This is a genomic window from Comamonas sp. wu1-DMT (assembly GCF_040187805.1).
Lineage (GTDB): Bacteria > Pseudomonadota > Gammaproteobacteria > Burkholderiales > Burkholderiaceae_C > Comamonas > Comamonas thiooxydans.
The window spans coordinates 1-46649 of record NZ_JBANEM010000031.1 but is presented as its reverse complement, the minus strand read 5'-3'; the positions used below and the strand labels follow the sequence as shown (position 1 = coordinate 46649).

36 protein-coding genes are annotated in these 46649 nt (G+C 56.7%); 11 read left to right on the top strand and 25 right to left on the bottom strand.

Features of this window, described 5'->3' with window-relative positions:
- The 9 genes from V8Z78_RS25540 to V8Z78_RS25500 form a co-directional block, all read right to left on the bottom strand.
- Nucleotides 1–208, bottom strand: a 208-nt coding sequence (locus tag V8Z78_RS25540) for an ArsC/Spx/MgsR family protein (protein WP_349732400.1), incomplete at its 3' end; no start/stop codon positions are given.
- Between the two features lie 25 nt (nucleotides 209–233).
- Nucleotides 234–1523, bottom strand: a complete 1290-nt coding sequence (locus V8Z78_RS25535; protein WP_349732399.1) for an arsenic transporter — start codon at nucleotides 1521–1523, stop codon at nucleotides 234–236.
- 121 nt (nucleotides 1524–1644) lie between these two features.
- Nucleotides 1645–2151, bottom strand: a complete 507-nt coding sequence (locus V8Z78_RS25530) for an arsenate reductase ArsC (protein ID WP_019042276.1) — start codon at nucleotides 2149–2151, stop codon at nucleotides 1645–1647.
- A gap of 46 nt (nucleotides 2152–2197) precedes the next feature.
- The gene (locus V8Z78_RS25525) at nucleotides 2198–2521 is read right to left on the bottom strand and encodes an ArsR/SmtB family transcription factor (protein ID WP_029158336.1); all 324 of its coding nucleotides are present in this window, start codon (nucleotides 2519–2521) and stop codon (nucleotides 2198–2200) included.
- A gap of 123 nt (nucleotides 2522–2644) precedes the next feature.
- Nucleotides 2645–5110, bottom strand: coding sequence for a heavy metal translocating P-type ATPase (locus V8Z78_RS25520; RefSeq protein ID WP_019042274.1), 2466 nt, complete (start codon nucleotides 5108–5110; stop codon nucleotides 2645–2647).
- A gap of 351 nt (nucleotides 5111–5461) precedes the next feature.
- Entirely contained in the window at nucleotides 5462–6388 is a 927-nt protein-coding gene (gene copD / locus V8Z78_RS25515) for a copper homeostasis membrane protein CopD (protein WP_019042273.1), read from the bottom strand.
- Between the two features lie 4 nt (nucleotides 6389–6392).
- On the bottom strand, nucleotides 6393–6779 hold the full coding sequence (gene copC / locus V8Z78_RS25510; RefSeq protein WP_019042272.1) for a copper homeostasis periplasmic binding protein CopC: 387 nt from the start codon (nucleotides 6777–6779) through the stop codon (nucleotides 6393–6395).
- 111 nt (nucleotides 6780–6890) lie between these two features.
- The gene (locus V8Z78_RS25505) at nucleotides 6891–7862 is read right to left on the bottom strand and encodes a copper resistance protein B (RefSeq protein WP_003055078.1); all 972 of its coding nucleotides are present in this window, start codon (nucleotides 7860–7862) and stop codon (nucleotides 6891–6893) included.
- A 25-nt stretch (nucleotides 7863–7887) separates the two neighbouring features.
- Nucleotides 7888–9795, bottom strand: a complete 1908-nt coding sequence (locus V8Z78_RS25500) for a copper resistance system multicopper oxidase (protein WP_019042270.1) — start codon at nucleotides 9793–9795, stop codon at nucleotides 7888–7890.
- 366 nt (nucleotides 9796–10161) lie between these two features.
- Between V8Z78_RS25500 and V8Z78_RS25495 the strand changes: the two genes are divergently transcribed.
- Together V8Z78_RS25495 and V8Z78_RS25490 are read left to right on the top strand one after the other, a co-directional pair.
- Nucleotides 10162–10845 carry a heavy metal response regulator transcription factor gene (locus tag V8Z78_RS25495; RefSeq protein ID WP_019042269.1) on the top strand — a complete coding sequence of 228 codons (684 nt, stop codon included), beginning with the start codon at nucleotides 10162–10164 and terminating at the stop codon, nucleotides 10843–10845.
- Nucleotides 10846–12249: a heavy metal sensor histidine kinase gene (locus V8Z78_RS25490; protein ID WP_019042268.1), complete on the top strand. Its 1404-nt coding sequence runs from the start codon at nucleotides 10846–10848 to the stop codon at nucleotides 12247–12249.
- A gap of 40 nt (nucleotides 12250–12289) precedes the next feature.
- Here the strand turns inward: V8Z78_RS25490 and V8Z78_RS25485 are convergent, their stop codons facing one another.
- The gene (locus V8Z78_RS25485; RefSeq protein ID WP_003055071.1) at nucleotides 12290–12574 is read right to left on the bottom strand and encodes a heavy-metal-associated domain-containing protein; all 285 of its coding nucleotides are present in this window, start codon (nucleotides 12572–12574) and stop codon (nucleotides 12290–12292) included.
- A 297-nt stretch (nucleotides 12575–12871) separates the two neighbouring features.
- Between V8Z78_RS25485 and V8Z78_RS25480 the strand changes: the two genes are divergently transcribed.
- The 5 genes from V8Z78_RS25480 (at nucleotide 12872) to V8Z78_RS25460 (ending at nucleotide 20418) form a co-directional block, all read left to right on the top strand.
- On the top strand, nucleotides 12872–13216 hold the full coding sequence (locus V8Z78_RS25480) for a DUF4148 domain-containing protein (protein ID WP_019042267.1): 345 nt from the start codon (nucleotides 12872–12874) through the stop codon (nucleotides 13214–13216).
- Between the two features lie 893 nt (nucleotides 13217–14109).
- Complete coding sequence (locus V8Z78_RS25475) at nucleotides 14110–15369, top strand: TolC family protein (protein ID WP_019042266.1); 1260 nt, start codon at nucleotides 14110–14112, stop codon at nucleotides 15367–15369.
- The gene (locus tag V8Z78_RS25470) at nucleotides 15366–16886 is read left to right on the top strand and encodes an efflux RND transporter periplasmic adaptor subunit (RefSeq protein ID WP_043003149.1); all 1521 of its coding nucleotides are present in this window, start codon (nucleotides 15366–15368) and stop codon (nucleotides 16884–16886) included. The genes V8Z78_RS25475 and V8Z78_RS25470 overlap by 4 nt, the downstream gene beginning before the upstream one ends.
- Nucleotides 16883–20029: an efflux RND transporter permease subunit gene (locus V8Z78_RS25465; protein ID WP_043003150.1), complete on the top strand. Its 3147-nt coding sequence runs from the start codon at nucleotides 16883–16885 to the stop codon at nucleotides 20027–20029. Before V8Z78_RS25470 ends, V8Z78_RS25465 begins: the two co-directional genes overlap by 4 nt.
- Before the next feature lie 50 nt (nucleotides 20030–20079).
- A complete protein-coding gene (locus V8Z78_RS25460) occupies nucleotides 20080–20418 on the top strand; it encodes a copper-binding protein (protein ID WP_019042264.1) in 339 nt (112 codons plus the stop codon).
- 96 nt (nucleotides 20419–20514) lie between these two features.
- On the opposite strand, the gene V8Z78_RS25455 is transcribed toward V8Z78_RS25460, so the two are convergent.
- Both V8Z78_RS25455 and V8Z78_RS25450 read right to left on the bottom strand, forming a co-directional pair.
- Nucleotides 20515–22476 carry a cytochrome c/FTR1 family iron permease gene (locus V8Z78_RS25455; protein WP_080571243.1) on the bottom strand — a complete coding sequence of 654 codons (1962 nt, stop codon included), beginning with the start codon at nucleotides 22474–22476 and terminating at the stop codon, nucleotides 20515–20517.
- Nucleotides 22477–22540: 64 nt separating this feature from the next.
- On the bottom strand, nucleotides 22541–25231 hold the full coding sequence (locus tag V8Z78_RS25450; RefSeq protein WP_326998620.1) for a heavy metal translocating P-type ATPase: 2691 nt from the start codon (nucleotides 25229–25231) through the stop codon (nucleotides 22541–22543).
- A 314-nt stretch (nucleotides 25232–25545) separates the two neighbouring features.
- Between V8Z78_RS25450 and cadR the strand changes: the two genes are divergently transcribed.
- The 3 genes from cadR (at nucleotide 25546) to V8Z78_RS25435 (ending at nucleotide 36292) form a co-directional block, all read left to right on the top strand.
- Nucleotides 25546–25956, top strand: a complete 411-nt coding sequence (cadR, locus tag V8Z78_RS25445) for a Cd(II)/Pb(II)-responsive transcriptional regulator (protein ID WP_019042261.1) — start codon at nucleotides 25546–25548, stop codon at nucleotides 25954–25956.
- Nucleotides 25957–26473: 517 nt separating this feature from the next.
- Nucleotides 26474–34765 carry an autotransporter-associated beta strand repeat-containing protein gene (locus V8Z78_RS25440; RefSeq protein ID WP_080731526.1) on the top strand — a complete coding sequence of 2764 codons (8292 nt, stop codon included), beginning with the start codon at nucleotides 26474–26476 and terminating at the stop codon, nucleotides 34763–34765.
- Nucleotides 34766–35110: 345 nt separating this feature from the next.
- Nucleotides 35111–36292 carry a HEPN/Toprim-associated domain-containing protein gene (locus tag V8Z78_RS25435; RefSeq protein WP_349732398.1) on the top strand — a complete coding sequence of 394 codons (1182 nt, stop codon included), beginning with the start codon at nucleotides 35111–35113 and terminating at the stop codon, nucleotides 36290–36292.
- Nucleotides 36293–36828: 536 nt separating this feature from the next.
- Here the strand turns inward: V8Z78_RS25435 and V8Z78_RS25430 are convergent.
- The 5 genes from V8Z78_RS25430 to V8Z78_RS25410 form a co-directional block, all read right to left on the bottom strand.
- Nucleotides 36829–37263, bottom strand: coding sequence for a hypothetical protein (locus tag V8Z78_RS25430; protein WP_019042258.1), 435 nt, complete (start codon nucleotides 37261–37263; stop codon nucleotides 36829–36831).
- A 107-nt stretch (nucleotides 37264–37370) separates the two neighbouring features.
- Nucleotides 37371–38357 (bottom strand): hypothetical protein, encoded by a 987-nt coding sequence (locus V8Z78_RS25425; RefSeq protein WP_349732397.1) that lies wholly within the window; start codon nucleotides 38355–38357, stop codon nucleotides 37371–37373.
- A 112-nt stretch (nucleotides 38358–38469) separates the two neighbouring features.
- Nucleotides 38470–38715: a hypothetical protein gene (locus V8Z78_RS25420; protein ID WP_029158329.1), complete on the bottom strand. Its 246-nt coding sequence runs from the start codon at nucleotides 38713–38715 to the stop codon at nucleotides 38470–38472.
- Between the two features lie 64 nt (nucleotides 38716–38779).
- Nucleotides 38780–39523, bottom strand: coding sequence for a hypothetical protein (locus V8Z78_RS25415; RefSeq protein ID WP_029158328.1), 744 nt, complete (start codon nucleotides 39521–39523; stop codon nucleotides 38780–38782).
- 77 nt (nucleotides 39524–39600) lie between these two features.
- Nucleotides 39601–40038: a hypothetical protein gene (locus tag V8Z78_RS25410; protein WP_003054965.1), complete on the bottom strand. Its 438-nt coding sequence runs from the start codon at nucleotides 40036–40038 to the stop codon at nucleotides 39601–39603.
- A gap of 252 nt (nucleotides 40039–40290) precedes the next feature.
- Between V8Z78_RS25410 and V8Z78_RS25405 the strand changes: the two genes are divergently transcribed.
- The gene (locus V8Z78_RS25405) at nucleotides 40291–40587 is read left to right on the top strand and encodes an H-NS histone family protein (protein WP_003065080.1); all 297 of its coding nucleotides are present in this window, start codon (nucleotides 40291–40293) and stop codon (nucleotides 40585–40587) included.
- Between the two features lie 63 nt (nucleotides 40588–40650).
- Here V8Z78_RS25405 and V8Z78_RS25400 read toward each other — a convergent pair whose 3' ends face one another.
- The 8 genes from V8Z78_RS25400 to V8Z78_RS25365 form a co-directional block, all read right to left on the bottom strand.
- Complete coding sequence (locus V8Z78_RS25400; protein WP_019042253.1) at nucleotides 40651–42501, bottom strand: DEAD/DEAH box helicase; 1851 nt, start codon at nucleotides 42499–42501, stop codon at nucleotides 40651–40653.
- Between the two features lie 149 nt (nucleotides 42502–42650).
- Complete coding sequence (locus tag V8Z78_RS25395) at nucleotides 42651–42935, bottom strand: hypothetical protein (protein ID WP_003065071.1); 285 nt, start codon at nucleotides 42933–42935, stop codon at nucleotides 42651–42653.
- Between the two features lie 54 nt (nucleotides 42936–42989).
- Entirely contained in the window at nucleotides 42990–43316 is a 327-nt protein-coding gene (locus tag V8Z78_RS25390) for a hypothetical protein (protein WP_003054957.1), read from the bottom strand.
- A 27-nt stretch (nucleotides 43317–43343) separates the two neighbouring features.
- On the bottom strand, nucleotides 43344–43790 hold the full coding sequence (locus V8Z78_RS25385) for a single-stranded DNA-binding protein (protein WP_003054955.1): 447 nt from the start codon (nucleotides 43788–43790) through the stop codon (nucleotides 43344–43346).
- A 66-nt stretch (nucleotides 43791–43856) separates the two neighbouring features.
- Nucleotides 43857–44405: a hypothetical protein gene (locus V8Z78_RS25380; protein WP_003065065.1), complete on the bottom strand. Its 549-nt coding sequence runs from the start codon at nucleotides 44403–44405 to the stop codon at nucleotides 43857–43859.
- 16 nt (nucleotides 44406–44421) lie between these two features.
- Entirely contained in the window at nucleotides 44422–45546 is a 1125-nt protein-coding gene (locus tag V8Z78_RS25375) for a PFL_4669 family integrating conjugative element protein (protein WP_349732396.1), read from the bottom strand.
- A 28-nt stretch (nucleotides 45547–45574) separates the two neighbouring features.
- Nucleotides 45575–46027 carry a hypothetical protein gene (locus tag V8Z78_RS25370; protein ID WP_003054949.1) on the bottom strand — a complete coding sequence of 151 codons (453 nt, stop codon included), beginning with the start codon at nucleotides 46025–46027 and terminating at the stop codon, nucleotides 45575–45577.
- A gap of 161 nt (nucleotides 46028–46188) precedes the next feature.
- Entirely contained in the window at nucleotides 46189–46530 is a 342-nt protein-coding gene (locus tag V8Z78_RS25365) for a hypothetical protein (RefSeq protein WP_349732395.1), read from the bottom strand.
- Between the last annotated feature and the right edge of the window lie 119 nt (nucleotides 46531–46649).

Here is a 46649-nt window from a genome sequence, read left to right as displayed (position 1 = left end):
CAAGCTCGTCATACGGCGTACCTTTTTGGCGCAACACATCGCGCACTGGCATGCCCATGGCCTGGATCAGGCCCGCCAGCGTGGCGCGATCAGGAGGCGCCTTGAGATATTCGATGACCATGGGTTCCACCCCACTATTGCGGATCAGGGCCAGGACGTTGCGGGAGGTGCCGCAAGAAGGGTTGTGGTAAATCGTGATGTCGCTCATAACACAAGATTTCCGTTGCAAAGATTCATGGCGCCACGCTGAGCCGCAAGGCCAGGGCGGCAAGGGTAATGAGCAGCACGGGCATGGTCAGCACCGCACCGACTTTGAAGTAGTAGCCCCAGCCAATCGTTGTGCCTTTCTTGGCGAGCACATGCAGCCAAAGGAGCGTGGCCAGGCTGCCAATCGGCGTGATCTTGGGACCCAGATCGCAGCCAATCACATTGGCGTACACCATGGCTTCCTTGACTGCCCCTGTGGCCGTGGATGCATCGATGGACAAGGCTCCGATCAGGACCGTGGGCATGTTGTTCATGATGGAAGACAGCACCGCAGACAGCACGCCTGTGCCCAGTGAAGCGGTCCACACGCCACCGGCTGCAAACTGGTTCAGCAACATGGCGATGTAATCCGTAAGGCCCGCGTTGCGCAGCCCATAGACCACCAGATACATCCCCAGCGAGAACACCACGATCTGCCACGGAGCACCATGAAGTACTTTCCTGGTGCTGATGACATGACCACGCGCAGCCACCGCCAGCAAGATCGCAGCCCCCACGGCGGCCACGGCGCTGACAGGGACGCCCAGGGGCTCCAGCGCGAAGAAGCCGACCAGCAGCAAGACCAACACGACCCAGCCAGCCTGGAAGGTGGCCAGATCCTTGATTGCAGCCGATGGCGACTTGAGCTGGGCCACGTCGTAAGTGGCAGGAATATCGCGTCGGAAAAACAGCAGCAATACACCCAAGCTCGCCAGGACCGAGGCAATATTGACGGGAACCATCACCGATGCGTAGTCATTGAAGCCGATCTTGAAAAAATCGGCGGAGACAATATTCACCAGATTGGAGACGATCAGCGGCAAGCTCGCAGTGTCGGCAATAAACCCGGCGGCCATTACGAACGCTAGCGTTGCCGCCGTAGAGAAGCCCAGTGCCACCAGCATGGCCATCACGATGGGCGTGAGAATCAAGGCGGCTCCGTCATTGGCGAACAGGGCCGAAACGGCAGCACCCAGCAGCACGATGAAGGCAAACAGTTTGACTCCGCTGCCGCCACCCCAGCGGGCAAAGTGCAATGCAGCCCACTCGAAGAAACCGGCCTCATCGAGCAGAAGGCTGATGATGATGACGGCGACAAAGGTAGCCGTGGCATTCCAGACGATATGCCAGACCACTGGAATATCAGCTAAGTGCACGACTCCCAGCAACAGTGCGATACCTGCCCCAATAGAGGCGCTCCAGCCAATGCCAAGGCCGCGCGGCTGCCAGATGACCAGCGTCAAGGTGAAAATGAAAATCAGGATGGCCGTCAACATGACGTATAGGTCCTAGAAAAAGCTATAAGTCGGCATCAGTCGCCCACCGCGTGCGGGCGTCAGTGAAGCCTGGTGCTGCAATCCAGACTCTGGATCTGGATCGCAATTGCAGTAACGGGATTTAGTGCGAAGAGAGTTCACGCGCCGTGGACTGGAGTACTGCCTGCTCCAGCTTTTGCGCTGGCAGGTTCACCAATAGCTCCAGGCGACGACGAATCATGTGCATCGTCTGCCGGAAGGCTTCCAGCTTTGCTTCGTCAGAGGCCTCGCCTTCCGAGGGGTCCGGGTAGCCCCAATGCGCTGTGGCGGGATGACCAGGCCAAAACGGACACACTTCACCAGCCGCGTTGTCGCATACGGTGATGATCAGATCCATATGCGGCGCACCAGGCACAGCAAATTCGTCCCAGCTCTTGCTGCGCAAGCCCTCGACCGAGACACCGGCCTTTTGCAGCACCTGCAGCCCAAGCGGATTGGGTTGCTGATTCTCGCGGGGGCTGCTGCCCGCCGAATAGGCTTTAAAACGGCCTTGGCCCATATCGTTGAGCAAGGCCTCAGCCAAGATGCTGCGTGCCGAATTGTGGGTGCACAGGAACAGGACGTTCAGGGGAGCTTTGTTGTCAGACATGGTTTTAGCAGCGGGACTTAGGGATGGGAAAAGGTTGCAGCGACGCTTAGCACTCGCACGACGCAACGGCGTCATCGGTACAAACCGCGCCCTGGCAGCAGTTCTCGGTGAGATATGCCAACAGATCGTTCATCACGGGAAAGGCCGCGCGATAGAGCACGTTTCGGCCCTGCCGCTCCTGGGTGACCAGGTCGGCATGAAACAGCTCTTTCAAATGAAAGGACAGCGCGTTCGGCGCGATGCCGAGCCGCTCAGCTAAGGCACTAGGTGTCAGGCCTTCAGGTCCAGCCACAACAAGGGCGCGAAATACGCGCAATCGGGCCTCATGGGCCAGAGCGGAGAGTGAGCGAATGACTTTTGCTTCTTGCATGAGTTGATAATACATCAATTATTGAATTGATGTATAGAGCTATGAGCAAAGTCGACCCCTCCATAAATGCAGCTTATGGCGAAAGGGGCCGAATCAGTGATTTCGTAGACACTGGCCGCTAATTCAGTTGAGGCGATTCGACTTACTCAACCGCAGCGCGTTGAAGATCACAGATGCTGAACTTAAGCTCATTGCTAACGCTGCGATCATTGGCGAAAGAAGCCACCCAGTGAACGGGTACAGAACTCCCGCAGCAATCGGCACACCAATTCCGTTGTATATAAAGGCAAATAGTAAGTTCTGCCGCATGTTGCGCACTGTGTCAGTTGAGATTTCACGCGACTGGGCAATGCCACGCAAATCACCCTTGACCAGCGTGATCTGACCGCTGTTCATTGCTACGTCGGTCCCTGTTCCCATGGCTACACCTACATCAGCTTTTGCCAAGGCCGGCGCATCGTTGATACCGTCACCAGCCATGGCAATCACATGGCCTTCACTTTGCAATCGCTCCACGAGAGCAAGCTTGTCAGCGGGCTTCACTTCGCCATGTACTTCATCAATACCAAGCTTGGCACCGACAGCCCTAGCTGTAGTCAAGCCATCTCCGGTCGCCATGACAATTCGCAAGCCGCTTGCATGAAGCGTTTGGATGGCATCCAGAGTGCTAGCTTTGATAGGGTCTGTTACCGCCAGAATGCCCGCGAACTTCCCATCAGCCGCTAAATGCATGATGCTTGCGCCCTCTCCTCGCAGGCGTTCTCCGTCCGCTTGCAAGGAAGATACAGAAACGCCTTCTTGAGCCATCAATGTGGTGTTGCCTAATGCCAAGCGCCGCCCCTCAACGGTTCCACGTACACCAATACCGCTGGCGGAATCGAAGTCCACTGGTTTAGCGAGTTGCAAGCCTTGTTCACGTGCAGCTCGGACGATGGCATCCGCAAGCGGATGCTCGCTACCCTGATCCAAGCTAGCGGCAAGCCTCAAAACTTCGTCAGCGGTGAAATCTGCAGTAGGAATCGCTTTATCGAACGCAGGCCGACCTTCTGTAAGGGTGCCCGTTTTATCTACGATGAGCGTATCCACTTCACGCATTTTTTCTATGGCGCCCGCGTCACGGAACAAAACGCCTTGCTCTGCAGCGCGCCCTGTGGCCACCATTACTGACATGGGTGTGGCCAAACCTAGCGCACATGGGCAGGCGATGATGAGTACCGCGACGGCATTGATCAACCCAAACACCCAACTGGGCTCTGGGCCAAAAATTCCCCAGACGAAGAAGGTCACTACAGCAACTAGCACGACAACCAGAACGAACTTTCCAGCCACTACGTCGGCCATTCGCTGCATCGGTGCCTTAGACCGTTGGGCCGATGCAACCATCTGAACTATCTGGGAGAGCATGGTGGCAGTGCCCACCTTTTCTGACCTCATGACCAGAGCTCCACTCGTATTGAGTGTGGCGCCGATCAGTTTGTCGTCAACGCGCTTTGTCACAGGTATTGGCTCGCCCGTGAGCATCGATTCATCAACGGCGCTTTGACCTTCCGTGACAATGCCATCCACGGGTACTTTCTCGCCTGGACGTACGCGCAGCAGGTCTCCGACATGCACGTGGCTGAGGGGAACATCTTCCTCACTGCCATCTGCATTGATACGCCTTGCCGTCTTAGGAGCTAGGCTAAGCAATGATTTGATAGCGGCCGAGGTCTGAGAGCGAGCCTTCAGCTCAATGATCTGCCCCAACATGGTCAAAGAAATGATGACCACCGCTGCCTCGAAATAAACAGCTACACGGCCCATGGATACGAACGAGTCGGGAAACACACCAGGTGCCAGCGTCGCTACGAGGCTGTAGACAAAGGCGGCTCCCGATCCCAAGCTGATCAACGTCCACATGTTCGGACTGCGGTGGATGATTGACTGCCAGCCTCGAACAAAAAAGGGCCAGCCCGTCCATAGCACCACGGGCAGGGAAAGAGTCAACTCGACCCATGTTTGGGTCTGCATAGTGAACCAGCCGAACTTGTGTCCGAACATGGCCAGAGTGGTAACAATCAGGGTGAGTGGTAGCGTCCACCAGAATCGCCGTTGAAAGTCTTGCAACTCGCTGTTGTCCTCTTCTCCAACCGGGATCAGTGGCTCCAGAGTCATTCCGCATTTAGGGCAGTTTCCGGGATGATCTTGCCGGACCTCCGGATGCATCGGGCAGGTATAGATCGCTCCGGCGGGAACCACGCCCGAGTCATCAAACGATTTCTGATCTGAATGACTTGCAGCCACATGAGCATGTTCGTGCGAGCTGAGCAACTGGGCCTCAGGCACTAAATGCATTTGGCATTTAGGACAACGCCCCGGATGATCTTGATGGACTTCAGGATGCATTGGGCATACATAGACTGAGCCCTCTACTGCGTGATCCGCCTGCCCGCTACTCGATATGAATTGCGCAGGGGCATGAGCAAATTTTTGCTGGCAATCGGCACTACAGAAGCGATAGGTCCGTCCCTCGTGAACTATCTGATGAGGCGACTGTAGAGAGACAGTCATGCCGCAAACAGGATCCTTCAAAGGCTCAGCCTCAGTCATGGTGTTTTCCAACTCAACTGACTCTGAAGAAGATCGATGCTGATGATGATGCATGCCGATGGCCCTTCACGATGTTGGATCGATTCTTGGCCCTTACACCATGTGAATGTCAAGCCAGAATCTGCTCGAAAAACAACTCTATCCACCTATTCTGAGATAGCGCAATCAGAGTTCGCTGCTTGTGGCCATCTCAATTTAAGAAATAGTTCTTTGTTGAGATGGCCTTTGTCTGACTACATGACGCGGACGCCATCCAAGCATGAATCGACGGAAGCGTTTTACCCTTCCTATCAGTGTCTACGTCTGCTTAGAGCAGCTCCGCTTCTGCTGTCGGTGGTTGATCTCGGAGGATCAAATTCCTTTTGGGGAAAGAATCCCTAGCCAAGCCACACTCGCCAAAACCAGAACTGCAAGTGTTGTCTCCATGAACAGGCTCTGGCGTAGCTTAGCGACTGCTTGCGCGCGATTCCCTGAGCCCAATGATGCCTCCAGACTTGGACTAAGCCGGAACCGATTTGCAGCTGCCAAAGCAAGCATTCCGAGAACCAGCACTAGCTTGCCTAGCAGCAACTGACCATAGAGTGTCGAAACAAGCGGATCAAGCGAAGGCCCTGCGATCAATACATAGTTGACTACACCACTGGCCGCAAGAACGAAAACGATCAGCGTTCCGACATGGGCAAAGCCGTTTGATGTGCGGCTCAATATGGCGACAGTGTCCTGTGTCGCATTTGCCCTACTTGTGGCTAAGATCAAAAAAGCAAGCAACGCGCCGACCCATGCACCTGCTGCCCAGAGGTGGGAGATGTCTGAAGCAAGGTGGATGTATCCACGCATTCCGTCGTCCATCGCTCCATGACCAGCCCAGGCCAGTGTCGCCAGCGCTACACCGCTAGATACGGACATGGCAACGAAGCGAAACGTTGGATTGAACTTCACTAGGGCAATCAAGATGCAAAGCGCTAGCGCAAGAATACGAATGCACCAAGCAAGGCCCATGTGAGTGCCGGTGATGAGCATCTCGAAGATATGCGTTGACAACTCGGAGTAAGTTTGCGCACCGGACATGGCCTTGGCAAGGACTGTCATGCCAATCACTGACAGTCCAATCCCGATTACTGCACATACACCAACGCAAACGCGATAGCGACGCGCAATTGCCAAGGATCGCTCGTCATGGCCAAGGGCATAGACGCCGAACACGGCGACGCCAAAAGCTGCAGCCATGTCCAGATAAAGCGCGAGGCGCAAAACGATGGTGAACCAATCCTCGGCCATTTGGTTACTTCACCTGAAATGTGACATTGCCATTGATCGGGTGTGTGTCCGAAGACACGGCACGCCAATCCACGCGATAGGCACCGGGTTGAAGTGCTTGCGCAGGAGTAATGACCATGGTTTTGCCATCGCTAGCGCCAGAGACGCTTGCGCTGACCTTCATTGCACCGTGGTTCGGCATCCCGGGCATGCCCGTCATGATCAAGTTCGCAGCCGAGAACTGAGGAACCAGCGTTTCCGAGAACTTCAGCTCAATCGTTGCAGGTGCAGCAACCTGCGACTTATCCGCAGGAGAGGAGGAAACTAACGAAGGATGTGCAAATGCTGCGGAAGCGAACAGTGTTGCGGCAATTGGCGCGATGAACTTAGCGACCAGGGTTGAGCGGTTCATGAGGACTCCTATCTAAGTGTGATGGTGGTTTGAAAATCGATTGCGAATCTGGGTCTATGGAGTTGGCGCGCCCTCAAGAACGCGCCAGCGAGGAAGTGCACATTGGTCTGGCTAGAACCAGAAGCGGACACCGGCCACCCATCGTGTTTGTTGAGCACGGCCGCCGTCTGCACGAACGAGATCTGCGGTTCGCCCGAAACTGCCCGCACGTTCGACGCCGATATATGGAGCGAACTGACGGCTGAACTCGTAGCGCAGTCGCAAGCCCGCAGATGCTTCGGCTAGGCCCTTGCCGATGTGGCGCTCTGGATCATCCTTGCCGTAAAACTGCATTTCAGCTCTAGGCTCAAGGATCAGGCGCTGAGTCAGCAATAGTTCGTAGCTTGCATTTAGGCGAAGCGCAGTTCTGCCGCCACTGCCAACATAGGCTGTGGCCTCCAGCTCGAACCAGTAAGGGGCTAGGCCCTGTACACCAAATGCCAGCCATTGACGGCTAGGTCCCACGCCGTTGTCTAAGCGCAGACCAAGCTGTGTATCCCAATAGGTTGTGGCAGCACGGCTCCATAGCAGTTCGGTGCGAGACTCTTCGAGCTTTCCTTTGGCGACGTCACCTTCTGCCTTCAAGACAGCTTTGTTGTATGAGGTCCCGTACCATGCTTGCAAGTCATAGGCCGTTGAATCATCACCTCTGCGTGAAAAACGGCGTTCCAGGGTCTCACCACGCAGCGAGGCAAAGGTATGCTCGTCCGCAAGCATCAAGCGCGGGACGCCAGGCACCGCGTAATCGCCCGATCCCAAGGTCAACCCATTGGAATACCCATGTGGGTCGCGAGCATCTGGAGGTGCGGATCCCCCTTGCATCTGCATGCTGCCGTGATCCATCGCAGGGCCGCTTGCAGCGCTGCCAGTCATAGCACCATGACCTGCATGTGGATCAGCTGCAGTTGTGGCAGGGCTTGCCGGTGCTTCCATTTGCATATTCGCTTGGCCATGCGATGAATGGTCGCTTTGCGCCTGGGCCGCAATACTCACCAGAGCGAGGAGCGCAGTGGACAATGCACGAATAGGGAGTGCTTTGGACATTTTTGATCTTCCTTGTGAGGTTTGTTCAAGACACTACGACTTCGCGGAACATGCCTGCATCCATGTGGAACATCAGGTGGCAATGCCATGCCCAGCGCCCCAGAGCATCTGCCGTCACCAAGAAGCTGATGCGTTGTGCAGGCTGTACTGGCAAGGTGTGTCGACGGGCGAGGAATCGACCATCAGGGCTCTCCAGTTCACTCCACATCCCATGCAAGTGCATAGGGTGAGTCATCATCGTGTCGTTGTGCAGGATGACTCGCAAACGCTCGCCGTGACGGAAGTGAACAGGCGTTGATTGCCCGAACTCCAATCCATCAAGAGACCAGGAATATCGCTCCATATTCCCCGTCAGGTGCAACTCCACCTCTCGTCCAGGACCGCGCGAGTCCATCGGACCTGAAGGTGTATGCAGATCTGCCAAGGTCAGCACCCGTCTGCCGTTATTGCGCAGACCGATACCGGGATCGTCAAGATTGGTGCGGGCCATATCGACTCGCATATCTGTTCTTGCGCCATATTCAGTGCGAGCATGGCGTGCGGTGGTGCTGGGCACTGCCAAGCTCCCAGCAGGCTTGGCATGCTGACTATGGTCCATCGCCATACCACCGTGATTCATGCCGGCCATCGCACCATGATCCATGCCGGCCATTGCCCCCGACATACCAGCCATCCCGGCCATACCCGTCATCCCAGACATGCCGGTCATCCCAGACATGCCGGTCATCCCAGACATGCCGGTCATGTCCATGTCGGCTCCAGAACTGCCATGGCTCATGGCGCCCATCATGTCGCTCATACCCAGCCATTCGACGGGATCGAGTGCGGGGACTGGAGCCTGCAGGCCTTCGCGCACTGCTAACGTAGCGCGTGCGTAGCCTGTTCGGTCCATCGACTGGGCAAAAATCGTATAGGCGTCATCACGTGGCTCGACAATCACGTCTATGGTTTCGCCAGGGCCGAATCGGAATTCATCGACAGTCACAGGCTCTACGTCGACACCGTCAACATGCACCACCGTGAGCTTCAGGCCCGGTATACGTACGTCATAGAAGGTATTGCCCGCGCCGTTGACCATGCGCAGCCGGACACGCTCGCCCGGACGGAAAAGAGCAGTCCAATTGCCTGCAGGTGTGACGCCATTTGCGAGGTAGGTCAGGGTCGCAGAAGAGAGGTCGGCTAAATCCGTTGGATTCATGCGCATCTCGTTCCACATCTTGCGCTTGTCTAATGCCGCTGACACGCCATCACGCGATGCATCACGGAAGAAATCAAAGACCGTGGGCTGGTTGTAGTTGTAGTAGTCGCCCTGAACCTTGAGCTTTGCGAAAACGCGCATGGGGTCTTCGTCAGTCCAGTCAGAGAAGAGCACGACATGGTCACGATCTGCACGGATAGTCTCAGGTCCTGCGGGATCAATGATGATCGCTCCATACATGCCGGTGAGTTCCTGCATGCCTGAATGTGAGTGATACCAGTAGGAACCGCTTTGCTGAACCTTGAAGCGGTAGGTAAACGTCTCTCCAGGAGGAATGCCCGCAAAGCTGATGCCTGGAACTCCATCCATCTGGTAGGGCAAGATAATGCCGTGCCAATGAATAGAAGTGGCCTCGCGAAGCTTGTTAGTGACGCGAATCGTCACCGTCTCACCCTCTCGCCAGCGCAGGGTTGGAGCAGGAAGCGATCCATTGATCGTGGTCGCCATGCCAGGCTTGCCCGTAAAGTTCACTGCGGACTCGGCGATCACCAAATCGAACTCGTTACCCTTCAGCACCGGAGCGGCCCCGCGGACTGTGGAGCTCTGCTGTGCGAATGCCATGAGCGACTGCGTTGACAGGCCCGCCAGAACGCCTCCTGCGGCCAGCCCCTGAACGAAGCGCCGACGAGAGAACCCTTGAGTGGGAGTGACAAAAAATGGCGAATGACGCGGCATAAGGTGAAATCCTCCAGAGCTTCCAAGAAATTCGTTTTCGGTAACGCTTGCCTGATGCAATGAGCGCTCGATATGTTCAGTATGCTAGGGCGTGCTGAATTTCGGTGGAGTGACTCATTCATTACATTCATGTAATGCTCGCGTCATGTTTGGTGCGACAGAGGGCTTCTATCCAGCCATGCCCTCGTTGCAACCAGAAGGTTCACTCTGCTCACCACGCTTGATGGCTTCCCAGGAGAGAACAACAAGGCCGTGTTGAGCCTTTCTATCGCCAGGATTTCAGGAACATTACATTTTTCTTATCTTCATGTCAGAGGGCATCAAACTCGGCACACTCTTGATCGTCCACTGCAGCGGAGCGAGTACATGAGGATTTTGATTGTCGAAGATGAGCCTAAAACAGGTGAGTACCTGCGCCAAGGACTGACCGAGGCTGGCTACATTGCTGACCTCGTCCCAAATGGCTCAGACGGCTTACATCTGGCTCTGCAAGGTGAATACTCCTTGGTGATCTTGGATGTCATGCTGCCGGGCCTCAATGGTTGGCAGGTGCTCCAGTCTCTGCGTGATCGGGGACTACATATGCCGGTCCTGTTTCTTACTGCACGGGACCATGTCGAGGACCGTGTCAAAGGACTAGAGCTCGGCGCTGATGATTACCTGGTAAAGCCGTTTTCTTTCGCAGAGCTACTCGCCAGAGTTCGCATTATTCTTAGACGTGGACATCCGGCCAATGAAGGTACTACTCTGACTGTTGCAGATCTCGAGCTAGACCTGCTGCGTCGCCGCGTATCTCGCAACGGCAAACGTGTTGACCTCACAGCCAAAGAGTTCGGACTCTTGGAGTTGCTGATGCGCCGACATGGTGAAGTGCTGCCACGTTCATTGATCGCATCGCAGGTATGGGACATGAATTTCGACAGCGACACCAACGTCATTGAGGTGGCCATGCGCCGTCTGCGGGCAAAAATTGACGAAGGCCACTCGATCAAACTGATCCAGACCGTACGAGGAATGGGCTATGTGCTTGAAGTCCCCGAGGAGGAATAGGTGCAGCGTCTCACTCGCAAGGTAAAGCTCTCTTTAACGATTCGCTTGGCCCTCTGCTTCACGGCTGTTGCGGCAGCCGTAGTGCTAGGTTTAGGCGGCCTATTTCTAGTCGTTACAGAAAAGCATTTCGTGGAATTGGACCGAATGACGCTTCAGGACAAGCGCCATTTGATCGAGAAAATTCTCCAGAACACCAAGTCGGTCGATGATGCTCGTTGGCGTTTAAATGAGGCACTGAACTATCACGAGGATCTTCAAGTCCAGGTGAAAGATGCCCAAGGAGAAACCGTATTTCAATCGCCCGCATCCGGCTTTGCAGTGCCGGATCGCAACTCGGCTTCTATCGACAAGGAAGGATCGTTTGGGGTGTGGCGGCATGCAGACGCAGAATTCCACATCTTGAGCTTTGAGACGCTACCGGCCTACGCACCGTCACCATTAAAGGTACTGATCGCAGCAGACACCAAGCATCACATTCAATTCCTCAACGGAATTCGCACAAGCTTTGCCATTTATGTGATCGCAGCAATTTTGCTGTGCTCACTTCTGTCTTGGCTCGCCGCTCGACAAGGGCTGGCACCGCTGCGAGAAATGAAATCACGTGCGGCCGTTGTGACGGGACAGAAGATGAGTGAACGCATGCCGGTCGAGGCTGTACCCGTAGAAATGGCCGATTTGGCGCATGAGCTCAATCGCATGCTGGATCGGTTGCAGGACGATTTTCAGCGACTGACAGATTTCGCGTCTGATCTGGCCCATGAACTACGCACGCCCATCAGCAACCTGTTGACGCAGACTCAGGTTGTGCTGGCATCCAAGCGTGACGCCGCGACATACCGAGACATTCTTGCCTCTAATGCCGAAGAGTTTCAGCGTTTGGCTCGTATGGTGTCAGACATGCTTTTTCTGGCCAAAACTGAACGGGGCGTAAGCCTGCCGCGCAAGGAGCAATTTTCGGCACAGCAAGAATCGTATGCATTGCTGGAGTTCTACGAGGCTGTCGCTGAAGAAAAGCAAATTCATTTGAAGTTAAAAGGCGATGGACTCGTTGATGGTGATCGACTGATGTTCCATCGTGCTGTGAGTAATTTGCTATCTAATGCTTTGCGCTACACGCCGCATGCAGGCATGGTCACCATCGACATTGAGACCGCAGCTTCCTGGACACTTGTCACTGTGGAAAATACAGGGCAGGACATTGATCCCAAAGTCCTGCCCAGGTTATTTGACCGCTTCTACCGAGCTGACCCTTCCAGGGCTCATCCGGACTCAGACGGTAGCGGATTGGGTTTGGCCATCACCCGAGCAATTGCCGAAGCTCATGGAGGCTCCATTACCGCCACTTCAGCCGATGGACGAACTCGCTTCACCTTGAAATTCCCCACTCCGCAGCCGACTTCCTAAGCAGATCAGAAAACAGGCTTTTCTTGAAAGCAAGAAGACACTATCCGCAGCAAGATGTCTTTGCTGAAGTTGAGCCGCAGCATTTCGTCTGCGGCTTCTCAGCATTTGCCTGCTCGGCTTCGGCTAACGCCAATAATTCTGGAGTGTATCCAGCGGTCTGGATGGCCAACATGTAGTCGGCGTCGCTCAGATCGCCAGAGACTTGCACCGTTTTATCTCGCGCATTCACTCCGATCTTTGCTTCATCATCGATCGCCAAAATGGAGCGCTGAATCCGCGCGGCACAGGCACCACATTTCATGTCATTGATGCGAAAAATAGCCATTACGTACTCCTTTAAAGCTTGTGGCTAAAGTTTCATCCTTCACATGATGTGAATGTCAAGTATCTGTCTGCACATGCACTGGAGCACGCTGTGTACGTCAACTACGTTGGTCTTCGCTTTTCGCTTTGGGTTTATTGGTATGCAGATTTGGGGTAAGAGCTGCCGCGAAAAAGCTGACAACAATGTCACCGGACAGACCTGATTTTGTTGGGCTCCGACTCCTAAGATCAACCCATCTTCTCCTCACCTTGATCAAGGTCCAGGAGATGTGTTCATCAACTGTCTTAGGAGCCAACCATGTCTCAAAACCGCATCTCCATTTCCTCCGTACTCGCAAGCGTTGCTGCCGTTGTCACCCTGGCTCTTCCTGGAATGGCCTCTGCAGCCTACGAGCATCCAGCCAACAATGAACAAGGCGTGATCGTGCATCCGGAGCACTTTGTAAGCCAGAAAACCCGAGCTCAAGTCAAGGCCGAGACTGAAGCTGCCATGAAGCAGGGCCGCCTTTCTTACGGTGAAAGCAATTTCCCACGTGGAACTCCCGAGACAGGATCGAGCAAAACCCGCGAGCAAGTGATCAACGAAACGCGTAATGAATCGCCAGCTGCGCGAGATGCTCGCCTCCAATCATTTGCAGGCTGATCTCCATCAAAGACGCATGCATCGCGGATGCAGCTCTTTCCTGCATTTTTGTTCCGATCTACCGCAGAGGCCTCAAGCAACAGAGGCCTCTGCATGTAGAACATAAGCTTGAGCTAACTACAAATTTCCCGGAAGAATTTCGGCCCAGATGATCGCAATCATCACTTAGGGGGGCGACACTGGGTTCAACGATGCGCGGACTCACCGAGGCGGATATCGCTACCGAGCATCACATTGCATGTTTCCTCATCCATTAACTTGAGGATGGGACAGGACACCGCCTTCTTCAGAACTGAGTTGTGCATACGGTGTCGCGCTTCCTTCAGACACAGCTGTAGCGTTTGCTCCTAGGATGCGAGTTAACCACTGGCTTGCCGAAGATCTGTAGCAATTAAAGATCGGTAGCAACGTATGGCCTTCACCGCGTACCCCTGGTAGATTGACTACACTAACTGCTGCCATGCTACGAAGTCGCATTCACCGCCTATCCACCGCAGTCCTTGTGGCGCTTTCGCTGCTGTTCGCACAGTTGGCGTTGGCGGGTTACGTCTGCCCACAGGAGGAAGGCGTTGATGCAATGACGGCCAGGATGGAGGCCGGCATACCATGCGAAGGTATGGACCAACAGCAACCGGTTCTGTGTCATCAGTACACCAATGCCCCGGATGTGACCTTCGAAGCAGTCAAACTGCCCGTGGCGTCATTACCTGCCATCGTGCAGGTGTTGGAACTGCCGCTAGTGCTCGAATTTGATGCTGCACTTGCAGTGTCCTGGCCCATCACCTTGGAGGTTCGACCGCCTCCGGACCCTCTTTTTCTCTCTACTCTCAGACTCAGAGTCTGATCACTCCGTCGACTGACTGGTGCTGGCATGGCTTGTCCATACGCCGGCGATGCCCTCATTCGTCCACGGAGTTTCCATGTCCCCTATTTTTTTGCGAGCGGCCTCCCTGGCTGCCGTCTTTCTGCCGGCCGTTGCTGCTGCAGAATCGATTTCATTCGACCAGGCAATAAGCTTGGCCGTCCAACGCTCCGAAGCAGCCCGCGCAGCCCAGGCGGCGATGCAAGGCTCTGTCCATTCCATCCAGGCTGCGGGTCAGCTGCCAGACCCCATGCTGCGGGCCGGCATCGACAATTTCCCGGTTACCGGCTCAGACCGCTTCAGCGGTACCCGTGAGTCCATGACAATGAAGCGCATCGGTGTCAGCCAGGAGTGGCTCTCCGCCGATAAACGAGCCGCGCGCGAAGGTGCGGCTCGTGCAAGAGCCGACCGCGACGCCGTACAAAAAGACATTGCCGAAGCCGAGGCTCGCCTGCAGGCCAGCATGGCGTATGTCGATGCTTGGTTCGCCACTGAAGCACTCAAGCTAACCACCCAGACCGAACATCACTTGCACGAGGAGCTGAATGCGGCAAAAAGCCGCATAGCAGCTGCCACAGGCAACAGCGCAGAAGCGTTGCAACTCCTATCCGCCAAAGGGATTGCAGAGGATGAAAGTGAAGAGGTTCGCCAACAGCAGTCTGCAGCCATGGTCAGTCTGCAACGCTGGATCGGCGTTCTTCCCGACGCTCTCAACAAGCCACCGACCTTCCCGGTTCCCGAGGAGCGGGACTACGTGGCGAGATATCCAGCCGTCGCAGGCTTAAAAAGCGACGTCGAAATTGCTCGCCAGAGTGCAAACGTCGCAGCCAAGGAGCGCTCTCCCAACTGGACCTGGGAAGTGTCCTACGGCCAGCGCACTGGCTATTCCGATTTGGTCTCAGTCGGCGTCAGCATCCCGCTCCAAATCGCACCAAGCCAGCGCCAAGACCGCGAAACCTCGGCCAAGCTGGCCATGGTCGACAAAGCAGAGGCTGACCTGACGGAGGGAATGCGCGCAGCCATGGCCGATTACCGCACCTTGACTAGCGACGCCGCGCGCCTGCAGCAGCGTATCGAGAGATACCAAGGCTCCGTAGTGACTCCGGCCAGACAGCGCACTTCCGCCGCCCTGGCAGCCTACCGCTCAAATCAATTGGCCCTGACCGCCGTGTTTGAGGCACGACATGCCGAGGTCGAAGCTCAGAGAAAACTCCTCGCACTGCAGCGTGATTTGGTACGTACGCAGGCCCAACTGAACCTCAAACCCATCGCTCATGGAGGTGCCCAATGAAGCGCACAGCACTGGTCACTTCATTGGTTACGGCAGGCGTACTGCTGGCAGCCGGTGGCTTCTTTATTGGCCGCTTGACCTCCGAAGGCGCTGCCCCCCAGGCCGTAGCCGCCTCGGAATCCAAGGCTCCCACAGGCGAGCGCAAGATTCTCTACTGGCATGACCCCATGGTGCCGGGACCACGCTTTGACAAGCCCGGCAAGTCGCCATTCATGGACATGCAATTGGTGCCCGTCTATGCGGACGATGCCAATGACACAGGTGTCAAAGTCAGCTCAACGGTGCAGCAGAACCTCGGCATCCGGACCACGATGGTCAAGCGAGCCAACATCGGTGCGTCGTTCGATGCCGTTGGAACGGTACAGTTCGATGAGCGTCTGAGTGTCGCTGTCCAGAGCCGTGTTACCGGCTATGTCGAGCATTTGGCAGTACGTGCTCCAATGGAGCAAGTGCGGAAAGGTCAGGCGCTGGCCACCATTTTTGCGCCAGAGTGGCTGGGTCCGCAGAACGAGCTGCTCGCACTCAAGCGCGCAGGTGTGCCCCTGGAACTTATTACGGCAGCACGTGAGCGCATGCGCGCCATGTCCATCCCCGCAGAACTGGTCCGCAAGACTGAGGAAACCGGGGTCGCCCAGGCTCGCTACCCCTTGCAGGCTCCGGTAAATGGCGTGGTGACGGAACTCGGTGTTCGGGAAGGAGCCCAGGTGTCACCTGGCCTGACGTTATTCCGCATCTCCGGCCTGGAAAAGGTCTGGGCCGTAGCTGAAGTGCCGGAGGCACAAGCCGTACGCCTGACGCGTGGCCAGAAGGTCAAGGCCGTTCTGCAAGCCGATGCATCCCAAACCTTCGACGGCGAATTGAAGGAGATCCTACCGCAGGTCAACGCCAGCACGCGCACCTTGCAGGCACGATTCGAGGTCGATAACCGCAGCGGCAAACTGATACCGGGGTTGCTGCTGCGCTTGCAGGTTGGCGGGGCTCCAACCTCTCGCCTGGTCGTGCCTGCTGAAGCCGTCATCCGTACCGGCACCCGTGCATTGGTCATCGTCCGCAAGGAGTCTGACAACTTCGAGCCTCGGGAAATCAAACTGGGCGAGGACTTGGGTGATCAATTGGAGGTGCTGCAAGGCTTGCGCGAAGGCGAGGAAGTAATTACCAGCGGCCAATTCCTGGTGGACTCCGAAGCGCGGCTCAAGTCAGCTCTGGGAGCCATGGAAGCCGGCCAACCCCAACCTGTGCCTGCTACGGCCACCGAAGCCTCGGACATCTACCGCGCCGAGGGCAAGGTGGAAAGCATCGATGACGACGGGATCACGATCTCGCATGGTCCCGTACCCAAACTCAAGTGGCCCGCCATGACAATGAGCTTTGGCAAGGCCGACTCGATAACGCTCACGGGTTTGAAGCCAGGAGATCTGGTGCGCTTCGAGTTCCGAAAAGGCGGGCCCCTAGATTGGGAAGTCGTCTCCGTGCAGAAAAGCGGCAGTGACGCAGGAACCACCGGAGGCGCCAAGTGATTGCTACCCTTATCCGTTGGTCCATCGCCAACCGCTTTTTGGTGTTGGTCGTCACAGCGTTCCTTGTGGCGGCAGGCATCTGGTCGGCATCTCGCACTCCAGTCGATGCACTGCCAGACCTGAGCGACGTGCAGGTAATCGTCCGCACCACCTATCCAGGCAAACCACCTCAGGTGGTGGAAGACCTCGTGACCTACCCGCTGACCACGACCATGTTGAGCGTACCTGGGGCTAAAACCGTCCGAGGCTATTCGTTCTTTGGCGACTCCTTCGTCTACATCCTGTTCGACGACAAGACCGATCCGTACTGGGCACGGTCACGGGTGGTGGAGTATCTGAACCAGGTGCAAAGCCGCTTACCAGTAGGTGCGACAGCCGCGCTAGGCCCGGATGCCACAGGTGTGGGCTGGGTCTACGAGTACGCGCTGGTCGACCGCAGCGGCCATAACGATATTGGACAGCTGAGAGCCCTCAACGACTGGTTTCTGAAATTCGAGCTGAAAACCGTTCCGGATGTGGCAGAAGTCGCCAGCATCGGCGGCATGGTCCGCCAATACCAGGTGGTGCTCGACCCGGACCGGATGCGAGTGCTCGGCATTACGCAGTCCATGGTCGTGCAGGCTCTGCAGAAGGCCAATCAGTCGTCGGGCGGTTCGGTAGTGGAAATGGCCGAGACCGAGTACATGGTGCGCTCGCGCGGATTCCTTCAATCACTGGAGGACTTCCGTACCATCCCGCTCACCCTCAGCGGAGCGACACCTGTGCTGCTGAAAGACGTGGCCACCGTCCAGATTGGCCCAGAAATGCGCCGAGGCATCGCCGAACTGGATGGCGAGGGTGAAGTCACGGGCGGTGTGGTGGTCATGCGCTCCGGAAAGAATGCCCGTGCCACCATCGAAGCCGTCAAAGCCAAGCTGGAGAAGCTAAAGCCCAGTCTGCCCAAAGGCGTTGAGGTGGTGGAAACCTATGACCGCTCCCAGCTCATTGATCGTGCGGTCGACAACCTGCGTGTCAAGCTCCTGGAGGAGTTCGCCGTCGTCGCCGTAGTCTGTGCCATCTTCCTATTCCACCTGCGCTCCGCGCTGGTGGCCGTTGTAACGCTGCCTATTGGGGTGCTAGCGGCTTTCGGCGTGATGCACTGGCAAGGCGTGAGCGCGAACATTCTCTCGCTGGGCGGTGTGGCCATTGCTCTAGGGGCCATGGTCGACGCCTCTGTGGTCTTGGTCGAAGCTGCGCACAAGCATCTGGAGCACTTTGAAGAACGACATGGACGCCCGCCGTCCGTGGCCGAGCGCTGGGAACTGATCGCTCAATCGGCCGTGGAGGTTGGCCCAGCGCTGTTCTTTTCGTTGCTGGTCATCACCCTGTCATTCCTGCCCGTGTTCACACTGGAGGCCCAAGAAGGACGGCTGTTCTCGCCGCTAGCCTTCACCAAGACCTACGCGATGGCTGCTGCTGCCGGCCTCTCGATAACGCTGGTTCCGGTGCTGATGGGATACCTCATTCGCGGGCGCATACCTAAGGAAACTGCGAACCCGATCAATCGCGGCCTGATTGCGCTCTACCGACCGGCTCTCGAGCTAGTCTTGCGCTTCCCTATAGCAACGCTGCTGGCAGCGGCATTGGCCCTGGCTATCACCGCAATTCCGGTCATGCGGCTGGGCGGTGAGTTCATGCCGCCGCTGGACGAAGGCGATCTGCTGTACATGCCCTCGGCGTTGCCTGGTATTTCGGTCTCAAAGGCCGCAGAGTTGTTGCAACAGACAGACCGGCTTATCAAAACAGTGCCCGAGGTTAAGCGTGTGTTCGGCAAGGCGGGACGGGCCGATACCGCCACCGATCCAGCGCCATTGGAAATGTTCGAGACCACCATCCAGTTCAAATCGCGCGAGCAATGGCGCCCTGGCATGACGCCAGAGAAACTGGTCGAGGAACTCGACCGGGTGGTCAAGGTGCCGGGCCTGTCTAACGTATGGGTGCCGCCCATCCGCAACCGCATCGACATGCTGGCCACCGGCATCAAGAGCCCCGTGGGTATTAAGGTCGCCGGACCAGACCTCGCCACCATCGACAAGCTCGCGGCACAGATTGAATCCGCCGTGCGCGGAGTGCCTGGTGTTTCTTCCGCATTGGCCGAACGCTTGACTGGGGGCCGGTACATTGACGTGGATGTAGACCGACAAGCCGCTGCACGGTTCGGACTTTCTGTGGCCGACGTGCAGGCGGTCATAGCCACCGCCATCGGTGGTGAGAATGTCGGAGAAGTCATTCAAGGTCGAGAGCGCTTTCCGGTGAACGTCCGCTACCCGCGCGAAATCCGCGATTCGCTGGAACGCCTGCGCAAGCTGCCTTTCGTGACTGACAAAGGCGCCACCGTGCTCCTGCAGGACGTCGCCAAGATCGTCATCGCAGAAGGCCCGCCCATGATCCGTAGCGAAAACGCACGACTCTCGGGCTGGGTGTATGTGGATGTGCGTGGCCGGGACTTGCGCTCCGTCGTCCATGACATGCAAGCCGTTGTCGCCAAGCAGGTGGCAATGCCTGCCGGCTATGCCTTGTCGTGGTCTGGCCAATTCGAGTATTTGGAGCGGGCTACGGAACGCCTGAAAATCGTCGTACCACTCACTTTGGCCGTCATCTTCATGCTGCTCTACGTGCTGTTTCGCAGCGCAGGCGATGCCGCATTGGTCATGGCAGCAGTTCCATTCTCGCTGGTCGGTGGGTTCTGGTTCATCTGGGCGCTCGGTCACGCAGTGTCAGTGGCCTCGGCCGTGGGGTTCATTGCCCTGGCCGGCGTTGCCGCCGAGTTTGGCGTCGTGATGCTGGTCTACCTGCAGAACGCCTGGAAACAGCATCTGGCCGCAGGCGAGCCGGACAATGAGGCAACGTTGCTGGCCGCCATTCGCGAGGGAGCCGTCATGCGCGTGCGGCCGAAGGCCATGACCGTAGCGGTAGTGATGGCGGGTCTGCTTCCCATTCTGGTTGGACACGGCACCGGCTCGGAAGTTATGACCCGCATCGCCGCTCCGATGGTCGGCGGCATGGTCACAGCCCCGCTCCTGAGCATGCTGGTCATCCCAGCTGCCTGGTACTTGATCCATCGCAAGCGTCCAACTGCAGAGCGCCCCCCCCTCAAACCTTGAAGCATCTGCAATCAAGGCTTCATAACCATTACACCTTGGAAGATAGAACCATGAAAACAGCCCACATCCTTACCGCAGCCGTCGCGTTAGCAGCGTTCACAACAACTCATGCGCAGGACATGAAAATGCCGATGCAGCCTGCAGCCCGAGCCACTTCGGCCAGCATGCCCCTCGTTGATGGCGAGGTTCGCAAAATCGACGCTCAAAAGAACCTCATCGTATTGCGTCACGGAGATATTCCGAACCTGGCCATGCCTGCCATGACCATGGGATTTGAGGTAGCCGACAAAAAGATGCTCGACGGCCTGAAGGTCGGCGACAAGGTTAAATTCCAGGCCGAGGCTATCAAGGGCAAGGCGATGGTCACGGAACTGAAACCGAACCATTGATAGAAAAAGGGACTGCCATGTAAATCGCAGTCCCTTTGTTGTAAAGCCTCGTTTAAACCGCAAACCCTGATAGCTATGCATCAGGTCTGCTATCCGTCATTGCGCTATATTTTCCGGCTTCCGTTGAGCATTTCGGAAAAAGAAGGCCAGCACGAACAGAAGAACCAGGCCCTGCGCGACAAGCCCGATCACTGAAGGGAAAATGCCTAACACTTCCAAACGAGGTGCTGGCAAAGCACTGGGAGCAATCCATCCTGCTTCCTGCAACGCGGCAATTCCCTTCCCGGTTAACACCACCGCCAAAACTGCGACCAGCCAAGAACTTACAGAGAAGAATTTACCAATTGGCAGCTTGGCGCTGTATCGCAGCAGCAGAACCGTTATCAGCGCAAGACACAGCACGCCCACCCCAAGGCCTGCAAGGATTGCTCCATCATTTCCTTGGCCCCACATTGCGGCGAAGAACAAGATGGTCTCGAATACTTCACGGTACACGGCGACGAATGCCAGACCAAACATAAAGAAGGCCGAACGGCGATTCAGTGCAGCAGACATGCGCTCTCGCAGATACGCCTGCCACTGACCAGCGACGCTCTTTTGGTGCATCCAGATACCCACACTCAAAAGCACTGCCGCTGCAAACAGGCTGGAAAGCCCTTCGGTGACCTCACGATTGGCACCGCTGATCGAAACTGCATACGTCGCAATAGCCCAGGTGACGCCACCTGCAGCCAATGCTCCGAGCCAGCCAGCGTGTACATAAGGCAGAACATCAGGACGCTTTGCCTGGCGCAGGAAGGCGATCATTGCGACAACGACTAAAAGCGCTTCGAGGCCCTCACGAAGTAGGATAGTCAAGCTGCCGAAGAATGCCGCGGTCGCGTCAGTGCTAGATTCAGTGAGAACCTGATCCGCCGCATTAAATAGATCCTGAATACCGATAGCTGCCGTTTCAATCTCTTGAGCCGAAGCCTTCGACGCAATCAACGAGCGATACTGACCCATAGCCACTTCAATGCGGGTCTTCAGTGTTCCGTCTCTTGTTGCCAGAGCTTGTTCGAAGGGCTCGACTCCATCTAAATAGGAAGACAAAGCAAACTCGGCTGCCTCCTTTGGTTTGCCGTCCTTGATGGCTGCAACACTCTGATTCAGTCGTTCACGGGCAAGCGTCAGGCTCTTTACACGCGGAGCAGAAAGCGAATCCGGATGAGCCTGAAGAAAAGCTACAGTGGCCTTGGCCTGGTCCTCTCCCAGAGAGTCCGCCAACTCTGCCTCAGTTAGACGAACAAAATGATCCATGCCTGCGACCTCAGTCCGGATCTTCTCTGACTCCTTCCAAAGTAGCTGCCCTTGTTGGCGTTGGTGATCATCATGAGCGAAAGTTCCTAGGAACATCGCCACAGACCAACGGTCCTCCTCTGAAAGCTGTGCAAATGCGGGCATTGCTGTACCTGCGATTCCCTGACTCACCGCCTGGTAGAGCGCGAAAACACTGCGCTGACGGGCACGGTCATGGTCCGTGAACGCAATGGGTTTGGGGTCAAGCTGCTTGGCTAAAACTCCGTCCCCATTTCCTGATGCACCATGACAAGCAGCACAGTTGGCCGCATACACAGAAGCACCCAATTGGAGATTCGGAACTGAGGTCGGGGCCAGTGGGACTGGATATACGGCAATCACGTGATTGGCTAGGCCCTTTGCCAAGCTCCCCACAGTAGCAGGATCTGACTTGGTCGCAATTGCAGCCTGTAGAGCTTCGCTCTCTTTCAGTAGCGTCTGGCGCTCCGGCTTTTCCTCCAGAGAACTGATCTTGTTGCGAGCTGTCTGTGCAAACTCCTGCATTTCGTCATACTCAGATGGTGCGATCACCTTTCCATCTTGCACAGCACCGCCATAGTCCACCGCGAGATAGTCAAGTATCTGCCACACACGACGCACGTCAGCTTCAGAAGCACTGGCAACTGCAGCCCAACTCACTGCGAGAAGCAATAGGCAAGTTGCAAGAACCTTTCGTGCAACGTGAGAGGTGGCTGGGTATGCCACGTAAGTACGACTCATTTTTGTTCCTGAGCGAAAAGCAGGCCCGTCTTGCGGGCCGAAAAATTGCGTTGAGCAACGCTAGTTAAACGCGGGAGGCTTTAAGAAGGCGAAGGCCATTGAAAACCACCAACAAGCTAGCCCCCATATCTGCAAAGACAGCCATCCACATCGAGGCGTTGCCAAAGACTGCAGAAGCAAAGAATACGGCTTTGATACCAAGGGCAATGGTGATGTTTTGCCAAAGGATTGCATGGGTTCGTTTGGAAAGACGAATGGTTTCAGCCACCTTGCGCAGATCGTCGTTCATGATCAGAACATCGGCAGCTTCCTTAGCCGTATCTGTACCAGCGGCCCCCATGGAAAATCCAATCGAGGCAGCCGCGAGCGAAGGACTGTCGTTCACGCCATCGCCAACCATACCGACGACGTGACCTTCAGCCATCTGCGCGACCCAGGACTGTTTGTCCTGCGGCAACAGATTGGCACGCACTTCATTGATACCAACCTCTCGTCCGATCGCTGCTGCTGTGGCTTCGTTATCGCCGGTCAGCATGACCGTCTGTACACCCAAGGCCTTCAATTCAGCAATGGCTTGCCGACTGGATTCCTTGGTGGTATCAGCGACCGCAAATACTGCGAGTACTTCACTGTCATTGGCAAACAACGACAGTGTGCGACCTTGCAACTCTTGTTCTCGCAGGGCCGCTTCAAGTTCAGATGAACACTGACCGCGTTCGTGAATCCAGCGATGATTGCCCAGCACGTAATTCACGCCACCAATGCTCCCGTGAACTCCTTTGCCCAGTTCCGCAGCGAAGTTCTGAACCTCTATCGCATCATTTGCCAAACCGTTAACAACGGCCTTAGACACGGGATGGTCAGAGCGCTCCGCTAGGCTCTTAGCCCAGCTCAGAACATCGGCTTCGCTGCTGACAGTGGATAGCACTTTGCTAAACACAAGCTTGGGACGCCCCTCGGTAAGAGTTCCCGTCTTATCCAGTCCGAGCATAGACAGCTGACGAGCCTGTTCCAAGTACGCTCCTCCCTTGATGAGGATGCCTCGACGAGCAGCTGCGGCGAGTCCACTGACAACAGTTACTGGGGTGGAAATGACCAAGGCGCATGGGCAGGCGATTACCAGAAGGACCAGTGCCTTGTAGATTGCTGTCATCCACTCCCACCCCAAAAACAAGGGCGTTCCAAGAGCGACCGCTAGAGCCATTACGAAGACTGCTGGCGTGTAGACGGCTGCAAACTTATCCACGAACCGTTGTGTTGGGGCGCGTTGGCTCTGTGCCTCTTCTACCGCATGAATGATCCGCGCCAACACAGTGTCGCTTGCCGGTCTAGTGATACGAAATTCCAGCGAGCCACTTTGGTTGATAGTGCCAGCATAGACATCGTCGCCTGGACTTTTATCCACGGGAACGCTTTCCCCTGTGACAGGAGATTGATCTACCGCACTGTTGCCTGCAATGACACGTCCATCCAAAGCAAACCGTTCACCTGGTTTCACGCGCGCCAATGATCCAACTGGCACCAGTTTCGCGTCCAAGGCGCTCCAAGAGCCATCCGGCTGCTGAATCTCCGCCTGTGACGGCGACAATGCCAGCAAGCCGGCGATGGCGTTGCGCGCTCGATCTACTGACCGAGCCTCAATCAGTTCGGCCAACGAATACAGCGCCATGACCATCGCGGCCTCAGGCCATTGTCCGATGAGAAATGCGCCAATCACTGCGACGCTCATCAGCGCATTGATATTTAACTGCCACCGCAATAGCGCACCAAGCCCTTTCTTGAAAACAGAAAGTCCAGATAGTGCAATGGCCATCGCCGCGACGCCCATACCAAGCCCCTTCCACGGCAGGCTGTCGGGCGCAAAAAAGTGGACGCCTTCTGCGAGTATTGCAACTACCAATGCTGCGATCAGGCGATTCAATTCAGTGCGTTGAGCTTGAGCCGTTTGCTCTGCCGACAAGGGAGCACTAAGCACTTCAGACTTGAATCCAGCGTTCAACAGCTCCTGGATGATCGAGTCTTTGGCCGACTCAGGGGCGTCTACGGACAACATGCGTGCGGGTAGATTGAACTGCAGTCTCCGCACTCCCGAAATGCCTTCGAGTGCGCGACGGATCTGCCCTTCTTCTGTAGGGCAGTCCATCGCGGGTACTCTCAGAAGTAATCCGCCCTCGATTGCATCAACCTTTGCGGTTGAGACTGGGAGCGTAAGGGGTGTTTCACATGCCGAGCCTCCGCAGCTTGTGCCCTCACACGAGCTATTGGATACGCGTGCAACTAAGTCAGCTTGCAACTGAGAATTCGACGTTTCTGGCTCAGCTTCAAACCCTAGTCGATTGATCGCTTCGATCACCGAAGGCCAGGATGTCTGGGTGGCATCTACGAACAGCTTGCGCTGTGCCAAATCGAAACGCATTCCCGACACGCCGACAACCTGCTCCACTGCGGCTCGAATAGGTCGCTCCTCGTTAGGGCAGTCCATTGATGGAATGTGCAGTCGCAATTCCTTCGGACTCACATCAGCATTCGGCTGCGCAGCAATGGGAGACGTCACTTCACATGCAGCGCTACTGCAAGGGGAATCTCCACAGTGTGTGCTTCCAGTTGAGATATCCGTTTTGCAGGCATCTTGTTTGGACAGCGGGGCTAAGGGCTCGACCTGAAAGCCCAACCCTCTGATCGCCTCAATTACCACCGGCCAAGAAGCGCTAGAGGCATCCACAGACAGGGTGCGCTGAGCCAAATCAAAGCGCATCCCAGTGACACCAGCGATTCGCTCTACGGCGTTCCGAATTGGGCGTTCTTCGTTTGGGCAATCCATGGAAGGGATGCGCAAGCTCAGAAATGGCACTGCCTTTGCCTCTGGAACACTGGACTGCTCGATTGACTGGTCGTCGATACAACTTAATGAGCAACCGCCCGAGCAGGTAGCAGGCTCGTGTGAAGCGGTTGTCGAAGGTGTTAGGCATGTAGGAGTGGTACTCATGACATCATTAGAAAACCTGTACCTACTACAGAGTCAAGCCCAAAAACCTTAAAATTTCCAAGCATTCACTTTGCGAGCACTCGATGAAAATTGGCGAGCTTTCCGTCTCCTCGTCCACGCCGGTAGAAACAATTCGCTTTTATGAGCGAGAAGGATTGTTGCCTGCACCTGCTCGGACCCAAGGGAACTTTCGGATCTACGAATCTTCGCATCTGGAGCGACTTCAAATGATTCGCCATTGCCGCAGCCTAGACATGTCTCTCGCCGAGGTGCGTGTACTACTTCGGTTTCGAGACGACCCCGGTGCTGCTTGTGGTGATGTCAACGCCTTGCTGGATGCGCATATCAGCCAAGTCTATGAGCGAATTAAGGAGTTGCATCTTCTACAAAAGCAACTCCAAGATCTACGCAAACGCTGTGGTGAGGAGCGAACTGCTCAACATTGCGGAATCCTTGCCGGCCTAAATGAGCACCTTCAGATTCATCCCGTATGACTGTGATAGCAAAGGCTTGACGGACGTGGAGATCGGAGACGCTTGCGCCATACAGCTACACACAAGATTGCAACACTCCTACCGCCTAAGCGGTAGTTAGTGTGTTGCATCTACGACTGCTAATGGGCGGCTCTTTGGCAGATCATCGAATGACTGGTCATGGCCGATTGCTGCCCGACATGAACGGCCGCTAACGGGTACTTCAGGTTTGTTTCGCTGCCCCATCAAGTCTGCTTTTCGGCGACAGATCGCTCCCAGGCTCGGATGAGGCCAAGTCATCGAGCCCCGTATTGACGTGGTTGCAATCATCTTCCACATCTAGGAAGGCTTCAGCGACTTGTGGGCTCTGGCAATGAAGGCCCTTCAATGGCAATAAGAATCTTGAATTCAATGATTGTCAAAGCAACTAAAAATCGTTACCTTTCGTGTCTTCTGTGAGTGATTGCGATCTTTTTCATGGATATGGATCACTCCTATGTAAGTGCATTTACGCAAGCATTTGGGAGGTATCTTCGTCATGAATCGGATTTACAGAAGCATCTGGAACGCAGCGTTAGGTACCTGGATTGCTGCTCCAGAAACCTCTCGTGCCGCAGGTAAGCGCGGAACCACCGTGGTCGTTGGCGCGGTAATCGGTGTAGTGCTTGCACTCAGCGCAACTCATGCTGATGCAGCCTGCACTGCGGCAGGCTTCAACGTCAGCTGTTCGGGCGCTGCCAATCCTCTGGCTCCCAGCTATTTCAATGCGGCCAGTAACCTCAGCGTCACGGTCAATCCTGGCGGTAGCCTGGGAGTGTTGCTCGGTGTCGGCGGCAATGCCATGACACTGAGTGGAAGCAATGGCACGCTGACCAACAACGGCCGCATCGACCCAACCCTGCTCGGCACCGGCTTGGGCGTGCTGTCCTCGGGCGTGGTGATGGGCAATGCCTCGGCCAGCACCCAGACGGTCACCAACAACGGCACCATGGCCGGTACCACCGGCCTGTCGATCGGCCTGACCGGCATGGCGCTGGCGGTGCAGAACGGTGCGGGCGGCACCACCAACATCATCAATACCGGCACCATGTCGACCAGCGGCATCATCGGTGCCACCCTGCTCGGCCCGGATGCTGGTGTGATCGCTGCCTATGGCGGCGGGCAGGTTAACGTCAGCAATTCCGGCACTATCACCGGGCGGGTGGCGCTTGGCAGCTCGGCCGGCGGCAACACCTTCACCAACTCCGGCACGGTGAACGGCAGCGTCTCGATGGGCGCCAACAGCACCAACCAGTTCATCGCCACCACCGATTCCTCGGTGAACAGTTCGGGCGGGACCGGCCTGGCGGTCAATCTCGGCATCGGCTCGGTCACCATCAGTTTCGCGGCCACCGGCACCGTCGACGGCGGCGCGGGCGGCAACAACAGGCTGATCCTGCAGCAGGGCACCTCCGCCACCGGCACCATCAACAACGGCAACTACGTCAATTTCAACCACCTCGACTTACAGAGCGGCACCTGGACGCTGTCGGGCGCATCGGGCGCGGTCGACGCGACACTGGGCAACGGTGCCACCGCGGTGGTCAACAATGCCGCCTCGCTCGGCACCGGCGCCATCAGCGCCAACGGCGGCGCGATCCAGTCGACCACGCCGGGCCTCACGCTGTCCAACAACATAGCCACCAGCGGCGCCGGGCTGGGCGTGTCGGGGAGTTCAAGCCTCAACCTGTCGGGCACCGTCTCGGGCACCGGGCCGGTCACCCAGTCGGGCAGCGGCACGCTGACCCTGTCGGGCAACAACACCTACACGGGCGGCACCAATCTCAACGCCGGCATGATCGTGATCGGCAACAACCAGGCGCTCGGCACCGGCACCCTGACGGCCGGCGGCAACGCCACGCTCGACAGCAGCCAGGCCGTCACCGTCGCCAACCAAGTGGCCGTCAACGCCGGCGCCTCGCTGGCGTTGGGCGGTAGCAACGCCATGACGGTCGGTGGCGTAATCTCAGGCGCGGGCGGCTTGCTCAAAAACGGCGCGGCCACCACCACGCTGACGGGCGCCAATACCTACACGGGCGGCACCACCATCAACAGCAGCACGCTGGCCCTGGGCGCGGGCGGCTCGCTAGCGGCCACCGGCGCGGTCAACCTGGCTGGTGCGGGCGCGGGCTTCGACATCAGCGCCTCGGGCGCCAACCAGACCATCGGTGCGCTAGCCGGCGCGTCAGGCACCACTATCTCGCTCGGCGCGAACACGCTGACCATGGGCGATGGCACCAACCAGAGCTTCGGCGGCTCCATTGGCGGCACCGGCGGCATCGTCAAGCAGGGCTCGGGCACCGAGGCGCTGACAGGTACCCACACCTACACAGGCGGCACCACCATCAACGGCGGCACCCTCGCCCTGGGCGCGGGCGGCTCGCTGGCTGCGAGCGGCAGCGTCAATCTCGGCACCGCCGGCGCGGGTTTCGACATCAGCGCAGCGGGCGCCAACCAGACCATCGGCGCGCTGTCGGGCGTGGCCGGTACCACCGTCTCGCTGGGCGGCAACACGCTGAGCTTCGGCGACGCGACCAACCAGACCTTTGGCGGCGCGATCGGCGGCACGGGCGGCATCGTCAAGCAGGGCTCGGGCACCGAGACGCTGACGGGCGCCAACACCTACACGGGCGGCACCACCATCAACGCGGGGACCATCGCGATCGGCGCGGGCGGCAGCCTGTCGAACCAGGGCACAGTGAACCTGGCGAACGCGGGCACCTCGCTCGACCTGAGCGGGGCGACCACGCCGCAGGCGATCGGCGGCCTGGCGGGGGCCGCAGGCTCCAGCGTGAGTCTGGGTGCCAACGGGCTGACATTCGGCGATGCGGGAAATCACACCTTCGGCGGCACGATCGGCGGAACTGGTGGCGTCACCAAGACGGGCACCGGCACGGAAACGCTGACGGACACGCAGACCTATACGGGCGGCACCACCATCAACGGCGGCACCTTGGCGCTTGGCGCTGGCGGCTCGCTGTCGGCCGGCGGCGCGGTACACCTGGGTGGCACGGGTGCGAGCTTCGACATCAGCGGCGCGGGCGCGGCACAGACCATCGGCGCCTTGTCCGGCGTGGCGGGCACCACGGTGGCGCTGGGCGGCAACGGCCTGACTTTCGGCGACGGCAGCAACCAGACCTTTGGCGGAGCAATCACCGGAACGGCCGGCATTGTCAAGCAAGGCTCGGGCACCGAGACGCTGACGGGCACCAGCACCTTTACCGGCGGCACCACCATTAATGCGGGTACGCTGGCGATCGGTGCCGGCGGATCGCTGGCGGTCGGCGGCGCGGTCAACCTGGCCAACGCAGGCACGAGCTTTGACATCAGTGGCGCGACCTCACCTCAGGTGGTTGGTGCATTGTTGGGCGTCGGCGGTTCGAACATCAATCTCGGCTCCAATACGTTGAGCTTCGGCGACGCAACCAACCAGACCTTTGGCGGCGCGATCGGCGGCACGGGCGGCATCGTCAAGCAGGGCTCGGGCACCGAGACGCTGACGGGCACCAACACCTACACGGGTGGCACTACCGTCAACGCCGGGACTATCGCGATCGGCGCGGGCGGCAGCCTGTCGAACCAGGGCACGGTGAACCTGGCGAACGCGGGCACCTCGCTCGACCTGAGCGGGGCGACGACGTCGCAGGCGATCGGAGGCCTGGCGGGGGCCGCAGGCTCCAGCGTGAGTCTGGGCGCCAACGGGCTTACATTTGGCGATGCGGGCAATCACACCTTCGGCGGCACGATCGGCGGAACTGGTGGCGTCACCAAGACCGGTACCGGCACGGAAACGTTGACAGGTACGCAGACCTACACGGGCGGTACCACCATCAACGGCGGCACCCTGGCGCTTGGCGCGGGCGGCTCGCTGGCGGCGGGCGGCAGCGTCAATCTCGGCACTGCGGGAGCGAGCTTCGACATCACCGGCGCAGGCGCGGCACAGACCATCGGCGCGCTATCGGGCGTGGCGGGCACCACGGTAGCGTTGGGCGGCAACGGCTTGACCTTTGGCGACGGCAGCAACCAGACCTTTGGCGGCTCGATCACCGGCACGGCCGGCATTGTCAAGCAAGGCAGCGGTACGCAGACCTTGACCGGCACAAGCACTTTCTCGGGCGGAACCGCCCTCTATGCCGGTGGTCTGATGATTGGAAACAACGCGGCGCTGGGCAGCGGCACTGTCACCGTCAACGGTGCAGCGACGCTGGATTCCGTGAGTGCGGCGACACTGGCCAACAATGTCGCGTTGAATGCGGACCTCACTGTTCTCGGCAGCAATGCACTGACCCTAAACGGCGATATTACTGGCACGGGCTCTCTGACCAAGGACGGAAGCGCGACGCTGACCTTGAATGGGACCAACGCTTACAGTGGCGGTACCTTCATCCGCGCAGGCACTTTGGCGCTCGGTGCAGGAGCAAGTCTTTACGCCAATGGCGTAGTCAATCTTGCAACCGGAGCCACCTTCGATCTATCGGCCGGCAATGGCACGCAGACATTTGGCACCCTCATTGGCAATGGCACCGTCAACCTGGGCGGGAACTCGCTGACTGTTGGAGGCCCAATTAACAGTGTATTTAGTGGCTCCATCGGCGGCACTGGAGGCCTGATCAAACAGGGAACCGGTACCGAGACTTTGACCGGTGCCAATACCTACACCGGCGGTACTAGCATCAATGCAGGCATCTTGGCGATTGGCGCAGGTGGCAGCCTGGCTTCTACCGGAGCCGTTAACCTGGCGGCTGCGGGAACGGGCTTCGACATAGCCGCAGCCGGCAATCAGACCGTGGGCTCTTTGGCAGGCGTTGCAGGTTCGAACCTGTTTCTGGGCGGTAACTCGCTCACACTCGGAGGAGTAGGCAACACGAATTTCGGAGGCTCCATCGACGGAACCGGAGGGCTGATCAAGAGCGGTCTTGGAGTGCAAACGCTGGCAGGAGCCAACACTTTCAGCGGCGGGACGACACTCAATGCGGGCGGCCTGGTCGTGGGAAGCAATAGCGCTCTTGGCACCGGTCTGCTGAGTGTTGCTGGCAGCAGTACTTTGGATAGCACTTTTCCTGTGCACCTGAGCAACGCCATTGACCTGGGGTCTGGTGTCAATCTCCAGTTGCTCGGCAGCAATGATCTGACGTTGAGCGGAGACATCTCCGGAGCAGGTGGATTGACCAAGGGCGGCGCAGCCACGGTGACTTTGGCGGGTTCCAGCAGCTATACCGGCGACACCACGATCAACAGCGGCGCAATCTTGGTGGGAGCTGGGGGCACACTCTCGGATCGCAGCACGGTCAATCTGGCTGGAGCCGGATCGCTCAACATCGGTGCCAGCGGCAATCAAAACATCGGAGGATTGGCTGGAGTGGCCGGCAGCACTCTGCTTCTCGGTGGCTCCAACCTGACGACTGGTGGCAACAACGCCAGCACCACGTTCTCGGGAACCATCAGTGGAACAGGTGGTCTGCTGCAAACAGGCTCTGGAACCCTGACACTGACGGGCAATAACCTCTATTCCGGCAGCACCACAATCAATGCCGGCGGCACGATACAACTCGGCAATGGCGGCTCAAGCGGAGCGGTGAACGGCAGCATCGTCAATAACGGCTCGCTGATTTTCAACCGCAGCGATGCGGTAACTGTTGCGGGCTCTATTAGTGGCAACGGCAACATCACACAGGCTGGCCAGGGCACCACGATACTGACTGGCGACAACACTTACCAAGGCAGTACCACGGTGGGTGCAGGCACCTTGCAGGTAGGCAATGGCGGCACTGGCGGTAGTCTGGGAAGCGGCGCGATCAACAACAACGGCACATTGGTCTTCAATCGCAGCAATGACCTCACGTTGAACAACTCCATCAACGGCTCAGGAGGCTTGACTCAGGCTGGCGGCGGCACGTTGACACTGAGCGGCAGCTCCAGCTACGGAGGTTCTACACAAGTCAACGCAGGAACCCTCAACTTCACAAATAGCAGCCATTCACTGGGCGGTGACTTGAACGTAGCGGGTAACGCCTCGCTAGGCGTCACGACAGGAGCCGCGGTCGCCGTATCAGGCACTGTTCGACTGGCCAACACATCCACCCTGTCGCTGGACTCAACGAGCTTGGCCCCGGGCTTGACAGCGTCCAGCCTGCAGATTGGCAGCGGTGTTGGCTTGAACCTCTCGGGCATCACCTCCTCCAGCCAACTCGACCGCGTGCTGATTTCGACCACAAACGGCATCAGCGGCGACTTTGCTCTCACCAGTGTGGGGGGCTTCACTGGCGAGGTCGACTACCTCACACTGAACACGCGCAAATCAGTGGACGGGAAACAGTATCTGGCCAGTTATAGCCAGAGCTGGACCGCCAACAATAATTTGGCACACGGCACCTTCACCCTGAGCAATTTGCAAGACCAGTTTGAGGTCGGCGTGGCTCTCGAAAACCAGGCATCCAACAGTGCTTTGGGATGGGATGGAACTTCGTTGACTAAAAACGGCGCCGGCAGCCTGACCTTGTCTGCCGCCAACAGCTATACAGGCACCACCCGCATCAATGGCGGCACCCTGCAAGTGGGCAACGGCGGCAGCGTCGGCAATCTCGGCTTGGGCGCGGTGACCAACAACGGATCTCTGGCCTTCAATCGCAACGACGCCTTAACTGTCTCCAACGATATCAGCGGCAGTGGTTCTCTTCAGCAAAACGGCTCCGGAACGACAACGCTAACAGGTACCAATACCTACTCGGGCGGCACCACAGTCACCGCAGGCACTTTGCGAGCGGGCTCCGCTGGCGCTTTGGTTCAGAACGCCAGTTATTCCATCAGCCAGGGGGCAACTCTGGACCTGAACGGTCATACATTGACCAGCTCTCAAATCGTTAGCAACGGCAATATCCAGCTGGGCTCTGCCAACCTGGTCATCAATAGTGCTTCCGGCCAGGTTGACAGCCTTGGCGGCAAGGTCTCCGGGACGGGACACGTGGTCAAGCAAGGCGCAGGCGTACTAGCCCTGAACAGTGCCAGTGACTTCAGCGGCGGCGTCGATCTCAAGCAGGGTACGCTGAACTTGGGCAATGAAAAGGGCCTTGGAAGTGGCACGCTGTCCATGGACGACGGCACCAAGATTAACTTGACCGCCAACGGCATGACCATTGCCAACAACCTGTACATGACTGGTGACAATGATCCCGTCGTAGACACCGGTGCCAACAACGCGACCTGGGCAGGTGCGATTACCGGTGCAGGCTTCCTGACCAAGCAGGGCACCGGTGTGCTGACGCTGACCAACACCGCCAACACCTACACCGGTGCCACCGACGTGGCTCAAGGCACCTTGCAGGCCGGAGCGGCCAATACCTTCAGCAGCACCTCGGCCCACACCGTGGCCAGCGGCGCCGTGCTGGACCTAGCCGGCTTCAACCAGACCCTGGCCAGCCTGAACAACAGCGGTACCGTCAAGCTCAGTAGCAACTCTGGAGCAGTACCAGGAGCCGTGCTCAAGGTCACCGGCCCCTATGTGGGCAACAACGGTAATCTGGGCCTGTCTACCGTGCTGGCTGCTGACGGCAGTGCCACCGACAAGCTGCTGTTGTCCGGTGCCACCGCCGTGGCCAGCGGCAACACCACGGTGCATATCACCAATGCTGGCGGTCTGGGTGCCCAGACGACAGGCAACGGCATCGAGGTCATCGGTACCGAGAACGGTGCCAGCCTGCAGCCAGGCTCTTTCACTCTGGTAGGCGGCCATGTGGATGCCGGTGCCTACGAGTACCGCCTGACACAGACCGCCCAAGGTGCGGCGCTGCAATCGACGAATACGACACCAACGACACCGACCACGGCCTACCGTGCCGAAGTGCCGCTGCTGTCGGCCCTGCCGGCACAGCTGCGCCAGGCCGACATGGCCATGCTGGGCGATCTGCGCAAGCGCATGGGAGATGAAGGCACGCAAGCGACCACCAGCTCCGACTCTGGTGCCAGCCGCCGTGTCTGGGGCCGCATTCTGCGCACCGATCCCAAGATCCGCCAGCAAGGCACGGTCAGCCCGGAAAGCAGCGGTCACCTGACCGGATTCCAGGCGGGTCTGGACCTGTATGCCGACCAGAGCATCAAGGCCGGCATCTATGTAGGCCAGCTCGAAGGCGACATGAGCGTCAAGGGCTTTGCCAGCGGCGAGGATCGCAAATACGTGGGCTTCAACAACCTGCGCACCCGCTACCTGGGTGTCTACGGCAGCTGGCAAGATGCCTCAGGCCTGTATGCCGATGCCGTGCTCCAGGGCGCGGACTACCGCAGCGATCTGCGCACGGCTGGCGATACGGCCCAGGCCCGCACTAAGGGCAGTGGCTGGCTGGCTTCTGTGGAAATGGGCAAACCCTTTGCAGTGAGCTCCAACTGGCAGATCGAGCCTCAGGCGCAGATCATCTACCGCAAGCTCAGCATTGATGACACGGCGCTGAGCCTGGCCACGGTCAAAAACAAGGCCGACGACGACTGGACCGTGCGCCTGGGCGCGCGCATCAAGGGCAACTTTGCAACCGGTGCCGGTGTGCTGCAGCCTTACGGTCGCATCAATGTCTACAGGGCCAGCAACACCACCGATATCGCCAGCTTTGTGGCGCCTGGCGGAACCACCGACATCAAGGCTAGGGGCGGCTACACTGCAACCGAGATGGCCGCCGGTGCCAGCCTGCAGATCAACCCGCGCACCAGCGTCTATGGTGAGTTGGGCAAGCTGTGGGCCAATGGCGGTGACAGCCGGGTCAAGAGCGGGGTACAGGCCTCCATTGGCGTGAAGGTGCAGTGGTAACCTCGAGGGAATAGCCAATAAGGCATGAGCCTAAGCTAACATCACAAAGGCTCGCAGTCATAGCAACTGCGGGCCTTTTCGTTTTTCGAAAGATGCTCTCTTCGGATGTGAGGCCCTGACATGCTTGTGGCCGAAAGCTGAGACAGCAAACGACCCATTTCGATCGTCCGGAACGCCTCGCTCAACGACTGCTGCGGAGCGACAATGGTCAATACAATTGTGGCGCTGACACCGCTGTCTGCATATCGCACGAAGCTTTCACTTGAGCCGCGACCCGGACTTGGGCGCTCACTTACGCTGGCAGTGAAACTGTCCCGTACCAAGACCCTCTACTAGGAGTTAACCGTGTCAACTTGGGCATCAGTGGATCTGGGCTGCATGACAGTCACAGAAATGCAGAATCACATCAACCAGTGGTACTTCAAAAGAAAAGAACGGACGGTCGAAAAGTCCGAAGATGAAGACTACCCCGTGAGATACCTCTACAAGGAACCAGTAGAAGTCATCGCACGCCGCCTAGCTCTGGACGGCTACGACAAGGATTCGCTGCGCACGGACTTCACCAAGGAGCTGGCACGAAAAGCTCAGTTATGCAGATACATGATTGCAGAGGATTTGGACACTGACGGCGCGAATGCTGCACTTTTGCCCGCTCTGGAGAACAGCACCCTTGAGGACTGGCTTGCCCGCCTCAAGAAGATCGCTACCGAAAACCTCAAGGCGAACATTTATGGAGAGAAGCGCACTAACTACAGCGATCAGCTTCTGAATTACATGCTGAGTGGCGCCGATGGATTTATCTTTTCAGACGAGCTTGGGATGGGCGGGTTTGGCTTTCCATGCTCAACAGAAAATATGTATGCAGTGGCGCTGATAGAAGTGATGCCGAATGAAAAATTCTTTGTCCTTGATGCAACCTATATGGTCGACTCAGGATGGACAGAGGATTTTGACGACTTGATCGAATACCACTCTGACAATACGCATTTCTTCAAGGACTTCACAGACTCGCTCGATTCAACCAAGGACTTGGCAAATCTGGCACCAGATAACCCAGCTCTCATGCGCTTGCTCTATGCCAACGTCATTACAGTGATGGAAGCCTACCTGAGTGACACCCTCAAGAAGCAAGTCATGAAGCGCAGCGCAGTGTTAAGGCGATTTGTCCAAAGCCACGATGCATTCAAAAACAGCAAAAGAGAGCCAATAAGCGAAATCTTCAATACATACGACAAAATATTGAAGCTGGCGAATGATGCTATTGACGAGATCAGCTTTCACAACGTTGTGACCGCGAAGACTCTCTATGAGAATGTACTGTCAGTCAATTTTCCAAAGGATGTTGCCTGGCTGATTAAAGCCACCACCAATCGACATGACATCGTTCACCGCAACGGCAGAACCTTAAAGAATGAGGTCCTGAATATTGTCAGTGCAGACATCGACGAACTCGTCACAAAGGTGGTAGCTTTAGTCAAGGAGATTGACGCACAGGTGAAGGATGGGTTGCTGGACAATATTGATTGACTATGGAATATTTAATGTTTTCCTGTCCAGGTCATTCATTAAGCGTGTACAACGACGTACCAGAGTAAGCTTCGCGTGTGTTGCCTTGGCTGGACTTTTGTTCCTGAGGCGCGCGAAGCCGACGTCTACGGCAATAAGATAAAGATGATCGGTTGCTCTTCTGGGTGAATTTAATATGTCAAAAGGCACGGACGTGCCCAATCGAGCTGAGCATTGCCCGCCCACGCTCGAGCAATCGACCCCAAGAACGAAGCAGCCGACCGTTACAAGTTGACGAGGAAGCCGTCATTCGGTGGAGCACTGCGACTGTCCGCTACTGGCCGAACTCAGTCGGTCACGACCAGCAGACTGGCCAGCAGCAACCGGCACAGGCGGTCAGTTCGACCGGAATACGCAGCATATCAAGGTAACGTACCTTCTGCGCATCTTTCCGTGATCGACGGACGGCCAAGGAAACTAGGACAGCAGGCCCGGCACCACCAATGAAAAAAGCCCAGTCACAAGAACTTGTGAGCTGGGCTTTTTGGGTGTGGCAATTACATGCCAGGACTCAGAGAGTCGTTAGTGACTTGCTTAAGCAATTGCTCGTGACGCAGGGTCACAAAGTCTGGGCATGTCAATGTAGCGATGTTGGCTTCAGCCTCGACGCCATCCCAACTATCGTTACACCAGGCACTGATGTCGAAGTCCGACGCAAGATCTGGGGAGTAGATGACATTGGTTTCGTTGTAGAAGAAAACGACCTCTGGTTTTCCGTTGAACTCCGCTTTCAGGATCACATAGGGGCTATGTTTCTCCTGAATGCCGGTCATCAAAGGCGCATCAGCGAGTAATGATGACGCGGCTGCTATCCACCCCTTAAAGGTGCGGAGATCGTGGCCAGCGATGGCAATGGCGACCTGTTCAGCAGTCAGTGCGTAGCTCTGACGATCCGCAGTTGTGCAAAGCGGCTGATTGTTAGTTGCGGTCATTTCCAACTCTCTAAACTGGAAAGGCGCGGCCCGACTGGGCGACAACGCCCGTCCGGGTTAAAAAATCGCTGGCCCTTGGCCAGCGCGAGGTTCAAATAGCTTGCGCTTTAGATGGCGATAACGGACGCAAAGCACACCTTCAGATACCCATCGGAATCCTGGTATCCAGGCCAGTCTTTACTGCAACTGCTCATATCACCTGGACGATAGTTGCAGTGGCCGCAAGATGCGCATAAGTCATCGTCAGCGATGCTTTTGACGCCAAATGACTGGACCTTGAGCAATGCACCGCTCGCCAAGGCATATGCCTCGTGAATAGGGATGCAGTTCTCGCCCTCCTCTGCTGTCACTTCACACGGCCCGAACACCTTTGCCCCGGAAAAGCCAGCCCAACTATCTCCAGCCCAAAAGCCCGTTTTATCTTGTACGAATTCGTGATCCGAGAAGACAACGAACAACTTGGATTCGAGCTGCAGAATTGGCGGCACAAAGCCCAGAATGCGGTTCAGAACCGATCCTATGCCTTCGCCAGGATGCTTTTGGAAAGCGCCCTTCAAGAGCCGCGCATGCATCGTGTCAAGACGCTTGAGCACATCCTGTTCATCGAGTACCGGCCATTCACCTTCTTGTGGCAAGACATCACAGAGCAGAGATGGCACATAGGCTTGATAGTCCTTGGATTGCAGCAAAGCATATGTGCCAAGATCTTCCTCGCTGTCAGTGAACCAAGCCCACACAGGGTTATCGGTTGGCAGCACGGACGGCATCTGTTGGCGAAAGCCCAGCTGTAGCAGTCGTCTGTCAGATTCCGTTTGCGTGTAAGGCTCGTGCTCGATGAAATCATTACTCCCATCGAAAATTGCTTCGATAGCCAGGCGATCCATCATTTGGCGAGGGACTACTAAGCCATGCTCTGCAGTCACGGTGAGCAACCAGCCAGAGTCCTTCGACCCGAGCTCCACCAGTGAGGTGTAGTAAATGTCGCCTTCGGAATGAATATTGGCAAAGAATGAGCCTGTTGGGCGGTCGTAGCCGCATTCCAGAACCATTTCAATACCGTTCACGTTCGTTTGATTAATTAAGTGCTTGGACATGGGATTCCTTTCGTTGAAAGCAGAAAGGGGACCGTCCCCCCCCAGGGGCATGACGGCGCCCCAAGGGTAAAAAGAGAGTTAGAAGAAGATTACCCAGTGAATACGGGACAAGTTACAGAACCCTGTCTTTCGCTGTGAGCGCTTTCTGGAGCATCGTGCGAAGATGATCCTGTTCCAGTACAACACGAGCCTTATATTTCTCTTTAGCAGATGGTTCCAAGGCATCGTTTGAAGCTAATGTCCAAATTAATGCAATCACCATTACCTGGTCCATCAACAATTCAATGCTCGGGTTTTTCTCTGTATGCACCATGGATTTGTAATTCCTTGGACGTTCAAAGGTGTTTTCGAGGCTCATATTCATCTCCAGTAGATAAGGAAGATGGACACTTGCCCCAGGGCATCTAGTGCCCATCAGGGATTTATAGGTTGACACCCAACTTGCTCATTGCCGCAGACGCCGAAGCCTGCACATTTGCTTTTCGGTATGCCAGGTACGCATCAATGTCTTTGGTACCCACGTACACGGACTTTTGATTGCTCATCAACTCAGAATGGACCCTGCGACAAGCGGAGGCGTAAACAAATGAATAGGCTACTGCCCGCATCCGTTCCTTCACGCTTTGTTTCTCATGAAAGGTCAGATATAGCGACAGGATAAATTCATTGGCTGGTACGTTGAGATACCGCTTATTCAAATGAAACCAATCACCAACGCAACTGCGCGTTTTGAAGTTGTCAGCCTCAAGCAATAACTCAAGCTCTAGCTGAAACTCCACTTCATCGCCATGCCAGCGTGCTTGCGCAAACGCATCGCATTCTTCATTCTGATCGGCAAGAACCGTCTTATCGTAGAACTCCTTATAGCTCTTAGCCCAATTTTCTAGCGGAACCAGCGACTCGGCGAGATCGCGCATCATTGTTGAGGCATCCTTCAATTGCTTCAATTGAGTTGGATTGAGGTTCTCGAAATTACTTTGAGCTTTCACCAATGAGGTGGCGGTTCGCTTCGCATGGGCAATCTGATGTTTGATCTTCGCAACGCCTCGGAGCTGAATTTCAAAGTACCAACGTTCAATGAGCTCCATATCCAATGACGCGCCACGCCTTGAAGCCTTCAATGGATGCAATTCGAGATAGCGTTCAAGGACTGATTTCTTATTCATATGGCCTCCAAATATTCGAACAAAGAAAAACCCACTACCCGACGAATTTCGGGTAATGGGTTGGTTAGAGCCTCTGCTTAGTTATCTGTGCCAGTTGCCTTGCGAGACAACGGGAGCATGATGACATTGGCAGAAGGAGCCGGTGGCTTAGGCGATTTATGGGACTTTTGCAGCTTGTACTCATTGAGAGCCACACGGGTCCAACGAGCAAAGCAAACGCTAAGCGACCAAAGGGCACGAAGCAACTCCAAACACTTTCGCTTGATTCGCGCAGTAGCCTGACCCACGTCATGAGCCTTTGCATATCGAATCTGCGAGCGCTTGACCGTCTCTTCCGCCATCAGATAGGCACCTAGGAACTGAAGTTTCAGATCCGGGTACATATCCAACGTGTTGAGAAATATGCGTGCTACGACAGGGTCGTTGACGCGAGAGATCATCTTCACCAGCAGCTGGCGATCCACGTCAAAAGGCGAGGATGCCGGCTTCTTGGCAGAACGTTGAGATTGATGCATGTGTTGCTCCTAGATGTTGGGCAACACGGTCCCCGACGGGATTGTGTTATCCCGTGGGGTTGAAGAATGTCCTCGCCAGCGTGAGCTGATGCGCATCTCTCAAGGACTCAGATGCTACAAAGCTCCGAAGAGCCAATGTGCGTCGATTTTAGCGCCGAAACTGAGTGCAACGCAATCCTTGCTTCCAGCAAAGCAACCATCATCTCTTAAAATGCCTCATAATATGTTCTGTCATTTTAATGGAGCATATTGATGTCTAACTCTGCGGTGTCGTACAAGGATCTGCTGGCCCAACGCGCAACACTCGAAGCCCAGATTGAAGCAGCACGTAAAAGCGAAATCGGCACAGCCGTGCAACAGATTAAGGGTTTGATCGCGACATATGGATTGACCCAAGACGATATATTCCCCCAAGCGAAAGCAAAAGCAACTCGCGGCTCTGTTGACCCCAAGTATCGTGACCCTGAGACTGGTCAAACTTGGACAGGCCGTGGCAAGCCTCCTGTCTGGATCAAAGATAAGGATCGCTCGCAATTCGAAATCAAATGATTGCAGCAGGTTTGATATTAGATGGCCACTAAGTGGCCATTTTTTATGAGCACTTAAAATAGATCAGGCATATTCAAGTGCCCGCACTTCCTCGCGAGCTTCATCTGGCACAGTTTCTACAGCCGCTCGTTGTTGGACAGGCAATGCTTTCTTGGCTGCCTCCACCACTTCTATTTCTGTGGTGTGCTTGTTCTCCTGCAGCTGCAGCACGCCCTCATCGATAGTGCCCTGGATGATGGGCACCAGGACCAGCACATCGCGGATCTGACCCAAGCGGTAGGCCCGGTCCTCTGCCTGGCGCATCAAGGCTGGCGTCCACGGCATGGAGGCAAATGCCACGATGTTGGCAGCCGTCAGCGTGATGCCCACGCCCGCAGCCATGGTGGTGCCAATGAATACCTTGATGCTTGCGTCCCTCTGGAACGCATCTACCGCAGCCTGCCGACGCTTCAAGCTATCCGAGCCGACCAGCGAGACACAGCCTACGCCAAGGCTGGCCAGGGCCTGTTTAAGGGCCTCCACGGTGCTCATGTACTCGCAGAAGATGATGAGCTTGCCGTCCTCTCCCATTGCCTGCACGGTTTCGACCAGGTACGGAACCTTCAGACCTTCAAGGCATTTACGCAGGCGAACGATCTTGGGCATGGCCTGCAGGGTCATGTCGCCATAGATCTCCTTGTAGACATCGAGCCCCTCTGGCGACAGAGGCACAAACTGCCTCGCCTTGTCACCCAGATCCTTGAGCACGTCCTTGCTGCGACGGATCATCCAGCCCTGGATCGCTGCAGCCAGTGCTGCTCGCTTCTCAGGGCTACCCGCGTAGCTCTTGCGGAACTCAGCCAGCGTGAGACTACCGAGGCGATGGCCCGTGATGCGCAGCAGTGTATGCATCTCAATCTCGCGATTGAGCAACGGCGTGCCGGTGACGACAAAGCATCGCTCTATCCGTGCTGCCAGCAGGAACACATTGCGCGTGCGGCCGCTCTTGTATTCCTTCAGGTAGTGGGCTTCATCCACGGCCATCACCGCGAACTCCAGCTCACTCTCGCGCACTAGGCCGCCCATGCGTTCGTAGTTGCCGATCACCCAGTCACAGCCAGCCAGCGTCGAAATCCGGTCCTCACCGATCATCCCGACGCGAGCGTCTGGGTAGACCATCTTGATCTCTCGCTCCCAGTTCAAACGTAGGGATGCAGGGCATACGATCAGGACCCGGCCGCTGCCAGCAGCCATCCGGGATGCCACGACCGTCTGGCGGCTTTTGCCCAGGCCCATGTCATCGCCCATGCAGGCGCCCGATTGGCGCAGCATATGTGCGACGCCTTCGGCCTGGTAGTCGCGCAGCACGCCACAGGCGACCAGGCTGGCCAGGGCCACCCGGTCATACGGCATGTCATCGACGTGGCCATGCTCAGTCGATAGGAAACCGGTGCCCTCTTCTTCACCAGGCCCGCCGCCCCCGCCCAGCGGTGGCGATGCAGCGGGCACGCTGATAGGCGAGCCTTCGTTGCCACTTGTGGTCAACTCTTCGATGACCACCGGCTGCTCATGGACGAATACGAACTCCGACGACACGCCGGCAATGCTGGCCAGCCGCTCCATGATGAGCTCAGGATCGGCTCTGACTTGCCACGCTGACGCATGCTTGTGGAAGTAGCCGCCCAACGAGCGCATCGCCTTCACGCATAGCGGGTCGTAGGTAAAGCTAACCGCCCATGAACCGCGTGCTAGGTCTCCCTTCACCAGCGGGAAGATCTGAACATCGAGCAACTGCGAGAAGTAGTCGGGATCAGGAGCTGCGACAGCGGCGCGCAGTTGCACATCGAGCTGCTCCATATCCACGAAGTGCCCAGCAAACGCATGCTTAATCACATCGTCGGCATAACTGGAGTCGGTAGTTTGAAGCAGCCACATGCGCCGAGCTCCACTCCACCAAGCATCGTAGTTTGCAAGTGGACGGCTCACACCTGGAACTGCCAGGAGCTGCAGGCCGAGCCTGCGTCCATCCGAGACGGCTTTGATAAGGAGATCCGGCGGGCGGATCGTGACGGGCCTAGGCAACATCAAAGCCCCTCGCGAACAACTCTTGTTGCTGGTGACTCATAACCCCAACCTTCGGCCATCCATAGCGCCCATGTGAGCGTTGAATCAGAAACCTGCAGCCCCGATATAAGCGGATCAAAATCGCTGGAACACTTCAAGATAAAAGTGTCGTAGGACTTCCCGATCAGAGCGATATTTTTATTGAACACATCCTGGCAAGTATTGGCCCATGCCACAGGATCGAAATTCGTATCGACTGGATCGGGAACAACGAGCCCCAAAAATTGATATTTTTCTTGCACCATATTCTCCTGTGGACTCAATTGGCGACTGAGCATGCGCCACAGGAAAACCGATATTTATTCTGTCATCTGGTAGCTGAAGTTATGACGGACAAGCCATAACCGCACCACCGCATCAACGCGACTATCAAAGTCGCCAATCAACATAGAGTCCGACTGCGACGATTCATCGTATGTGACCGTGAGACGCGTGTGCCAGGTACCATCAAACTGGAGCTTGCAATATCCCACGCATACATCCTTGCCATTGGAATCTCGCACGACTAAGAATGCGGGTGCATTTTCTTCATTCACCTTTTGCGATGGCGCAACCACCATGGTGAATCGACCATCGACAAGCAATGTGATGTCGTCCGAGGCCTGTTGATCGGGATGTAAAGTCAAGATGTGCTCCTTGGTTAAAAACGGTCTTTAAGCAGGCTGGCCTGCGTGGTAGGGTTCCTGCACTTCGCCTGAGGAGCCATCCGACTGCTCCGTGGACGAGCGGCGTGAAGCCTCGAACTCAATGGTCTTCACACGCGACAGCAGAAGTGCGACATCCTGGGCCTCGATCTTGAACACCATCACTTGACCGCCAGTAGCCTCATCGCGCGCCATGTACTCAAGCTCTTCCCCCATCACTAGCACTCTGGCTCCCTTGCGCAGGAGCCGCGCGGCATCGCGAGCCTTCGCTCCGTAGATTTCCACCTCGCGCCAAAAACCGCCAACCTCTTCGATTCCGCCCTCCTCGGTGCGGCCGTATCGGCTGAACCGAACACGCATACTGGCGACATCAAACTCGCCGTTAGGCCCACCCTTGAGCGTCCTGAGACTAGGAGAACTACCCAGGTTTCCCTTGCCGATAAACAATTGCGACATATCCAATTTCCTTGCAGTGCTGATTGAATGCCCGAGCTGCTGCACCAGGTCAGCCCAGGCACGGACTTAGAGGGTCGAAATCGGGGAGCGTGGATAAAGAAAGACAGGAGCCTTGTCCACGCTCACGCGAATACGCTTGATATCGCCACGCGTCTGCTGGTGCTCCTCATTCAAGGCCACAGCGCGTTGGGACGCTGCCATGCACCATTGACGGAGTTCACTGGGCAGGCCTGACGCAAGCTCCTCCACCTCTTCAAAGCTCAAATGGCGGTTAGAGCCCATGCGTTGGCGCCAGCGCAGAAAGACATAGCCCGTTGTGCTTTTCTGGTGCACGACCAGATAGAAGCTCAGTCCTGGAACAGATTTCGACTTCTCGGACAAATCGCGCATCTGTTTCAGGATTGCGTCGATGCCGTCAAGTTTCTGGCGCAATCTGGACAGGGTGCCCCTACCCGTAAGGGCCTTTACGTCAGCTCGATCTTGACAGTCCTGATCCGCCAGGGCTTGACGACCCCACAGCACGTTGTTGACGACTCGGCCACGACCGGTGTGCTGCGAAGCCCCTTTTATTTCCAGATCCCTTTTCACACCAATCCCTTTCAATATCAGTTCCAAACGACTGCGCGCGGTCTTAATCAGCGGTGGCTGTAGCTTCTGGGCCAGTAGAAGCGGATGCATCGGAGCCATGCTCTTGCGCCTGCTGCAATTGGTCGCCAACTTGCTGCAGCAACGCACGTTCGGCTTCGCTGATGTTGATGAGCCGGCGCGAATGCGAAGGCTTCACTTCGGCCTTGTAAATCTGGGCTGGCACTGCACCAAACGTGCTCACCACAAACTGAATGCGCTTCGCAGCTTCCGGGTCTGCACTGAACCAGTCAGAACGGCTCAGCTCACGAATCTCTGGACGGCCAAGCCATTTGTCGAATCGGGCAGTGCCGTAGAACACGCCAAGGATGGCGCGGCTCATTGCGCTCAGCACAGCACGCGCCTGCTCATCACTCAGCAAGTTCTTGCGCTGCAGCGTTTTCTGGATACGAACAAAGTAGTCGTAGTCCACGATCAACATGGAGATCGCATAGCCGTAAGGGCTGCGGAATCCGAGGTTCAGGGTCATAGGGCGAGCGGACTGAACGATGCTCAGGCTCAGGCCGCGCTTGCGCTGGCTCTCCAGCAGCTCCTCGGCTTTAGCGATTTGGGTGCGCAACGACTCTTGAACTTGCGAGATGCCGTACTCATGGCGTACCAGTGCCCAATCTGCATATGGGTTGTCACGGCTCGTCAGTACCCAAAGGTTCCGCAGAGAGGAAGCAACGCGCTTGCCGCCAATGATCGCGTTCAAGCGCTTTTCAGGCTCCCCAGATCGCCCCTGAAAAAGTCGGTGGGCCTCGATGGTGTGAATCGTCATCTGGTCCACGCCTTCGTTCGTCAGCGGCCCGAGATCATCAATGCCTTGTACTTCGGAGTTCGTCACCACCGCGTCCGCACCACGACGATCCCGTCGCTCCGCTTGCATCTTCTGGAATTGCTCTTTGCGATCTTCCAGCTCTACATAGCGATCAAACAAAGGATCGTCTTCAGACGCGCCAGCCTGGATGAATGCCGCCAAAGCAGCTTCTTCACCAGCAATTGAGTAGCCGTCACGAAATGGCGAATTCGGGTCGGTGACGAATTTAATGCCTGGTGCACCTGCACCCAATACACCGGCCAGCATTACTGGCTGAAAGCCGGGGTCTGTTTTGATTCGATCAGTAGCCAAGGTCTTCTCCTTAAATTAAATACTTCGTCTATCCAGCGTCCGGGACTTCTCCCGACTTCCCGCCCTCGTCGGCACTGGCGTTCTCTATTGCCACTTGCGCAGCTTCTTTAGCGATGTCTTCATTCCAACCGTCGATAAATGGAAAGTGCTTCTTACTAACTGATGGCAGCCGCTCGGCAATGGGCTGTCTTAGCAAATCGAGTACCGCATCGCGATTCACGGTCACCAGCGTTTTCGTGTTCTTCTGCACGCGGACATTAATAAATCCGGTCTCTTGCAACCGCTGGAGAGTTCGTTTTACGGTGGGTAATGGAATGGTTCGGCACAGTTCGACTTCAGTGATCGACCCAGACGTAATGGCGATCTCTCCAATATCCCCCCGCTCTTTGAGTAAGACCCAAAGAACCGCAGCATCCGTGTAGCTTCTGAATTGCTGAACGAGCTGAATAAATAGATCGTTCCCTGATTTCTGATAGCTCATATTGCTTCTCTTGAAAATTGCTGTGGCTCATTTCGAGCTACATGGCACTAAGTGCCGCGTGGTTCATTTCGAGCCACATGGCACTAAGTGCCGTGTGGTTCATTTCGAGCTACTTGGCACTGAGTGCCATATGGCCCATCTCGGGTTATTCGGAAGTCAGCTCATTTCTTCGCCATTCCGACCTTCGCTGCCCGCTCATTGCGAAGAGCAAGCAACTTGGCACGCGCCGCTTCTTTGCCCAAAGGCCCATTGCCTTCGACCGCCACTCGCACTGGATTGGCGACGGCGTTGGCCGATCCTTCGTGAAAAGCTTTCAGCGATGCTTCTTTCTGGGCCTGTTGAGCATCGGCCTGTTTGGCTAACTCAATGCGCTCTGCAGCGATGACGGGGGCATACGCCCAGATGCATTCGCCGTCTCTATATTTCTTCACCACACTGTTTAGCCAGGCCACTGGCGACTTCACTTTATGAAATCGCCGGTTCGCACCTTCCATCTCGTCCAACGCTTGCTGTTGTTGCTCAAGGGGTCGTTTGCGGGAGGGGGCGGAATCCTACGCTAAGGCTTTGGCCAGCGATATTCTCCGGTGAGATTGATGTGTTCCCATCCGAGCGGCGAAACATG

What these genes read in the sequence shown, in the direction of transcription:
- V8Z78_RS25535 (WP_349732399.1), bottom strand. Translation starts at nt 1,523, where the DNA reads ATGTTGACGGCCATCCTGATTTTCATTTTCACCTTGACGCTGGTCATC.
- V8Z78_RS25530 (WP_019042276.1), bottom strand. Translation starts at nt 2,151, where the DNA reads ATGTCTGACAACAAAGCTCCCCTGAACGTCCTGTTCCTGTGCACCCAC.
- V8Z78_RS25525 (WP_029158336.1), bottom strand. Translation starts at nt 2,521, where the DNA reads ATGCAAGAAGCAAAAGTCATTCGCTCACTCTCCGCTCTGGCCCATGAG.
- V8Z78_RS25520 (WP_019042274.1), bottom strand. Translation starts at nt 5,110, where the DNA reads ATGACTGAGGCTGAGCCTTTGAAGGATCCTGTTTGCGGCATGACTGTC.
- copD (WP_019042273.1), bottom strand. Translation starts at nt 6,388, where the DNA reads ATGGCCGAGGATTGGTTCACCATCGTTTTGCGCCTCGCGCTTTATCTG.
- copC (WP_019042272.1), bottom strand. Translation starts at nt 6,779, where the DNA reads ATGAACCGCTCAACCCTGGTCGCTAAGTTCATCGCGCCAATTGCCGCA.
- V8Z78_RS25505 (WP_003055078.1), bottom strand. Translation starts at nt 7,862, where the DNA reads ATGTCCAAAGCACTCCCTATTCGTGCATTGTCCACTGCGCTCCTCGCT.
- V8Z78_RS25500 (WP_019042270.1), bottom strand. Translation starts at nt 9,795, where the DNA reads ATGCCGCGTCATTCGCCATTTTTTGTCACTCCCACTCAAGGGTTCTCT.
- V8Z78_RS25495 (WP_019042269.1), top strand. Translation starts at nt 10,162, where the DNA reads ATGAGGATTTTGATTGTCGAAGATGAGCCTAAAACAGGTGAGTACCTG.
- V8Z78_RS25485 (WP_003055071.1), bottom strand. Translation starts at nt 12,574, where the DNA reads ATGGCTATTTTTCGCATCAATGACATGAAATGTGGTGCCTGTGCCGCG.
- V8Z78_RS25480 (WP_019042267.1), top strand. Translation starts at nt 12,872, where the DNA reads ATGTCTCAAAACCGCATCTCCATTTCCTCCGTACTCGCAAGCGTTGCT.
- V8Z78_RS25475 (WP_019042266.1), top strand. Translation starts at nt 14,110, where the DNA reads ATGCCCTCATTCGTCCACGGAGTTTCCATGTCCCCTATTTTTTTGCGA.
- V8Z78_RS25470 (WP_043003149.1), top strand. Translation starts at nt 15,366, where the DNA reads ATGAAGCGCACAGCACTGGTCACTTCATTGGTTACGGCAGGCGTACTG.
- V8Z78_RS25460 (WP_019042264.1), top strand. Translation starts at nt 20,080, where the DNA reads ATGAAAACAGCCCACATCCTTACCGCAGCCGTCGCGTTAGCAGCGTTC.
- V8Z78_RS25455 (WP_080571243.1), bottom strand. Translation starts at nt 22,476, where the DNA reads ATGAGTCGTACTTACGTGGCATACCCAGCCACCTCTCACGTTGCACGA.
- V8Z78_RS25450 (WP_326998620.1), bottom strand. Translation starts at nt 25,231, where the DNA reads ATGCGCTTTGATTTGGCTCAGCGCACCCTGTCTGTGGATGCCTCTAGC.
- cadR (WP_019042261.1), top strand. Translation starts at nt 25,546, where the DNA reads ATGAAAATTGGCGAGCTTTCCGTCTCCTCGTCCACGCCGGTAGAAACA.
- V8Z78_RS25440 (WP_080731526.1), top strand. Translation starts at nt 26,474, where the DNA reads ATGAATCGGATTTACAGAAGCATCTGGAACGCAGCGTTAGGTACCTGG.
- V8Z78_RS25430 (WP_019042258.1), bottom strand. Translation starts at nt 37,263, where the DNA reads ATGACCGCAACTAACAATCAGCCGCTTTGCACAACTGCGGATCGTCAG.
- V8Z78_RS25425 (WP_349732397.1), bottom strand. Translation starts at nt 38,357, where the DNA reads ATGTCCAAGCACTTAATTAATCAAACGAACGTGAACGGTATTGAAATG.
- V8Z78_RS25420 (WP_029158329.1), bottom strand. Translation starts at nt 38,715, where the DNA reads ATGAGCCTCGAAAACACCTTTGAACGTCCAAGGAATTACAAATCCATG.
- V8Z78_RS25415 (WP_029158328.1), bottom strand. Translation starts at nt 39,523, where the DNA reads ATGAATAAGAAATCAGTCCTTGAACGCTATCTCGAATTGCATCCATTG.
- V8Z78_RS25410 (WP_003054965.1), bottom strand. Translation starts at nt 40,038, where the DNA reads ATGCATCAATCTCAACGTTCTGCCAAGAAGCCGGCATCCTCGCCTTTT.
- V8Z78_RS25405 (WP_003065080.1), top strand. Translation starts at nt 40,291, where the DNA reads ATGTCTAACTCTGCGGTGTCGTACAAGGATCTGCTGGCCCAACGCGCA.
- V8Z78_RS25400 (WP_019042253.1), bottom strand. Translation starts at nt 42,501, where the DNA reads ATGTGGCTGCTTCAAACTACCGACTCCAGTTATGCCGACGATGTGATT.
- V8Z78_RS25395 (WP_003065071.1), bottom strand. Translation starts at nt 42,935, where the DNA reads ATGGTGCAAGAAAAATATCAATTTTTGGGGCTCGTTGTTCCCGATCCA.
- V8Z78_RS25385 (WP_003054955.1), bottom strand. Translation starts at nt 43,790, where the DNA reads ATGTCGCAATTGTTTATCGGCAAGGGAAACCTGGGTAGTTCTCCTAGT.
- V8Z78_RS25370 (WP_003054949.1), bottom strand. Translation starts at nt 46,027, where the DNA reads ATGAGCTATCAGAAATCAGGGAACGATCTATTTATTCAGCTCGTTCAG.